The 54,961-nt window shown below is 62.3% G+C and carries 61 protein-coding genes and 3 pseudogenes (1 of these 64 cut by a window edge); 42 read left to right on the top strand and 22 right to left on the bottom strand.

All coding sequences use genetic code 11. The features are described 5' to 3' along the window. The 6 genes and pseudogenes from ASD52_RS12790 to rsmI form a co-directional block, all read right to left on the bottom strand. Positions 1–1,083 carry the 5' portion of a sn-glycerol-3-phosphate import ATP-binding protein UgpC gene (locus ASD52_RS12790; RefSeq protein WP_025425620.1) on the bottom strand. 33 nt of this gene lie to the left of the window's left edge, so the window shows 1,083 of its 1,116 coding nt (coding positions 1–1,083); its start codon is at positions 1,081–1,083; its stop codon lies off the left edge, out of view. 64 nt (positions 1,084–1,147) lie between these two features. Further along, positions 1,148–1,990, bottom strand: coding sequence for a sn-glycerol-3-phosphate ABC transporter permease UgpE (ugpE, locus tag ASD52_RS12785; RefSeq protein WP_025425619.1), 843 nt, complete (start codon positions 1,988–1,990; stop codon positions 1,148–1,150). A gap of 10 nt (positions 1,991–2,000) precedes the next feature. Beyond that, positions 2,001–2,996 (bottom strand): ABC transporter permease subunit, encoded by a 996-nt coding sequence (locus ASD52_RS12780; protein ID WP_025425618.1) that lies wholly within the window; start codon positions 2,994–2,996, stop codon positions 2,001–2,003. 5 nt (positions 2,997–3,001) lie between these two features. Further along, positions 3,002–4,300: an extracellular solute-binding protein gene (locus ASD52_RS12775; RefSeq protein ID WP_025425617.1), complete on the bottom strand. Its 1,299-nt coding sequence runs from the start codon at positions 4,298–4,300 to the stop codon at positions 3,002–3,004. 160 nt (positions 4,301–4,460) lie between these two features. Then, positions 4,461–4,805, bottom strand: a pseudogene (locus tag ASD52_RS12770) (YraN family protein); the annotation flags it as partial. A 12-nt stretch (positions 4,806–4,817) separates the two neighbouring features. After that, positions 4,818–5,747 (bottom strand): 16S rRNA (cytidine(1402)-2'-O)-methyltransferase, encoded by a 930-nt coding sequence (rsmI, locus tag ASD52_RS12765; RefSeq protein ID WP_025425615.1) that lies wholly within the window; start codon positions 5,745–5,747, stop codon positions 4,818–4,820. Between the two features lie 255 nt (positions 5,748–6,002). On the opposite strand from rsmI, the gene dnaN reads away from it, so the two are divergent. The 7 genes from dnaN (at position 6,003) to ASD52_RS39300 (ending at position 11,185) form a co-directional block, all read left to right on the top strand. After that, a complete protein-coding gene (dnaN, locus tag ASD52_RS12760; RefSeq protein WP_057204315.1) occupies positions 6,003–7,121 on the top strand; it encodes a DNA polymerase III subunit beta in 1,119 nt (372 codons plus the stop codon). Between the two features lie 222 nt (positions 7,122–7,343). Beyond that, the gene (gene pmtA, locus ASD52_RS12755) at positions 7,344–7,946 is read left to right on the top strand and encodes a phospholipid N-methyltransferase PmtA (RefSeq protein WP_025425613.1); all 603 of its coding nucleotides are present in this window, start codon (positions 7,344–7,346) and stop codon (positions 7,944–7,946) included. Positions 7,947–7,958: 12 nt separating this feature from the next. Then, complete coding sequence (locus ASD52_RS12750) at positions 7,959–8,555, top strand: histidine phosphatase family protein (protein ID WP_025425612.1); 597 nt, start codon at positions 7,959–7,961, stop codon at positions 8,553–8,555. Next, positions 8,552–9,256, top strand: coding sequence for an orotidine-5'-phosphate decarboxylase (gene pyrF, locus ASD52_RS12745; RefSeq protein ID WP_025425611.1), 705 nt, complete (start codon positions 8,552–8,554; stop codon positions 9,254–9,256). Before ASD52_RS12750 ends, pyrF begins: the two co-directional genes overlap by 4 nt. A 140-nt stretch (positions 9,257–9,396) precedes the next feature. Continuing rightward, positions 9,397–9,684: a DUF1330 domain-containing protein gene (locus ASD52_RS12740; RefSeq protein ID WP_025425610.1), complete on the top strand. Its 288-nt coding sequence runs from the start codon at positions 9,397–9,399 to the stop codon at positions 9,682–9,684. Between the two features lie 119 nt (positions 9,685–9,803). Further along, positions 9,804–10,784, top strand: coding sequence for a complex I NDUFA9 subunit family protein (locus ASD52_RS12735; protein WP_025425609.1), 981 nt, complete (start codon positions 9,804–9,806; stop codon positions 10,782–10,784). A 239-nt stretch (positions 10,785–11,023) separates the two neighbouring features. Then, on the top strand, positions 11,024–11,185 hold the full coding sequence (locus ASD52_RS39300; protein ID WP_025425608.1) for a hypothetical protein: 162 nt from the start codon (positions 11,024–11,026) through the stop codon (positions 11,183–11,185). A 202-nt stretch (positions 11,186–11,387) separates the two neighbouring features. On the opposite strand, the gene ASD52_RS12730 is transcribed toward ASD52_RS39300, so the two are convergent. Then, positions 11,388–12,194, bottom strand: a complete 807-nt coding sequence (locus tag ASD52_RS12730) for an undecaprenyl-diphosphate phosphatase (protein WP_025425607.1) — start codon at positions 12,192–12,194, stop codon at positions 11,388–11,390. A gap of 162 nt (positions 12,195–12,356) precedes the next feature. On the opposite strand from ASD52_RS12730, the gene ASD52_RS12725 reads away from it, so the two are divergent. From ASD52_RS12725 to ASD52_RS12680, 10 genes are all read left to right on the top strand, one after another. Continuing rightward, a complete protein-coding gene (locus ASD52_RS12725; protein ID WP_025425606.1) occupies positions 12,357–13,049 on the top strand; it encodes a glutathione S-transferase family protein in 693 nt (230 codons plus the stop codon). A 10-nt stretch (positions 13,050–13,059) separates the two neighbouring features. Then, positions 13,060–14,232, top strand: coding sequence for a tRNA epoxyqueuosine(34) reductase QueG (gene queG, locus ASD52_RS12720; protein WP_025425605.1), 1,173 nt, complete (start codon positions 13,060–13,062; stop codon positions 14,230–14,232). Beyond that, positions 14,220–15,095, top strand: coding sequence for an SDR family oxidoreductase (locus ASD52_RS12715; protein WP_025425604.1), 876 nt, complete (start codon positions 14,220–14,222; stop codon positions 15,093–15,095). Before queG ends, ASD52_RS12715 begins: the two co-directional genes overlap by 13 nt. 472 nt (positions 15,096–15,567) lie before the next feature. Continuing rightward, positions 15,568–15,942: a septal ring lytic transglycosylase RlpA family protein gene (locus ASD52_RS12710; protein ID WP_025425603.1), complete on the top strand. Its 375-nt coding sequence runs from the start codon at positions 15,568–15,570 to the stop codon at positions 15,940–15,942. A gap of 148 nt (positions 15,943–16,090) precedes the next feature. Continuing rightward, positions 16,091–17,380, top strand: coding sequence for an RsmB/NOP family class I SAM-dependent RNA methyltransferase (locus ASD52_RS12705; RefSeq protein ID WP_025425602.1), 1,290 nt, complete (start codon positions 16,091–16,093; stop codon positions 17,378–17,380). A 211-nt stretch (positions 17,381–17,591) separates the two neighbouring features. Next, complete coding sequence (locus tag ASD52_RS12700) at positions 17,592–18,872, top strand: imelysin family protein (RefSeq protein ID WP_057224620.1); 1,281 nt, start codon at positions 17,592–17,594, stop codon at positions 18,870–18,872. A gap of 49 nt (positions 18,873–18,921) precedes the next feature. Continuing rightward, complete coding sequence (locus tag ASD52_RS12695; RefSeq protein ID WP_057224618.1) at positions 18,922–20,460, top strand: di-heme oxidoredictase family protein; 1,539 nt, start codon at positions 18,922–18,924, stop codon at positions 20,458–20,460. Next, a complete protein-coding gene (locus ASD52_RS12690) occupies positions 20,460–21,584 on the top strand; it encodes an imelysin family protein (RefSeq protein WP_025425599.1) in 1,125 nt (374 codons plus the stop codon). Before ASD52_RS12695 ends, ASD52_RS12690 begins: the two co-directional genes overlap by 1 nt. A 207-nt stretch (positions 21,585–21,791) precedes the next feature. Further along, positions 21,792–22,781, top strand: a complete 990-nt coding sequence (locus tag ASD52_RS12685; protein WP_025425598.1) for a magnesium transporter CorA family protein — start codon at positions 21,792–21,794, stop codon at positions 22,779–22,781. Between the two features lie 85 nt (positions 22,782–22,866). Continuing rightward, positions 22,867–23,958 carry a DUF1513 domain-containing protein gene (locus ASD52_RS12680; RefSeq protein WP_025425597.1) on the top strand — a complete coding sequence of 364 codons (1,092 nt, stop codon included), beginning with the start codon at positions 22,867–22,869 and terminating at the stop codon, positions 23,956–23,958. Between the two features lie 9 nt (positions 23,959–23,967). On the opposite strand, the gene ASD52_RS12675 is transcribed toward ASD52_RS12680, so the two are convergent. Further along, positions 23,968–24,522 (bottom strand): GNAT family N-acetyltransferase, encoded by a 555-nt coding sequence (locus tag ASD52_RS12675; protein ID WP_025425596.1) that lies wholly within the window; start codon positions 24,520–24,522, stop codon positions 23,968–23,970. Between the two features lie 84 nt (positions 24,523–24,606). Here ASD52_RS12675 and ASD52_RS12670 point away from each other — a divergent pair, with 84 nt between their 5' ends. The 4 genes from ASD52_RS12670 to guaA all read left to right on the top strand — a co-directional run bounded on the left by ASD52_RS12670 (position 24,607) and on the right by guaA (position 27,894). After that, a complete protein-coding gene (locus ASD52_RS12670) occupies positions 24,607–25,059 on the top strand; it encodes a TspO/MBR family protein (protein ID WP_025425595.1) in 453 nt (150 codons plus the stop codon). 90 nt (positions 25,060–25,149) lie between these two features. Continuing rightward, a complete protein-coding gene (locus ASD52_RS12665) occupies positions 25,150–25,602 on the top strand; it encodes a PaaI family thioesterase (RefSeq protein ID WP_025425594.1) in 453 nt (150 codons plus the stop codon). Beyond that, positions 25,599–26,237, top strand: coding sequence for a 5'-methylthioadenosine/S-adenosylhomocysteine nucleosidase (locus tag ASD52_RS12660; RefSeq protein WP_025425593.1), 639 nt, complete (start codon positions 25,599–25,601; stop codon positions 26,235–26,237). The genes ASD52_RS12665 and ASD52_RS12660 overlap by 4 nt, the downstream gene beginning before the upstream one ends. 94 nt (positions 26,238–26,331) lie before the next feature. Continuing rightward, positions 26,332–27,894, top strand: coding sequence for a glutamine-hydrolyzing GMP synthase (guaA, locus tag ASD52_RS12655; protein WP_025425592.1), 1,563 nt, complete (start codon positions 26,332–26,334; stop codon positions 27,892–27,894). A gap of 112 nt (positions 27,895–28,006) precedes the next feature. On the opposite strand, the gene ASD52_RS12650 is transcribed toward guaA, so the two are convergent. From ASD52_RS12650 to ASD52_RS12635, 4 genes are all read right to left on the bottom strand, one after another. Beyond that, the gene (locus ASD52_RS12650) at positions 28,007–28,864 is read right to left on the bottom strand and encodes a sigma-70 family RNA polymerase sigma factor (RefSeq protein WP_025425591.1); all 858 of its coding nucleotides are present in this window, start codon (positions 28,862–28,864) and stop codon (positions 28,007–28,009) included. After that, positions 28,861–29,757, bottom strand: coding sequence for an alpha/beta fold hydrolase (locus ASD52_RS12645; protein ID WP_025425590.1), 897 nt, complete (start codon positions 29,755–29,757; stop codon positions 28,861–28,863). The genes ASD52_RS12650 and ASD52_RS12645 overlap by 4 nt, the downstream gene beginning before the upstream one ends. Positions 29,758–29,828: 71 nt before the next feature. Next, entirely contained in the window at positions 29,829–30,143 is a 315-nt protein-coding gene (locus ASD52_RS12640) for an EthD family reductase (protein WP_025425589.1), read from the bottom strand. A gap of 36 nt (positions 30,144–30,179) precedes the next feature. Next, on the bottom strand, positions 30,180–30,485 hold the full coding sequence (locus ASD52_RS12635) for an antibiotic biosynthesis monooxygenase family protein (RefSeq protein WP_025425588.1): 306 nt from the start codon (positions 30,483–30,485) through the stop codon (positions 30,180–30,182). 220 nt (positions 30,486–30,705) lie between these two features. Here ASD52_RS12635 and ASD52_RS12630 point away from each other — a divergent pair, with 220 nt between their 5' ends. The 4 genes and pseudogenes from ASD52_RS12630 to ASD52_RS12615 all read left to right on the top strand — a co-directional run bounded on the left by ASD52_RS12630 (position 30,706) and on the right by ASD52_RS12615 (position 33,211). Beyond that, entirely contained in the window at positions 30,706–31,035 is a 330-nt protein-coding gene (locus ASD52_RS12630; RefSeq protein WP_025425587.1) for a metalloregulator ArsR/SmtB family transcription factor, read from the top strand. Further along, a complete protein-coding gene (locus tag ASD52_RS12625; RefSeq protein ID WP_025425586.1) occupies positions 31,032–31,496 on the top strand; it encodes an SRPBCC domain-containing protein in 465 nt (154 codons plus the stop codon). Before ASD52_RS12630 ends, ASD52_RS12625 begins: the two co-directional genes overlap by 4 nt. 173 nt (positions 31,497–31,669) lie before the next feature. Next, a complete protein-coding gene (locus tag ASD52_RS12620) occupies positions 31,670–32,083 on the top strand; it encodes a GFA family protein (protein WP_025425585.1) in 414 nt (137 codons plus the stop codon). Between the two features lie 215 nt (positions 32,084–32,298). Further along, positions 32,299–33,211: pseudogene (locus tag ASD52_RS12615) on the top strand (alpha/beta hydrolase). A gap of 114 nt (positions 33,212–33,325) precedes the next feature. On the opposite strand, the pseudogene ASD52_RS12610 reads toward ASD52_RS12615, so the two are convergent. Next, positions 33,326–33,935: pseudogene (locus tag ASD52_RS12610) on the bottom strand (glutathione S-transferase N-terminal domain-containing protein). Between the two features lie 166 nt (positions 33,936–34,101). On the opposite strand from ASD52_RS12610, the gene ASD52_RS12605 reads away from it, so the two are divergent. Beyond that, a complete protein-coding gene (locus ASD52_RS12605; RefSeq protein ID WP_025425583.1) occupies positions 34,102–35,163 on the top strand; it encodes a succinylglutamate desuccinylase/aspartoacylase family protein in 1,062 nt (353 codons plus the stop codon). Positions 35,164–35,216: 53 nt separating this feature from the next. Here ASD52_RS12605 and ASD52_RS12600 read toward each other — a convergent pair whose 3' ends face one another. Further along, positions 35,217–35,690 (bottom strand): Lrp/AsnC family transcriptional regulator, encoded by a 474-nt coding sequence (locus ASD52_RS12600; RefSeq protein ID WP_025425582.1) that lies wholly within the window; start codon positions 35,688–35,690, stop codon positions 35,217–35,219. Between the two features lie 227 nt (positions 35,691–35,917). On the opposite strand from ASD52_RS12600, the gene tatA reads away from it, so the two are divergent. From tatA to ybaK, 4 genes are all read left to right on the top strand, one after another. Continuing rightward, positions 35,918–37,087, top strand: a complete 1,170-nt coding sequence (gene tatA, locus ASD52_RS12595) for a tyrosine aminotransferase (protein WP_057224616.1) — start codon at positions 35,918–35,920, stop codon at positions 37,085–37,087. A gap of 14 nt (positions 37,088–37,101) precedes the next feature. After that, on the top strand, positions 37,102–37,737 hold the full coding sequence (locus tag ASD52_RS12590; protein WP_025425580.1) for a YitT family protein: 636 nt from the start codon (positions 37,102–37,104) through the stop codon (positions 37,735–37,737). 84 nt (positions 37,738–37,821) lie between these two features. Next, on the top strand, positions 37,822–38,181 hold the full coding sequence (locus tag ASD52_RS12585) for an ArsC family reductase (RefSeq protein WP_057204320.1): 360 nt from the start codon (positions 37,822–37,824) through the stop codon (positions 38,179–38,181). Between the two features lie 16 nt (positions 38,182–38,197). Next, the gene (ybaK, locus tag ASD52_RS12580) at positions 38,198–38,671 is read left to right on the top strand and encodes a Cys-tRNA(Pro) deacylase (RefSeq protein ID WP_057224613.1); all 474 of its coding nucleotides are present in this window, start codon (positions 38,198–38,200) and stop codon (positions 38,669–38,671) included. 156 nt (positions 38,672–38,827) lie between these two features. Here the strand turns inward: ybaK and ASD52_RS12575 are convergent, their stop codons facing one another. Then, positions 38,828–39,283, bottom strand: a complete 456-nt coding sequence (locus ASD52_RS12575) for a MarR family winged helix-turn-helix transcriptional regulator (RefSeq protein ID WP_025425577.1) — start codon at positions 39,281–39,283, stop codon at positions 38,828–38,830. 85 nt (positions 39,284–39,368) lie between these two features. On the opposite strand from ASD52_RS12575, the gene ASD52_RS12570 reads away from it, so the two are divergent. The 6 genes from ASD52_RS12570 (at position 39,369) to ASD52_RS12550 (ending at position 43,140) form a co-directional block, all read left to right on the top strand. Beyond that, positions 39,369–40,043, top strand: a complete 675-nt coding sequence (locus ASD52_RS12570) for a glutathione S-transferase family protein (protein ID WP_057224610.1) — start codon at positions 39,369–39,371, stop codon at positions 40,041–40,043. A 76-nt stretch (positions 40,044–40,119) separates the two neighbouring features. Next, complete coding sequence (locus ASD52_RS40740) at positions 40,120–40,578, top strand: MBL fold metallo-hydrolase (RefSeq protein ID WP_347369223.1); 459 nt, start codon at positions 40,120–40,122, stop codon at positions 40,576–40,578. Positions 40,579–40,581: 3 nt separating this feature from the next. Further along, complete coding sequence (locus ASD52_RS40735; protein WP_347369222.1) at positions 40,582–41,007, top strand: hypothetical protein; 426 nt, start codon at positions 40,582–40,584, stop codon at positions 41,005–41,007. A gap of 80 nt (positions 41,008–41,087) precedes the next feature. Next, on the top strand, positions 41,088–42,341 hold the full coding sequence (locus ASD52_RS12560) for an aminopeptidase (RefSeq protein ID WP_057224607.1): 1,254 nt from the start codon (positions 41,088–41,090) through the stop codon (positions 42,339–42,341). Further along, positions 42,338–42,535, top strand: a complete 198-nt coding sequence (locus ASD52_RS37230; RefSeq protein ID WP_156612971.1) for a hypothetical protein — start codon at positions 42,338–42,340, stop codon at positions 42,533–42,535. Before ASD52_RS12560 ends, ASD52_RS37230 begins: the two co-directional genes overlap by 4 nt. Next, positions 42,535–43,140, top strand: coding sequence for a pyrroline-5-carboxylate reductase dimerization domain-containing protein (locus ASD52_RS12550; protein WP_057224605.1), 606 nt, complete (start codon positions 42,535–42,537; stop codon positions 43,138–43,140). Before ASD52_RS37230 ends, ASD52_RS12550 begins: the two co-directional genes overlap by 1 nt. A gap of 75 nt (positions 43,141–43,215) precedes the next feature. Here the strand turns inward: ASD52_RS12550 and ASD52_RS12545 are convergent, their stop codons facing one another. Beyond that, positions 43,216–44,091 carry an EamA family transporter gene (locus tag ASD52_RS12545; protein ID WP_025425573.1) on the bottom strand — a complete coding sequence of 292 codons (876 nt, stop codon included), beginning with the start codon at positions 44,089–44,091 and terminating at the stop codon, positions 43,216–43,218. A gap of 100 nt (positions 44,092–44,191) precedes the next feature. On the opposite strand from ASD52_RS12545, the gene ASD52_RS12540 reads away from it, so the two are divergent. Beyond that, positions 44,192–44,686, top strand: coding sequence for a MarR family transcriptional regulator (locus ASD52_RS12540; RefSeq protein ID WP_025425572.1), 495 nt, complete (start codon positions 44,192–44,194; stop codon positions 44,684–44,686). Positions 44,687–44,695: 9 nt separating this feature from the next. On the opposite strand, the gene ASD52_RS12535 is transcribed toward ASD52_RS12540, so the two are convergent. The 4 genes from ASD52_RS12535 to ASD52_RS12520 all read right to left on the bottom strand — a co-directional run bounded on the left by ASD52_RS12535 (position 44,696) and on the right by ASD52_RS12520 (position 49,694). Next, entirely contained in the window at positions 44,696–45,286 is a 591-nt protein-coding gene (locus tag ASD52_RS12535) for an NAD(P)H-dependent oxidoreductase (protein WP_025425571.1), read from the bottom strand. Positions 45,287–45,461: 175 nt separating this feature from the next. Beyond that, positions 45,462–46,049 (bottom strand): AAA family ATPase, encoded by a 588-nt coding sequence (locus ASD52_RS12530; RefSeq protein ID WP_057204329.1) that lies wholly within the window; start codon positions 46,047–46,049, stop codon positions 45,462–45,464. 148 nt (positions 46,050–46,197) lie between these two features. Continuing rightward, positions 46,198–47,796, bottom strand: coding sequence for an exodeoxyribonuclease VII large subunit (gene xseA / locus ASD52_RS12525; RefSeq protein WP_025425569.1), 1,599 nt, complete (start codon positions 47,794–47,796; stop codon positions 46,198–46,200). Between the two features lie 83 nt (positions 47,797–47,879). Next, positions 47,880–49,694: a hypothetical protein gene (locus ASD52_RS12520; protein ID WP_038575812.1), complete on the bottom strand. Its 1,815-nt coding sequence runs from the start codon at positions 49,692–49,694 to the stop codon at positions 47,880–47,882. A 166-nt stretch (positions 49,695–49,860) separates the two neighbouring features. Between ASD52_RS12520 and ASD52_RS12515 the strand changes: the two genes are divergently transcribed. The 4 genes from ASD52_RS12515 (at position 49,861) to ASD52_RS12500 (ending at position 52,301) form a co-directional block, all read left to right on the top strand. After that, positions 49,861–50,859: a glycosyltransferase gene (locus tag ASD52_RS12515; RefSeq protein ID WP_038576640.1), complete on the top strand. Its 999-nt coding sequence runs from the start codon at positions 49,861–49,863 to the stop codon at positions 50,857–50,859. Between the two features lie 28 nt (positions 50,860–50,887). Then, a complete protein-coding gene (locus tag ASD52_RS12510; protein ID WP_025425567.1) occupies positions 50,888–51,598 on the top strand; it encodes a class I SAM-dependent methyltransferase in 711 nt (236 codons plus the stop codon). Between the two features lie 108 nt (positions 51,599–51,706). Continuing rightward, positions 51,707–52,069, top strand: a complete 363-nt coding sequence (locus ASD52_RS12505) for a transporter (protein ID WP_025425566.1) — start codon at positions 51,707–51,709, stop codon at positions 52,067–52,069. Positions 52,070–52,094: 25 nt separating this feature from the next. Then, entirely contained in the window at positions 52,095–52,301 is a 207-nt protein-coding gene (locus ASD52_RS12500) for a hypothetical protein (protein WP_025425565.1), read from the top strand. A 4-nt stretch (positions 52,302–52,305) separates the two neighbouring features. Here the strand turns inward: ASD52_RS12500 and ASD52_RS12495 are convergent, their stop codons facing one another. Continuing rightward, positions 52,306–53,085, bottom strand: coding sequence for a helix-turn-helix transcriptional regulator (locus ASD52_RS12495; protein WP_025425564.1), 780 nt, complete (start codon positions 53,083–53,085; stop codon positions 52,306–52,308). Between the two features lie 128 nt (positions 53,086–53,213). Here ASD52_RS12495 and ASD52_RS12490 point away from each other — a divergent pair, with 128 nt between their 5' ends. Further along, positions 53,214–53,621, top strand: coding sequence for a hypothetical protein (locus ASD52_RS12490; RefSeq protein ID WP_025425563.1), 408 nt, complete (start codon positions 53,214–53,216; stop codon positions 53,619–53,621). A 63-nt stretch (positions 53,622–53,684) separates the two neighbouring features. On the opposite strand, the gene ASD52_RS12485 is transcribed toward ASD52_RS12490, so the two are convergent. After that, complete coding sequence (locus ASD52_RS12485; protein ID WP_025425562.1) at positions 53,685–54,671, bottom strand: Gfo/Idh/MocA family oxidoreductase; 987 nt, start codon at positions 54,669–54,671, stop codon at positions 53,685–53,687. Between the last annotated feature and the right edge of the window lie 290 nt (positions 54,672–54,961).

Below are 54,961 nucleotides of genomic sequence, written 5' to 3'. Positions count from 1 at the left end.
GCTTTCGGCAGTATTGGCGAAAGACGTTCCGCGCTCCAGTCGCTTGCCGTTCTCGGGCGAGAAGAAATGCAGGCGGCCCGTTGCAATCGTGACAGCAAGATCGCCGGACAAGGGAATTTCGGGAGAAAGCGCCACGGTCAGCGCCTGATCCTCGATGGTGCCGTGGACGAGGCGTTGCGCGCCGAGTTCCTCGACATAGTCGACCTGAAACAGCATCGCATCCTCGCCGACGGCGGCAAGCCGCAGGTCCTCGGCGCGCAGGCCGACGGTGACCGGCCCTTCGACCGGCGCACTGTCGCCAAGCTCGATCCTGTAGGTGCCGACAGAAAGGCGCGAGCCTTCGATGCGGCCCTTGATCAGGTTCATGGCGGGCGAGCCGATGAAGCTCGCGACGAAGGTCGAGGCCGGGCGATGGTAGACATCGAGCGGGCGGCCGATCTGCTCGATCCGGCCACCGTTGAACACCACAAGCCGATCGGCCAGCGTCATCGCCTCGAGCTGGTCGTGCGTGACATAAAGCGATGTGGTGCCGAGGCGCTTCTGCAGCCGCTTGATCTCGCCACGCATGGAAACGCGCAGCTTGGCGTCGAGGTTGGACAACGGCTCGTCGAAAAGGAAGGCTGCCGGCTTGCGCACGATGGCGCGGCCCATGGCCACACGCTGACGCTGGCCACCGGAAAGCGCACGCGGCTTGCGGTCGAGATAGGGCTCGATCTCCAGCATGCGCGCGGCTTCCGCTACACGGGCGTCGATCTCGGCTTTCGGCGTCTTGCGGTTCTTCAGACCGTAGGCGAGGTTCTGGTAGACCGTCATATGCGGATAGAGCGCATAGTTCTGGAAAACCATGGCGATGTCGCGCTCAGCCGGATCGACCTCGTTGATGACGCGTGGGCCAATCTTGACCGTGCCTTTCGAGATGCCTTCAAGGCCTGCGACCATGCGCAGAAGCGTGGACTTGCCGCAGCCGGACGGGCCGACAAGCACGATGAACTCGCCGTCCTCGATATCGATCGAGACGGACTTTACCGCCTCGACGTTGCCGGTATAGATCTTCGAGACCTCGGCGATGGTGATGGCCGCCATGGCTGCCTCCGTTGGTAAATTGCGGTTTGAGGAAGCGGCGAAGACGGCTTCGCCTCTCCTTTGTCTACTTGTCGCTTTCCGTCAGGCCCTTGATGAACCAGCGCTGGAAGATCACCACGATCAGGACCGGCGGCAGCATGGCAAGGATCGCCAGAGCAAAGGCCTCGTTGTAATCGGGGATGTTCGAGCCGACCCAGACGAGCAGGATCTGCTTGATGCCGCGCACCAGCGTGAAGAAACCTTCGTCCGTGGTCATCAATGTCGGCCAGAGATACTGGTTCCAACCATAGACGAACATGATGATGAAGATCGCCGCCATCATGGTGCGCGACAGCGGCACCAGCACGTCGATGAAGAACTTGAACGGGCCGGCGCCATCGATGCGCGCTGCCTCGAGCAATTCGTCCGGCACCGACTTGAAGAACTGACGGAAATAGAAGGTACCCGTCGCCGACGCGAGCAGCGGCACGATCAGGCCGGTATAGGTGTTGGTCAGCTTCAGCGTGTTCATCACCTCGTAGGAGGGAAGAATGCGCACTTCGAGCGGCAGGAGCAGCGTCGTGAAGATGATCCAGAAGAAGAAGGTCGCGAGCCGGAAGCGGAAATAGACGATCGCATAGGCGGCCAGCATCGACAAGACGATCTTGCCGAGCGCGAAGCCGAGGCCGAGGATCATCGAGTTCATCATCATGTTGAGGCCGGTGATCTTGCCGGTGAAGCCGCCCTTGCGGGTGAGCACCGTCTCGTAGGTCTCGACGAAATGGCCGCCCCAGCTGAGGCTGAGGCCGTTGCGGTGGATATCCGCCGCCTCGTGCGTCGACGTCATGAAGGCGACCACGACCGGTGCCACCATGATGAAGACGCCGGTGAGGAGGATGACGTGGTCGAAAAACTTGGTGCGATACATCGGCCCCGCCTCAATTGTAGTGCACGCGCCGCTCGATGAAGCGGAACTGGAAGATGGTGAGCACGAAGACGATGAGCATCAGGATGACCGACTGCGCCGAGGAGCCGCCAAGGTCGTTGCCGCGGAAACCGTCCATGTAGACCTTGTAGACAAGGGTGATCGGATTGTTCGCCGCCTTGTCTTTCACCATGACGTCGATGACGCCGAAGGTGTCGAACAGTGCGTAGGTGACATTGATGATCAGAAGGAAGAAGGCGGTCGGCGCGAGCAGCGGCAGGATCACGGTCCAGAAGCGGCGGAAGCCCGAGCGGCAATCCATGGCCGCCGCCTCGCGCACCGCGACCGGAATACCCTGCAGGCCGGAGAGGAAAAAGATGAAGTTGTAAGGGATCTGCTTCCAGACCGAGACGACGATCATCGAAAAAGCCGTATCGAAATAGTTGAGACCGACCTTGATATCCCAGCCGAACCAGCGGGCAAGCTCGACGATCGGGCCGATATGCTGGTCGAAGAACATCATGCCGATGAGGCCGGCAACCGGGGGCGCGATCGCATAGACCCAGATGAGCAGCGTCTTGTAGGTGGCGTTGCCGCGGATGACCCCATCCGCCTTGACGGCGAGCAACAGGCCGATCGACAGCGCGAAGAAGGTGACGAGCGTGGTGAAGATCGCCGTGAAGCGCGAGATGCCCAGATATTCGCCCGACTTCAGCACGTCGGTGTAGTTCGCCATGCCGACGAAGGTCGAGCCGAAGCCGAACGGGTCTTCCAGATAAAAGGACGACTGGATCGCCTGGATCGACGGCCAGTAGAAGAACACGAAGATGATCGCCAGCTGCGGCGCGAGAAAGAGGTAGGGCAGGTAAGGCGAGGAGAACTGCACGCGCTTGGCAGTCGCGTCGCCGTCCTTCGGTTTGCCGCCGAACAGCCGGAGGGCGCCGAAGCGACGCCCGTCCGTTCCCGTCCCTCCCCGCGGTGCGGGGAGGCTTTCCGTTCCAGAGGTCATCGAGATCAGCCAGCCGTCTTGGCGAAGCGGGCGAGCAGCTCGTTGCCGTCCTTCTCGATCGTGTCGAAGGCGTCCTTGACCGTGGTTTCACCGGAGAAGATGCGGCCGTATTCGCGTTCCATGATCTCGCGGATCTGCGGGTAGAAGCCGAGGCGGTAGCCCTTCGACCAGTCGCCGGCCGGCAGCATCAGCTGCTTGATGCCGACTTCCGCGACCGGCTTTTCCTTGTAGTAGCCGTCCTTCTGGGCAAGCTCGTAGGCTGCCTTGGTGATGGCCACGTAGCCGGTTGCCTTGTGGTAGAAGTATTGGATTTCAGGCGAGGTCAGGAACTGGAAGAAGTCGGCGACGCACTTATTTTCCTCGTCCGACTTGCCCGACATGGCAAACAGTGCCGCGCCGCCGATGAAGGAGTTAGTGCCGGCACCCTCGATTGCGTTCCAGTAGGGCAGGAACGTCGCCGAGAACGGCATCTGCGCCGTCTTCTGCAGGCCGCCGAACGAACCGGACGAACCGATCCAGAATGCAGCCTTGCCTTCTTCGAAGACCTTCTGGTTGTCGTTCCAGCCGGCGCCGTAAAAGGCGAAGTAACCTTCGTCCTTCCAGGCCTTGAGCTTGTCGAACATCATGACCAGGTTCGGATCGGTGACCTTGAGCTTGGTGTCGGCGACGCTGTCGTAGCCGTTGTTGTTGGTGGCGAACTGGATGTTGTTGCGCGAGAAGAAGTTCTCGGTGAACTGCCAGGTGAGCTGCGACTGGACGAGCGGGATGTAGCCGGCGGCTTTCAGCTTCGGTGCTGCAGCCTCGAACTCCTCCCAGGTCTTCGGTGCTTCGACGCCGGCCTTTTTCAGGGCTTCGTCGTTCACGTACATGATCGGGGCCGACGAGTTGAACGGCATGCCGACGAACTTGCCTTCGCTATCGGCGTAGAAGTAGCGCACGCCGTCGATGAAGGCATTGCGGTCGAAGTTGTGGCCGGCCTTGATGATCAGATCTTCGGCGGGAACGACGGCGCCCTTGGCGTTGATGATGGTCGCTGCACCGGCGTCGAAGACCTGCAGAATGTTCGGCTGTTCGCCAGAGCGGAATGCGGCGATGCCGGAAGCGAGCGCTTCCTCATAGGTGCCCTTCGAAACCGGGGTCAGCGCGCAGGCGCTCTGGGCTTCGTTGAACTTCTGCGAGATCTCGTTGATGACCTCGCCGTTGCGGCCGGCCATGCCGTGCCACCAGGTAATATTGGTTGCGGCTAGCGACGAGGTTGCCGAAAAAGCAAGGGTGAAAGCTGCGAGTGAAATTTTCTTGAACATGACTGGTCCTCTCCACCGAGTTGCGGATGGCAGTGGACTAGTGGCCTTCAATGACAGGCCGGTAACGCTTTTATGTCGGGACGATTACAAATTCGCGAATCTGTTCCAAGACGGGATGCGGGCGGAACACCGCAATCATTTTCCCTCATCCCGCGCCGGTTCAGAACGCATCGGGCAGGTGTCGCGGCCAGCGCCAGGGTGTCACCGTGATGATATCGTAACGGACGGAAAGCCTGGCGAAATCGGGTTGGCGTGCGAGCCAGAGATCGCTGGCCGCGCGAATGCGGTGCTGCGCCGTTCCGGTGACGGCGAAGACCCCGTCGTCGGCCGAGCGCCGGGCCTTGACCTCGACGCAGGCGATGAGATCACCCCGCCGCGCAATGATGTCGATTTCGCCCAGTTTGGTGCGATGACGCATGGCGACGATGCGGTACCCTTTGACGATCAGGCAGAGGGCCGCGCGATACTCGGCGAACCGACCGCGCCTCTGAGCCCCAAGCCTGCGTCGATCGGCCCTTCAGTCGCCATGGCGGCCCTTGAGTTCCAGCAGCCGGTCGTAAAGCTCCTTGCGCGGAAGGCCCGTCTGCTTTGCTGCCTCGGTCGCCGCCTTGCCGGTCGACATATCGGCGATGAGCCGCGTCAACAGCGCATCAACGTCGGCGGCCTCCGGTTCCGGCGGCGCGTCCGGCGGGCCGATCACGAACACGATCTCGCCCTTGACCGCGCCGGCATCGTCGTAAAACGCCTTGAGTTCGCCGAGCGTGCCACGGCGGAATTCCTCGAAGGTCTTGGTCAGTTCGCGGCACACGGCCGCCTTTCTGTTTTCGCCGAGCACGGCGGCGGCAGCCGCCACCGTGGCGGCAATCCGGTGCGGCGATTCGAAGAACATGAGCGTCGACGGCACCGTCGCCAACTCCTGCAGCCGATCGCGCTTGGCCTTGTCCTTGGTCGGCAGGAAACCGGCGAAGAGAAAGGCGTCGTTGGGCAGGCCCGAACCGACAAGGGCGGCAAGCGGGGCTGAGGCGCCTGGGATCGGCACGACGCGATAGCCTGCATCGATCGCCAGCTGCGCCAGGCGATAGCCGGGATCGGAGACAAGCGGCGTGCCGGCATCGGAGACTAGCGCCACCGATCTGCCCTCGCCAAGAGCCGCCAGCAGCCGCGGGCCGACCTCGTCGGCATTATGCTCGTGGTAGGCGTAGGGCCGGTTGACGATGCCGTAACGGTCGAGCAGCACGCGGGTGACGCGGGTGTCCTCGCAGGCGAGCACGTCGGCGCCGGCAAGCGTTTCAAGCGCCCGCAGGGTGATGTCGCCAAGATTGCCGATCGGCGTCGCCACCAGATAGAGCGCGACATCGAGCGGACGCGCGGGAATGCTGGCATTGTGCAGCCGATAGCTGCGCTGCTTCTGCCCATCCGAGGCGTCCGACGTCTTATGTTTTTCCAACTGCAGCTTCCTGATGGCGATGCCGGCTGACCGGTTTTAGTCTTTATGAGTGAGCCGACATGGCAGAGCAAGGGCGCCAAGCGGCCGGCTGGTGCGTCATCTGGGGACAGCGCCAGTCAAACCCCTTGCTTTTCAGGCGCTGTTTCTGCCATTTTGCCGGTCCACATCCTTCCGGTCGGTCGGCCGGGACACTCGCAGTTGACGCTGCGGCGGGAGCCTCGCCCGCCCAGCAACGGTTGAAAGCGGTAGCATCCCATGCGCATTACTCTCGAGCGGTCCAATCTCCTGAAGTCGCTGAACCACGTTCACCGCGTGGTCGAACGGCGAAACACGATCCCGATCCTCTCGAACGTTCTTTTGCGCTCCGACGGCGCGAGCCTCGAGATGAAGGCGACCGACCTCGATCTCGAGATCACCGAGGCGACGCCGGCGCAGGTGGAACAGGCCGGCGCCACCACGGTTCCGGCGCACCTGCTTTATGACATCGTGCGCAAGCTGCCCGATGGCTCGGAAGTGCTGCTGGCGACCAACGCCGAAGGCACAGCGATGACGGTCGCCTCCGGCCGCTCGAAATTCTCACTGCAGTGCCTGCCGCAATCCGATTTCCCCGACCTGACGGCCGGCAGCTTCTCCCACACCTTCCGCCTCAAGGCGACCGACCTGAAGATGCTGATCGACCGGACGCAGTTCGCGATCTCGACCGAGGAGACCCGCTACTATCTCAACGGCATCTTCGTGCACACGGTCGAGAGCAAGGGCGACCTGAAGCTGCGCGCCGTGGCAACCGACGGCCACCGCCTTGCGCGCGCCGACGTCGAAGCGCCGTCCGGCTCCGAGGGCATGCCGGGCATCATCATTCCGCGCAAGACCGTCAGCGAACTGCAGAAGCTACTCGACAACCCCGATATCATCGTGACGCTCGAAGTATCGGACGCCAAAATTCGCCTGACGATCGGCTCGATCGTGATGACCTCAAAGCTGATCGACGGCACCTTCCCGGATTACCAGCGCGTTATACCGGCCAACAACGACAAGGAACTGCGCGTCGATTGCCAGTCCTTCGCCCAGGCCGTCGACCGCGTTTCGACGATTTCCTCCGAACGCGGACGCGCCGTGAAGCTGGCGCTGGCCGACGGCCAGATGACGCTGACGGTCAACAACCCGGATTCGGGCAGCGCGACGGAAGAGCTGCCGGTCGGCTACGAGCACGACCCGCTCGAAATCGGTTTCAATGCAAAATACCTGCTCGACATCACCTCGCAGCTGACGGGAACCGACGCCATCTTCATGCTGGCCGACCCGGGCTCGCCGACGCTGGTGCGCGATCTGGCGGCCGAGGACGCGCTTTACGTGCTGATGCCGATGCGGGTTTAGCCGCCCGTGCCGCGGTGAAAAATTAAGACCCGTCACGCCGCGCGTGGCGGGTTTTTTGTTGGCGCTGATATTCGCGTGCTGTTGATAAGACGACGCTTTCAGGCGTAGACAGACTTGTTTTTGCCGCAGATGGGATCACATTATGTCTGCAATGTCCGTTCCCCGCTCGAATCAGCGGAACCGGACGATCCGTATGAGAGGACGACGGTTTTGAGGGGTTCAATGAATTTGCGCGTGAAGGTGAAGGAACGGCTTGGCCGGAAATTCGACGAGGAGATCCGTTTCTTCAAGGGGTGGATGAGCAATGCGAAGGCGGTCGGGGCAATCCTTCCGACGTCTTCCGTCACCGCCCGCCGCATGGCGAGCGTCATCAATCCCCATTCCGGATTGCCGGTTCTTGAACTCGGCCCCGGAACCGGCGTCATCACCAAGGCGATCCTGGAGCGCGGTCTAGCAGCGGAAGATCTGGTGTCCGTCGAGTACTCCACCGACTTCTACCAGCAGCTCAAGGCAAACTTTGCCGGCGTCAACTTCATCAACGGCGACGCGTTCGATCTCAAGCAGACGCTTGGCGCGATGACGGACCGGACCTTCGACAGCGTCGTGTCTGCCGTGCCGCTGCTCAATTTCCCGATGCATCGTCGCGTCGAGCTGATCGTGGATCTTTTGTCGCGCATCCCGGTCGGCCGTCCCGTCGTGCAGATCTCCTATGGTCCGCTGTCGCCTGTGGTTGCCATGCCCGACCGCTACAGCATCCAGCATCTCGATTTCGTCGTGCGCAACATTCCCCCGGCGCAGCTCTGGGTCTACCGCAAAGCGCACTGACAGGGCACACCATTGTTCGGTCTGTATATCACGCACCCGCAAGTGCAGATCGATCCGGCAGTTCCCGTGCCGAAATGGGGACTGTCGGAGATCGGATATGCGCGAGCGGAAGCGACGGCGCGGCAGCCGTGGGTTCGAACGCTCGGGCGGATCGTTTCGAGCGACGAGACCAAGGCGATCGAGACCGCGAACCTTCTGGCCGGAGCGGCCGGCGTCGCGATCGAGACCGACGACACGATGGGCGAGAACGACCGCTCGGCCACCGGCTTCCTGCCGCCCCCGGAATTCGAGAGGGCGGCGGACTGGTTCTTCGCCAATCCGAACGAAAGCTTCAACGGCTGGGAGCGCGCCGTCGACGCGCAGGCCCGCATCTCGGCTGCCGTCTTTCGTATCCTTGACGAACACGACGCCAAAATCCCGATCGCTTTCGTCGGCCATGGCGGCGTCGGTACCCTCTTGAAGTGCAAGCTGGGCGGCACCGCCATCAGCCGAAGCGCCGACCAGAAGGGCGGCGGCGGCGGCAATCTCTTCGCGTTCCGTCTTGCGGATCGCGCCCTCACATGCGACTGGACCCCGATGGAATTCTGGCAGGGGGTGACCGCGACATGACCGAGACCGCACGCGACCGACTGATCGTCGGCCTGGATCTTCCGACAATCGCAGAGGCTGAAAAGATCGTTACCACGCTTGGTGACGACGTGACCTTCTACAAGATCGGCTACCAACTGGTGTTTGCCGGAGGGCTCGAGTTCGCCCGCGATCTGGCCGCAAGCCGCAAGAAGGTCTTCCTCGACATGAAGCTGCTCGACATCGACAACACGGTGGCCAAGGGCGTCGAGAACATCGTCAAGATGGGCATGTCGATGCTGACGCTGCACGCCTACCCCAAGGCGATGAAGGCGGCGGTCGAGGCAGCCAGGGGATCGGATCTCTGCCTGCTCGGCGTTACCGTGCTCACCTCGATGGACGAGCAGGACGTGATCGATGCGGGCTACGAATACGACCCGCACACGCTGGTGCTGCGCCGGGCCGAACAGGCCCGTGCCGCCGGCATGGGCGGCATCGTCTGCTCGGCCGAGGAATCCTCCGCGGTGCGCAAGATCATCGGCCCCGACATGGCTCTGGTGACCCCAGGCATCCGCCCGGCCGGAGCCGAGAAGGGCGACCAGAAGCGCGTCATGACACCCGCCGACGCGCTGAAGGCCGGATCGAGCCACCTCGTCGTCGCGCGCCCAATCGTCGCAGCCGCAGATCCGCTTGTCGCCGCGCGCGGCATCCTCGACGAGATGAACGGCGCGCTTTCGCGCTGATCGTGACACCCGCGTGCAACAGGTCGGCGATCCCTCTCGTACATCGCCGCCCTCTGCAACCGTTCCGCTTGACCTTGCCCGGAATTTGCCGGAAGTAACACTCCCGTCTGCTTTCGATGCCTGAAGACGAGGAGTTCAGCATGGCAAAAGGATATTGGATCGCACGGGTCGATGTGCGAGACCCCGAACGCTACAAGGACTATGTGGCGGCCGCAAAGCCGGCCTTCGAGAAATACGGCGCCAATTTCCTGGCGCGCGGCGGTGAATTCGAGCGGCTGGAAGGTGGGGTTCGCGCCCGCAACGTCGTCATCGAATTTCCATCGCTTCAGGCCGCTGTCGACTGCTATAATTCCCCCGAGTACCAGATTGCCGCGGCGATCCGCCAACAGGTGGCAGACGCCGAGATGGTGGTCGTCGAGGGCATCTGACCGACGAGTGTTGCCAACCACGGCAACGCCGCCCGCCGCGAGGATTGGCCTTCACCTCTCGCGGCTGTTGGGCTATGTAGCAAACAATTCTTCCAAATGAGATCAGGAGTGCACTTCCCATGACCTTGTCCAACCTTCCGCCGCTGGTGACGATTTTCGGCGGATCCGGGTTCGTCGGCCGTCATGTCGTACGTGCACTCGCCAAGCGCGGCTACCGCATCCGCGTTGCCGTTCGCCGGCCGGATCTTGCAGGCCACCTGCAGCCGCTCGGCAATGTCGGCCAGATCTCGTTCGTCCAGGCCAACCTGCGCTATCGCAAGTCGGTCGACCGCGCCGTCGAAGGCTCCGACCATGTCATCAACTGCGTCGGCGTCCTGTTCGAGAGCGGCCGCAACACCTTCGACGCCGTGCAGGATTTCGGCGCCCGAGCGGTTGCGGAAGCCGCGCGCAATGTCGGCGCCAAGCTAACGCATATCTCGGCGATCGGCGCGGACGCCAAGTCGGAATCGAGCTACGCCCGCACCAAGGGGCGTGCCGAAGCCGCGATCCTGGAAACGCTGCCGGACGCGATCATCCTGCGCCCGTCGATCGTCTTCGGACCGGAGGACGGCTTCTTCAACAAGTTCGCCCAAATGGCCCGGTTCGCACCGGCGCTGCCACTGATCGGCGGCGGGAACACCAAGTTCCAGCCGGTCTATGTCACCGATGTCGCCGAGGTCGTTGCCCGCTCGGTCGACGGCAAGCTGTCGGCTGGCACGATTTACGAACTCGGCGGACCTGACGTCCTCACCTTCCGCGAATGTCTCGAGATCATGCTCCAGACCATCGATCGCAAGCGCTCGCTGGTATCGGTGCCCTTCGGCATCGCCTCGCTGATGGGCCGCGTCGCGTCGATGATCCCCTTCATCACGCCGCCGATAACGCCCGACCAGGTGGTGTTGCTGAAATCCGACAATATCGTCTCGGCCAAGGCCGAATCCGAAGGCCGGACGCTTGGCGGCATCGGCATCACGCCGACGATGCTGGAATCGATCCTGTCGACCTATCTCGTGCGCTATCGCCCGCAGGGCCAGTATACACGCAGCGGCCGCGCCGCCTGAGGCAGCAGCCCAGAAAGCCTCTTTCGATCGCCGCCGGCCCTGCCGGCGGCTTTTTTATTGTGTCATCAAGGCAACAGCGTTGCAGTTCTGCCGCAGTGACAAAAGCGAATGGCATTTACCGCAGATTCAACATGTCCTGATATTGATCAAGACATATCCAACGCATAAAAACCGCCCCGCGCCCCGATCACAGGTAAGTCTCGGCGGCGGCAGCATCACTCTCGAAAGGCATGGCGTCCATGGGCAAGTCGATCGCAATCTTTTTTGCGTCTGCGGCACTGATCATTCTGGCTGGCTCCTTCGTCGCGCCGAACACGGTCGCGAGCAGCCGCAAGGGCTGCACGCCGGCCTATGGCGTCGACCCGTGCACGACGGCGTCGATCGACCTTTCCGGCAAGTAAGCCGGCGCCCATCGGGCGATTAGCTACAAGTTTTTGGCGGGGGCCAGGGACCGCGTGCGTTTCATCTGAAACGCACGCGGTTTTATTTTTACAGCGCCGCGCGTCAAATATGACGCGCAAAGGACGCTGTATCTCTTTATATTTGCTGCATAATTTCGCCCTTAAATCGGATCCGATTTAGAGAATTATGCAGTAGCTGTTCTCAGCCGAGCATCCAGAGGCCGATAAGGCCGGCGGTGCCGACGACGATGCGCCAGATCGCAAATGGCGTGAAGCCGCGGCGCGAGACGAAGTCCAAGAGCGAGCGGACGACGAAGATGCCGGCGACGAACGCCGCGATGAAGCCGACGGCAATCAGTGTGAAATCGTCGAACGACAGCGCATCACGGTTCTTGTAGAGGTCGAGCGTGAAGGCGCCGAGCATCGTCGGCATGGCCAGGAAGAACGAGAACTCCGCCGCCGACCGCTTGTCCGTTCCCATCAGCAGAGCGCCGGCAATCGTCGCACCGGAGCGCGAGGTGCCGGGAATCATCGCCAGGCACTGGAACAGGCCGATCTTCAGCGCCAGCGACGGCGGATAGTCCATGACGTCGGTGTAGCGCGGCGTCAGCGGCATCCGATCGATCGCAAGCAGGATGAAGCCGCCAATGATCAGCACGACACAGATCAGGATCGGCGTTTCGAACAGCACGGTCTTGATGAAGTCATGGGCGATTGCGCCGATGATGGCGGCCGGCAGGAAGGCGAGCAGCACCGACACGACGAAGCGGCGGGCCTTGACGCTCGTCGGCAGCGCCAGTGCGATCGACAGAAGTCTTTGGAAATAGACGAGCAGGATCGCCAGGATGGCGCCGAGCTGTATCAGAACGGCAAAGGTGTTGCCCGGCGATCTGAAGCCGAGGAAGTGCCCGGCGAGGAGCACATGCGCCGTCGAAGACACGGGGATGAACTCCGTCAATCCCTCGATGAGACCGAGGACGAGCGCGCTGATGATCGATTGATCCGCCATATATAAGATTTTCCTGACAAGTTTTGGAGTGGGAGGAAAAGGCTGATTCGCTTGTGTTTGCCACCACAAGTTCCTATAGCTTTTTCTGATGAGCCGTGGCCAGACGCATGCGCCGCCACGCTGACGTTCCCTGAAAAAAGACCATAAGAAGCCAGATCATCGATGCCGACACTGTACCATCACCCCATGTCCTCCGCTTCGCGGTTCGTGCGCCTGATCCTTTCGGAATACGGCTACCAGACGGAATTGACCGAGGAACAGCCCTGGGAAAACCGGCGAGACTTTCTGACGCTGAATCCGGCGGGCACGTTACCGGTCTATGTTGACGACAGTATGAGGGCGCTTTGTGGCGCCACGATCATCTCGGAATATCTCGACGAGACGAACGGCATCATGAAGCGGGATCGGCGGCTTCTGGCGGAAGATCCGTTCCAGCGCGCCGAAATCCGCCGGCTGGCCGAATGGTTCCTTCACAAGATGGAAGCCGACGTGACGCGCCCCTTGGTGCGCGAGCGCATCTTCAAACTGCAGATGACGCCGGACCAGGGCGGCGGCGCACCTGACAGCAAGGTGCTGCGCACCTCGCGCGCCAATATCCGCCAGCACATGAAGTACCTGTCGTGGCTTGCCGGGTCGCGGCCCTGGCTTGCAGGCGACCGGATCTCCTATGCCGACCTTGCGGCGGCCGCGACGGTTTCGGTGCTCGACTATCTCGGCGAGATCGACTGGTCGGACGCGCCGACCGCCAAGGAATGGTATCAGCGGCTGAAGTCCCGCCCCTCCTTCCGCCCGCTGCTCTCCGAGCGCGTGCGCGGTATCACACCGGTTCCGCATTATGCGGATCTCGATTTCTGAGGATAGTGCCGTGCCCGGCAGTGCTGCCAAGGCTGAAAACCAGGAGCGACGGCGGCAGAAGCTGACGGAATTCCTGAAGGCCGAGGCGGCCGACAAGGGCTTCGACGTCTGTCGCATCACCCGGCCCGATGCCATACCGGAGGCGCCGGCGCGGCTCGTGGAATTCCTCGACGAGGGCTTCCACGGCACGATGGAATGGCTGGCCGAAACGGCGGAGCGCCGCTCCGATCCGCGAACCCTCTGGAGCAACGTGCGCTCGGTCGTCATGTTCGGAATGAACTACGGCCCGGAGGAAGACCCGCGCGGCATCCTCGACCAGCCGGATCGCGGTGCGATCTCCGTCTATGCCCAGAACCGCGACTATCACGATATCATCAAGGGCCGCCTGAAAGAGGTCGCGACCCGCTTTGCGGCACGTGCCGGCGAAGACGTGAAGGTGTTCGTCGACACGGCACCGGTGATGGAAAAGCCGCTCGCCGAAAAGGCAGGCATCGGCTGGCAAGGCAAACACACCAATCTCGTCAGCCGCGAGTTCGGCTCCTGGCTGTTTCTCGGCAGCCTGTTCACCACGGCGGAACTTGCCTTCGACGCCGCCGAGCGCGACCATTGCGGCTCCTGTCGTGCCTGTGTCAACGCCTGTCCCACCGCTGCCTTCCCCGCCCCCTACCGCATCGACGCGCGGCGCTGCATTTCCTACCTGACAATCGAGCACAAGGGGCCGATCGACCCGACGCTGCGTCCGCTGATCGGCAATCGCATCTATGGCTGCGACGACTGTCTTGCCGCCTGCCCCTGGAACAAGTTCGCGCAGCAGGCGTCGGAGATGAAACTGAAGGCGCGCGATGACCTGAAGGCGCCGTCGCTCGCCTTTCTCCTGACCCTCGACGACCCGACATTTAGGACCTTCTTCTCGGGCTCGCCGGTCAAACGCATCGGGCGTGACCGCTTCGTCAGAAATGTCTTGATCGCAGCGGGCAATTCCGGCGATGACAGCCTGGTCGCAGCCTGCAAGACGTTGACCAGCGATACCTCCCCGATGGTGAGGGCGATGGCGGTGTGGGCTTTGTCACTATTGATCTCGCCCGATGCGCTTGCGGCCCATGAGAGGCAATGCGGTGCGGAGAGCGACGAAGAAGTGTTGTCCGAATGGCAAATGGCGGGAGTAAGCCGATGCATGTCCTGATTCTTGGCGCCGGTTATTCCGGCATGGCGATCGCGCGCGCACTGGCCGACAAGGCCGATAGCGTCACTGGTACGACCCGCAGTGCGGAAAAGGCTGCCAAACTCGCAAAAGCGGGCATCCGCCCGATCGTCTTCGACGGCGATACGGTTTCCGACGAACTGGCAGACGCCTTGCGGCAGGCGACCCATCTGATCCAGTCGATCGCTCCCGGCCGCGACGGCGACCCGATGTTCCGCCCCGGCAGCACCGACCTCGCCACGCTTGCCCCTGCCCTTCGCTGGATCGGCTATCTCTCCACCGTCGGCGTCTATGGCGACCATGGCGGTCAGTGGGTGACGGAAGACATGTTGTCCAAACCGGTCTCGGCGCGCTCGGTGGAGCGAGTCGAGGCGGAAGACGCCTGGCTTGCCTTCGGCGCCAAACACGCTGTTCCCGTCGCTGTGCTACGGCTTTCCGGCATTTACGGCCCCGGACGCAACGCCTTCTGCAATCTCGCCAACGGCACGGCCCGCCGGCTGATCAAGCCCGGCCAGGTGTTCAATCGCATTCGTGTGGAAGATATCGGCGCTGCCACATCCTACCTCTCCGAAAGACTTCAGGGTGGGATCTTCAACATCACCGACAACGAGCCGGCACCACCGCAGGATATCGTTGCCGAGGCCGCGCGGCTGATGGGCGTCGAGCCGCCGCCCGAGATGCCGTTCGAAACCGCCGAGCTTTCGCCGATGGCCCGATCCTTCTATGGCGAAAACAAGCGCGTTTCGAATGCACGCCTGCGGGAAACCGGCTTCGAACTCGCCTATCCCGATTATCGCGTCTCGCTTGCGCAAATGTGGCAGACGGACAGCTGGCGCGGCCAATGAACAATTGCTGCGCGAACCAGTCAAAATATTCCGTTCGCAATGGAACATTGTCGATAGCATGATCGTTAGTAATGGTGATCTCACGGAGGCGCTTAATTGTGACCTTCGTGAGATATTCATTCTATACTCGGCGAATTGAATGCAACCACAGCGGTAGTGACGCATTTTTGACCATCCGGATTCCGGACGATTCGTTCAATTCGAAATTTTTAATGATTTTTTTCGTTAAGCCGATATCTCGGCTCGCGTGCGCGCCGCATTTAGCGTTCAACCGCTGATTCCAAAGAACTTCCGGGTTCTATTTAAACTATTTCAAACAATCTTCGTTTTTTAATTTTCGTCCTTTTTTAATAGATCCTAATAAAACGTAAATGGTTGAAGCACGTTTTCGCCATTTTTCGCCCCAATTAGCGATCTTCGACAGAATTAACCAAGAGCTCCAGCCCAAGAGCTCTAACCGAGGGTCGCCAGTTTGACGCCAGCGAAAATCAAGACTGTTGCTGCGGCAGCGCTGTTCACCGCCGGGATCGGCCTCGGTTCCGTTTCCGACAGCCAGGCAGCAGGCGCCGGCTGCGGCGGTGCTTCCTGGTATGCGCTGACCTCCAAGACGGCTTCCGGCGAACGTATGAACGCCGCCCGCCTCACCGCCGCCCATCGCAGTCTGAAATTCGGCACCAAGGTGCAGGTCACCAACAAGCGCAACGGCAAGAGTGTAATCGTTCGCATCAACGATCGTGGCCCGTTCATCCGTGGCCGTGTGATCGATCTTTCCAAAGCAGCCGCCTCGCAGATCGGCATGATCAGCTCCGGCCACGCCAGCATCTGTTATCGCGTCGTCAATTCCTGATCGTAAAATACTTCCGTCCGGCATCCGATCCGGGCGGTTCTGCTTTGAGAAGTACTGTTCCTCGCCACTTCCCCGCGTTTAATCCCGGCCAGCGTCTTGCTCTTCGATGCCATCGCCGCTACCACGGCGAAAAAGGAGTTGATCGAAGATGCGATTGGGCGGCAGGCTCGCTGGAGCCATTGAGGTTCTTGAGGACATCGAAAAGCGGAAGCGCCCGGTCGCCGACGCACTCAAGGACTGGGGCCTTTCCCATCGCTTCGCCGGCTCCGGCGATCGATCGGCGATCGGCAACATCGTCTATGACGCGCTTCGCATGAAGCTCTCCCACGCCTACCTGATGGACAGCGACAGCGCCGCCGCTCTCGGCCACGCCGTGATGTACCGCCAGTGGGGCTTTTCCCCCGAAGCGCTGGCGGCCGAACTCGATGGCGACAAATTCGCACCCGAGATGCCGTCCGCCGACATGGCGCAGGCCTTCGCGACGCGCCGCCTCGATGATGCCGCGCCCCACATCCAGGGCGACATTCCCGAATGGGTGCAGGCATCCTTCGAGGAAAACTTCTCCGAGGATTGGCTCGACGAAGCCAAGGCGCTCGCCGGGCGTCCGACGCTCGATCTGCGCGCCAACACGCTCAAGTCGACCCGGGACAAGGTGCTGAAGGCGCTGGAGCGCAGCGGCGCTGAAGCCGCAACGATCGCCCGCAACGGTATTCGTATTCCCGCCGGCGAAGGCGCCTCGCGCCTGCCGAACGTCACCGCCGAGCTTTCCTTCCAGAAAGGCTGGTTCGAAGTCCAGGACGAGGGATCGCAGATCGTCGCCGATCTCGCCTTCCCGCAGGAAGGCGAACAGGTGCTCGACTATTGCGCCGGCGGCGGCGGCAAGACGCTCGCCATGTCGGCTGCGATGAACAACAAGGGCCAGGTGCACGCCTACGACACCGACCGCAAGCGCCTGGCGCCGATCATCGAACGGCTGAAGCGCGCTGGAACGCGCAATGTCCAGGTACACGATTCCGCCGACAGCCTGGCGCCGCTTGCCGGCCGTTTCGATCGGGTTCTCGTCGATGCGCCTTGCACCGGCACCGGAACGTGGCGTCGCCGCCCCGACACCAAGTGGCGGCTCAACCAGAAGAACCTCGAAGAGCGGATCTCCCAGCAGGAAGAAGCGCTGGCAAGTGCTGCGCAGTTCGTGCGGCCGGGCGGACACCTGATCTACGTCACCTGCTCGGTGCTTCCCGAGGAGAACGAGGCGCAAGTCTACGGCTTCTGCGAAGACAATCCGGAATTCGAGATCCTGTCGGCCGCCGACATCTGGGCCGGGCTATTCGGTACCGACAAGCCGCAGCCATGGTCCGCCGACATGAAGACGGTGACGCTGACGCCGGCTTCCACCGGCACCGACGGCTTCTTCTTCTGCCTGATGCAGCGCAAGGCCTGAGCGCCTCGCCGGCGGCTTCGACACTGCGCCAAACCGCCGGCATCAGATTGAAAACGTTCTAAACTATACACTTTGACACCAGTTTACTTTTGGTTCATGACAATCAAGCTCCGGCGGGTCGGCGGGGGATTTTCCACGACCCATTGCCGAGCAATGACGCCGTCCCGCGGTGTCCGTTCCGGTCACGCCGGGAGAAGAACAGGAGAGGGTCATGACCAAGAATTTCATCCGCGCCGCGGCGCTGGCGCTCATGACGGCAACGTCGACGCTGGCCCTGCAGCCGGCGCAGGCCGCCACCGATGCGGCCGCCGTTGTAAAGCACTACACCGTCGTCGCGCACGCCAAGTTCGAAGATGCGCTGATCACCGCTGAGGCGCTCGACAAGGCAATCGACGCGCTGATCGCGACCCCCAGCGAAGCAACGCTGAAGGCGGCGCGCGAAGCCTGGCTCAAGGCCCGCCACCCCTACCAGGAAACGGAAGTCTACCGCTTCGGCAACGCCATCGTTGACGAGTGGGAAGGCAAGGTCAACGCCTGGCCGCTGGACGAAGGCCTGATCGACTATGTCGATCCGAGCTACGGCAGCGAGAGCGACGAGAACGGTCTCTTCACCGCCAACGTGATCGCCAACAAGACGATCAAGATCGACGGCAAGGATGTCGACGCCACCAACATCACGCCGGAACTGCTGGCGGGTACCCTACAGGAAGCAGGCGGCATCGAGGCGAACGTCGCCACGGGCTATCACGCCATCGAATTCCTGCTCTGGGGCCAGGACCTGAACGGCACCAAGGCTGGCGCCGGCAACCGCCCCTACACGGATTACGACACCAAGGCCTGCACCGGCGGCAATTGCGATCGGCGTGGCGCCTATTTGAAGGCTGCATCCGAACTGCTCGTTTCGGACCTGAAGGAAATGGTTGCCAACTGGACGCCGGATGGCGCGGCGACCAAGGCCGTCGAAGCCGATCCGAAGGCTGGCCTGACCGCCATCCTGACCGGCATGGGATCGCTCTCCTATGGCGAGCTTGCAGGCGAGCGCATGAAGCTCGGCATCCTGCTGCATGACCCGGAAGAAGAGCACGACTGCTTCTCCGACAACACCCACAACTCGCACCTGCACGACGCGATCGGCATCCAGTCGGCCTATACCGGCGAATATACCCGCGTCGACGGCACCAAGCTGACCGGCGCCTCGCTTTCCGAACTCATTGCCACCAAGGACGCGGCACTCGACAAGGAAATGACCAAGGATCTCGCCACCACGGTCGAGAAGATGCAGGCGATGGCCAAGCGCGCCGAAACCGTCGAGGCCTACGACCAGATGATCGGCGAAGGCAATGCCGAGGGCAACGCCACCGTCCAGGCCGCGATCGACGGCCTGATCGCCCAGGCCAAGACCGTGCAGCGCGTCATCGCGTCGCTCGACCTCGGCACGATTGAGCTTGAAGGTTCCGACAGCTTGGATAATCCTAACGCTGTTTTCCAATAAGCTGAAAAGGCGGGCCGCGCCGTTACGGACGCGGCCCGATCCTCAATCGATGAACGCATGCATTGCCCGCTCCCTTCTGCAGTCGCTCCTGGCGCTGTTTCTTGTTGCGGCGGCAGTTCAGGCGTCAGACGATACCTCCGCGCTCAAGCACAAGCGCGACGATCTCTCCGAGGCCGACCTTCGCCGCGTCGAGGCGATCACTGTGCCGGTCACGGATTTCTCCAAGGCAGAACGATACGAGGCGATGTCGGCGGGAGCCGGAACGTCGATCGCCCCGAACGATCAGGACAGCTTCACTCAGTTTTCCGCAAACTTGGCTTTCGAGGATGAAGAGGGATTCAAGCTGGGCGATGCGCTGTTCGAAAAGCTCTGGGTGTCCTCGCCCTCGTCAACCCAGGCGTCCGATGGCCTGGGGCCGCTCTACAATGCAAGGTCCTGCCTCAGCTGCCATCCGCGCGATGGGCGTGGCGGCCCGCCCGAAGGCGCCAGCGACGGCACCTCGATGCTCTACCGGCTCGCCCGGGCGCCGCGCAACGACGGCGAACGGCAGATGCTGGCGACCTACGACATGGCCAATTTCCCCGACCCGATCTACGGCGCGCAGTTGCAGGACAGGGCGGTGCCGGGGCTTGCCGCCGAAGGTCAGATGAAGATGACCTACTCCGAGCTGCCGGTCACGCTGGCGGACGGCGAACTGGTCTTCCTGCGCAAGCCGACCTATGCGGTGCGCGATCTCGCCTACGGCGCCCTTGATCCGACAACGACGCTTTCGCCGCGGGTGGCGCCGCAGATGATCGGATTGGGACTGATCGAGGCGATCCATGAGGCGGATATCCTTTCCCGTGCAGACCCTGATGACGCCGACGGCGACGGCATCAGCGGGCGCGCCTCGCTGGTTCGCGATCGCGCGACCGGAGAAATTGCGCTTGGTCGCTTTGGCTGGAAGGCACAGACCCCGACGGTGCGCCAGCAGACGGCGGATGCCTTCGCCGCCGATATCGGCCTTTCGACCCCGGATCTCGACCGCAGTTTTGGCGACTGCACCGAAGGGCAAACGGCCTGCCTCGGCCTGCCGACCGGCGTCCAGGCGCGTCTCGGCGCGGTCGAGGCTCCGGACCCGGTGCTGGGACTGGTCACCTTCTACTCGGCCAATCTGGCCGTTCCGGCGCGGCGCAAGGCGAGCTTTCCAAAAACCCTGCGCGGCAAGGAGATCTTCTACCAGAGCGGCTGCGCTTCCTGCCACACCCCGAAATACGTGACGCGTCGCGACGCTGCCCACAAGGCACAGGCGTTCCAGCTGATCTGGCCCTATTCCGACTTCCTGCTCCATGACATGGGAGACGGCCTTGCCGATGGCCAGACCGTAGGTATCGCCAATGGCCGCGAATGGCGCACGCCGCCGCTCTGGGGCATCGGACTGACGAAGGCGGTGAGCGGCCATACGTTCCTGCTGCACGACGGGCGGGCCCGCAATTTTACCGAAGCCATTCTGTGGCATGGTGGAGAGGGCAAAAAAGCGCGAGACGCCTTTGCCGCGCTTTCCACACGTGACCGCCGTGACCTCCTCGCATTCCTGGAGTCTCTTTGATGTCTCATATGCCTTCGCTTGCCCTCGGCCTTTGCCTGGCCGCTCTGTCCCTGCCGGCCATGGCGCAGGAGGGAAGCGCGCTGTCGCCCCGTGTCGTCAACGAGGCTGCCGTGCCAGCCGTGATGGCTAGGGCGGTCGACGATTTCATTATCCCCGGCTACCGCAACCTGTCGGACAAGACCGCGCTGCTGACGAAGGCGTCGGCCGCCCTTTGCGAGGTCCCGTCGGCGGCATCGCAGGAGAAAGCGCAAGAAGCATTTTCCGACCTGGTACAGGCCTGGTCGACGGTCGAAATCATCCGTTTGGGGCCGGCGCTCGAGCAGAACCGCTTCGAGCGCTTCCTGTTCTACCCCGACCGCAAGAGCACGGGCCTGAAACAGGTGCAGGCCATTCTTGCCAAGGGCGACGAGACGGCGACCGACGTCGCATCGCTCAAGGGCAAGAGCGTCGCGGCGCAAGGACTGGGCGCACTGGAATACGTGCTCTACGGCAATGGCTCCGATGTGCTGGCGAGCAAGGACGGCGATTTCCGTTGCCGCTACGGCGTGGCGATCTCGCAGAACCTCGACGCCATCGCCAACGAGTTCCTGGCGGAGTGGCAAAAGCCTGAGGGCATCCAGGCCGCCTGGAAAAAGCCGGGCCCTGGAAATCCTCAATTTCGCGACAGCAAGGAGGCGGCAACCGAGCTGCTCGGCATTTTCGTGCACGGCGTCGAGATGGTGAAGGACCAGCGGCTGAAGCCGTTCTATGCCGGAACCGTCGACGGCAAGCAGGACAAGGGACATCCGAAGTCGGCGATCTACTGGCGGTCGGAAAACACCATGCCCTCGATCGCCGCCAACTTCCGCGGCCTGCATACCCTGTTCAAGGTGGCCGACATGGAAAGCCTGCTTCCGAACGACAGCCGCTCGGTCGCCGGGTCGGCAGACTTCGTCTTCAAGTCGGTCATCGGCATCTCGCAGACCATCGACGGTCCGATCGGCGAGGCGATCGCCGATGACAAGAGCCGGGCCAAGCTCGATTTTCTCACGCTCAACACCGCCGATCTTCTCGACCGGCTGAACAAGGATTTCGGCGGTGCCATCGGCCTTGGCGCCGGCTTCTCCTTTGCCGACGGCGACTGAGCAGACAGCCCTTAGCCGAGGCTGTTGACAATCCCCCCGTTTGGGCGCAAAGCGCTCCCGTGTCCGCTCTCGCGGCCACGTTTCACCACAAGGATCAACTTGCAATGAACCCCGACAGTCGAAGTCGAGCCTTCATGCTCACGACCGCTCGGTCCTGATTGATCAGGGCTTCGTGGCGGTCGGATGACTCGCCCTATGGAGCCCAAAATGCTGCGCATCTACAAAAGCCAGAACAGCCATCTCGTGCTCGTCGACATGCTCGACGGCCTTGCCTCTCCGACGCCGGTCATCTGGTTCGACCTGCTCAATCCGTCCGTGGAGGAGACCCGGCTGGTCGAAGGCCAACTCGGCATCGAAATCCCGACCCGGGACGAGATGCAGGAAATCGAGCTGTCCGACCGGCTCTACCAGGAAGACGGCGCGCAGTTCATGACCATGACGGCCGTTGCCAAGCTCGACAGCGACTACCCGGTCAAGGTTCCCGTGACCTTCATCGTCAAGGGCGTGACGCTCGTGACCGTACGCCACGCCGACCCGAAGCCGTTCCAGACCTATGCCAACCGGCTGCAGAAGGCCAACGGCCAAGGCTGCGAAACTGGCGAACTGGCGATGCTGGGGCTTCTCGAAGCGATGATCGACCGCACCGCCGACGCACTCGAGCGGGCCGGCAGCGAGGTCGACGGTATTTCGCGTGAAGTGTTCCGCAAGACCAATGCCAGCGCCACCAAGAAGACACGCGACTTGCAGTCGCTGATCGAGCAGATCGGCCAGAAGGGTGACCTTCTGACGATCATTCGCGAAAGCCTGGTCAGCATCGGTCGGCTGGTCGCCTATCACGTGGCGCTCGAAGGCATCGGTCCGCGCAAGGCGGCCAAGGAAAGCCGGCAGCGGATCAAGTTGATCCAGCGCGATGCGACATCGCTCGGCGACCACGCGCTGTTCCTGTCGAACAAGATCAACTTCTTGCTCGACGCGACGCTCGGCCTGATCAATCTGGAGCAGAACCAGATCATCAAGATATTCTCGGTCGCTGCCGTCGTGTTCCTGCCGCCGACACTGGTCGCCTCGATCTACGGCATGAACTTCGAGGTCATGCCCGAGCTGCAGTGGCAGTTCGGATATCCCTATGCCCTGGCGCTGATGGTGCTTTCGGCGATCGTGCCGTTCCTCTACTTCAAGCGGCGGGGCTGGCTCTGACAGAGTCATCTGCTACATCGTAGCGACAAGGATCGGCGGCGGAATTCCGGTGCCGGTCCGATAAGATGGCAGGCGAGGAATGGCCATGCGCGCCACCACGGGTCTGATCGACCGTCGCAATTTCATCAAGATGGCCGGCGCCGCCTGGGTGGCGACGCTCGGCGCTCGCGGCGCCTTTGCGCTCGAGCGCGCCGACGCGGTCTTTGCCTCCGCTTTCATGGCGCCGGACGGAAGCTATGGCGTTGCCACACTGACCGAGGCCGGCGAGATCGTCGAGCGCACGGCGCTTCCGGCACGCGCCCACGGCATGGCCCATTCAGCCGCCAGCAAACGGACGGTGGCGTTTTCCCGCCGCCCCGGCACCTATGCGATGATCCTTGCGACCGACGGCAGCGCCGAGCCGGTGGTCATCGCGGCCGCCGAGGGCCGGCACTTCTATGGCCATGGCTGCTTTTCTGCCGATGGCCGCCTGCTCTACGCCACCGAAAACGACTTTGCCGCCAATCGCGGCATGATCGGCATCTACGACGGCAGCCGACATTTTGCCCGCATCGGCGAGTTCCCGACCTATGGCATCGGCCCGCATGACATGACGCTTTCCGCCGATGGACGGATGCTGGCCATCGCCAATGGCGGCATCGAGACTCATCCGGATTTCGGCCGCACCAAGCTCAATCTCGACCATATGGAACCGAGCCTGACACTGGTCGACACCGAGACCGGCGCGCTGATCCAAAAACACATACTGCCGGGCGAACTCAACCGTCTCTCCACCCGCCACGTCGATATCGGCCCGAAGGGCGAAATCTGGTTTGCCTGCCAATACGAAGGTGCGCGCGACGACCTGCCGCCGCTCGTCGGCCATTTTTCCCATGGCGAAGATCTCGCCTTCGTGTCGCTGCCCGAAAGCACGACCGAGGCCTTGGCCAATTATGTCGGCGCCATAGCCGTCAACCGCCAGGAGGGATTGATCGGCCTCACCTCGCCCAAGGGTGGCGTTGCCGTGACGCTCGATGCCCGCACGGGTGCGGTGTTGAGGCAAGAGCGCGTGACCGACGCCGCCGGTGTCGCGGCGGCCGAGCATGGTTTTGCCGTGTCGTCCTATGACGGCCGCTTCAAGGACCGTCAAAGCCGTGTCGCCTGGGACCAGCATATCGTCCGGCTCGGCCGGGACTGACGGCCCACGTCACGCGGAGAAGCGACCCTCGCCGGCCAGCTTTGCCAAATTGTCCCATCGATAGGCGGTCTGATCGTGGTTCTCACCGCCGAGGCTGACCTGGCCCTGGCCGACGGCGACCGCCCCCAGGCGTTCGTAAAACGCTCGGTTCGGATTGCTGGAAAGCACCCAGGCAAACAGCGACGCGCCGCCCAGCTCCCGGCAGTGGGCCGCGACGCTGCGCACGAGCGCCGAGCCGATGCCGGCCCCTTGAAACTCCTTGAGGATATAAAGCGCATAGAGTTCGCGGTCGAAGCGCGGCGGCATCGAGCGGGCCTTTCCATAATTGGCAAAGCCGATCACCCGGTTCGTGCTCATGTCGACCGCGACCAGGTGGAAAACGTCGACAACGCGCATGCGCCGGGCATGGCGCAACGCCTGTTCCTCGATGCTCATGGCATCGAGGAAGGCATCGGAAATCAGCCCGCGAAACGTCGATCGCCAGGTTTCGACGATGACGGAAGCGATCATCATGATGTCATCAGGACCGGCCGGCCGGATGTCGATGCGTCGGAAGCTTTTCATGGCAGAGATATAGGTGGCGCATGGTCGCTTCGAAACAGCAGCCCCCGCTGGAAAGCGCATCAGGGCACTCTATCTGTCGACGCCATGAACAGACCCCTCGTCTACACAGTCTTCATCGCTGCCGTTCTCGGTCTCGGGCTTCTCATCGGCTACAACAACATCCCCGGCGAATGGTACCAGTCACTGGCAAAGCCGGTCTTCAATCCACCCAACTGGATCTTCGCCCCGGTCTGGTCGGTGCTCTACGTGATGATCGGCATCGTCGGCGCCCGGCTGTTTCTTGACCATCGCCGTACCGCCGCGATGCGATTGTGGCTCGCGCAGATGATCTTCAACTTCCTGTGGTCGCCGCTGTTCTTCGGCCTGCAGGACATCGCGTCGGCACTGATTGTCATCATCGCGCTGCTGATCGCAGTCGCCGGTGTCATCGTCGCAAGCTGGCAAAGAGACCGCGCTTCGGCCTTGCTCTTCCTGCCCTATCTCGCCTGGGTGGCATTCGCGACCGTACTCAACGGCTCGATTTTCCTCATGAATTGAGCTTGTCGCACTGGTGCGGCCGTGCCACTGTCCGTCGATCGATATGGGAGGCAATCGGGCCTGCCGCGACAGCCAGGGCCGTACAGACTGATGGACGACAGCGATCCCCCAGATTTCCGCAGGCGCATAAGGGAAAGCTTCGCACGGCAGGCGGCCATGGAAACGATCGGCGCAGAACTGACGCTGGTCGAGCAGGGTACCGTCGAGATCGAGCTGCCCTTTGACGAAAAGCTGACGCAGCAGCACGGCTTCCTGCATGCGGGCGTGATCTCCGCCGCGCTCGATTCGGCCGGCACCTATGCCGCCTATTCCGTCATCGACCCCGACGCCTCTATCCTGACGATCGAATTCAAGGTCAACCTGCTGTCGCCGGGGCGCGGCGAGCGCTTCCTGTTTCGCGGCGAGGTCACCAAGCCCGGCACGACGATCATCGTCTCCGACGGGCGCGGCTACGCCATCCGCTCGGACGGGCCGGCCAAGCTGATCGCCTCGATGACCGGCACGATGATGGTCATCCGCGGACGCGAGGGTATCGAAGGATGAAGGTCGAAATGAAGGACGTCGCCGGCCGCAAGGTTCTCTATGTCATGGCTGTCGATGCCGAGTACGGTCCTCATCTCAAGGCACGGATCGCGCCGCTGATGACCGGCGTCGGACCGGTCGAGGCCGCAGTCACGCTGACGAAGACGCTGGCAGGCCTTGCCTCCAAAGACACTCTGCCTGATCTCGTCGTCTCGCTCGGTTCGGCGGGTGCGGCCAAGCTTGAACAGACCGAAGTCTATCAGGCGACATCGGTCGGCTACCGCGACATGGACGCCTCGGTGCTCGGTTTCGAGAAAGGCGCGACGCCGTTTCTCGACCTTCCCGCCGTCGTTTCGCTGCCGCTGCGCATTCCTGGGATCAAGGAGGCCCGGCTTTCGACCGGCGCCAACATCGTCTCCGGCACCGCCTATGACGGCATCGACGCCGACATGGTGGAAATGGAGACCTATGCGGTGCTACGCGCCTGCCAGTCTTTCGGCGTGCCGCTCATCGCGCTTCGCGGCATTTCCGACGGTAAGGCGGAACTCAAGCACGTCAACGACTGGACGGAATATCTAGATGTCATCGACGAGAAGCTCGCCGGCGTCATCGACAGGCTTGAGACAGCGATCGGCACGGGCGAAATCCGGCTCTGAAAGCCCGGAATTGTCGGGGTGCAATCTAATCGTTGCGCAGAGGACGGGCTTTGATTAAAGGCTCGCCATGATCAAGCTTGTTTGAAGGCCCGACATGACCCAGACAGCCCATCCCGACACCGTTCTCATCGTCGATTTCGGCAGCCAGGTGACGCAGCTCATCGCCCGGCGCGTGCGCGAATCCGGTGTTTATTGCGAAATCGTGCCGTTCCAGTCGGCGGACGAAGGTTTTCAGCGGCTAAAGCCGAAGGCCGTCATCCTCTCCGGCAGCCCGGCTTCCACCCTCGACATCGGCTCGCCGCGCGCGCCTTCGATGATCTTCGATTCCGGCCTGCCGGTCTTCGGCATCTGTTACGGCCAGCAAACCATGTGCGCCCAGCTGGGCGGCAAGGTCGAGAGCGGCCATCACCGCGAATTCGGCCGCGCCTTCCTCGAAGTCGAGAAGGACTGCGCGCTGTTCGACGGCGTCTGGTCGCTCGGCTCGCGCCACCAGGTCTGGATGTCGCATGGCGACCGCGTCACGGCGATCCCCGAAGGCTTCGAGGTCGTGGCGACATCCGCCAACGCCCCCTTTGCCTTCATTGCCGACGAGAAGCGCAAGTACTACGCCGTGCAGTTCCACCCGGAAGTGGTGCACACGCCCGACGGCGCCAAGCTGATCGCCAACTTCGTGCACAAGATCGCCGGCATCAAGGGCGACTGGTCGATGTCGGCCTACCGCGCCAAGGCCGTGGACGCGATCCGCAAACAGGTCGGCGACAAGAAGGTGATCTGCGCGCTTTCCGGCGGCGTCGACAGCTCGGTCGCAGCGCTCCTGATCCACGAGGCAGTCGGCGACCAGCTGACCTGCATCCTCGTCGACCATGGCCTGATGCGCAAGGACGAGGCGAAGAACGTCGTCGCCATGTTTGAAGAGCACTATAATCTGCACCTGCTGCACGTCGACGCTTCCGACCGCTTCATCGGCGAACTGGAAGGCCAAAGCGATCCGGAAACCAAGCGCAAGATCATCGGCCGCCTGTTCATCGAGGTGTTCGAGGAAGAGGCAAAGAAGCTCGGCGGCGCGGATTTCCTTGCCCAGGGCACGCTTTATCCCGACGTCATCGAAAGCGTTTCCTTCACCGGCGGCCCGTCGGTGACGATCAAGTCGCACCACAATGTCGGCGGCCTGCCGGAACGCATGAACATGCAGCTGGTCGAGCCGCTGCGCGAGCTGTTCAAGGACGAAGTCCGGGTGCTCGGCCGCGAACTCGGCCTGCCCGACAGCTTCATCGGCCGCCACCCGTTCCCCGGACCGGGCCTTGCCATCCGTTGCCCTGGTGGCATCAGCCGCGAGAAGCTCGAGATCCTGCGCGAAGCCGACGCGATCTATCTCGACGAAATCCGCAAGGCCGGCCTCTACGACGCCATCTGGCAGGCGTTTGCCGTGCTGCTGCCGGTCCAGACCGTCGGCGTCATGGGCGACGGCCGCACTTACGAGTTCGTCTGTGCGCTGCGGGCCGTCACCTCGGTCGACGGCATGACCGCCGACTTCTACCACTACGACATGGAATTCCTCGGCCGTGCGGCAACGCGCATCATCAACGAGGTCCGTGGCATCAACCGCGTGGTCTACGACGTCACGTCGAAGCCGCCCGGCACGATCGAGTGGGAATAACGGGCAATCGGCGGCAATAGCGTAGCTTTGGGCGGCGATTTTCTCGCCCGCGCTGCTGCCAGCCGTCTATTCCTCACGTGCGCCGAGCGCCATGATGGCGCTGTCCGGTCGATTAGTCCAACCGCACCCAATCGATGGCTTCGAGCACATACGGCGCGAACAGGAAGTCCCGGATCTGGATGATCCGGCTTTCCGACCAGCCGATCAGGACGAAATGTGCAGGCCGTTCCGTCGAGCCGGTGCTGTCGAACACCAGCATGGCCGGCTGTCCTTCAACCGCGCCGAAGGCGAACCGCCACTTCGTCACTTCGCCATAGCGGGTAAAATAGTGGCCGATCCTGTCGCGTCCTTCGAGTTGCAGCCGGTTTACCAGATCGAGCTTCACGTCATCGGCGAGCATGGCGCGAATTGCGTCGAAATCACCGCTCTGAAAGAGACGGACATAGGCGGTCATCTTCCGCCGGTCCGGCTCTGACATCAGCGGCAGCCTGATATCGTCGGGTGCCTGCGCAAGTTCCCGGAGTGCAACGCGCCCGCGCTGTAGCGCCGATTTGGCGGCGGCGGGCGAGCAGCCCGCGATCCCGGCGATCTCGTCGATCGAATGACCCAGGACATCCTTGAGGATCACCGCGCAGCGCTGAAGTTCAGGCAGCCGCAGAAACGTCTGGAAGCTGAACGCGACGATTTCCGCCTCAGGGATGGGCGCCGCCTCGACGTCTTCGGTGAGCGAGACGACCGTGTTGCGCGACCGCTCGCGCAGGAAATCGAGGCTCGTGTTGTGGGCGATGCGAAACAGCCAGCCCTCGAGACTATCGACCTCGACTCCTTGGGCTCGTGCGTTGAGCGCCTTGACGAGCGTATCCTGCAAGACATCCTCGCCATTGACCGCCGATCCCGTCATGCGCGCGCAGTAGCGATGAAGGCGTGGTCTGAGCGCATTCAGACGGTCCTCGAAATGGTCGGTATTCATGCACCAAGACCTCCGGCGCTTGCCCGCTCCGCCTGGGACTGGGCGCTGATTTCGATCAGTATCTTCGACAGCTTGGCCGGTTGTGACAGGAATGGCGAGTGGCTGGTCTCCAAAGTGTGGGTCGTCGTCTTGCCGCCGATGGCAACGTCTACGGTCGCAATCATGTGATCCTGACCGGCCAACGGAACCGCGCGGTCCTGTGTGGTGCGGATGTAGTGGCGCGGCACGGTGCCAAATCCTTCCGGCGTAATGGCCGATGGAGCCACGGCGCCGGCATTCGATTCGTCGTAGTGAAGATGCAGCGCCGCCTGCGCGAATTCCACCTCCGGCACGTCGCCATAAAACGAAGCCTTGAGAAGCGATCGATAGGCGACGTCTGTCGATCGCGGATTGATCCTTGTCGCACCGATGCCGACGGGGTCGCCCACGAACAACCCGGGCGACAGGGCCGAAGACATGGTTTCGTGTTGCAGCATCGCCAGCAACGGCATGCCGTTCGGCACCATGAACCCGGCGATATAAACGACTGCGAGAAGCTGGTCCGGAACCCTTTCGGCGACCGCCGAAATCGTCATCCCGCCGGCCGAGTGCCCGACCAGGATGACCTTGCCGCCGCCGAGGGCCGCGGCCTCTTTTACCAGCTCGACAACCGCTTCCGTCCGCTCCAGCTGCGTAATGCCGGCGCTGGGTGACGGCTCCGTGGCAAAAGCAATGGGGTCGAACGGACGAAGGCCGAGCGACGGTGGGGCTATGGCATTGACCCCCGCGCCGGGAAGGTCGAGCGTCAAGGCCGAAAAGCCATTGGCTTCAAGTATCGGCGTCACCTTGTCCCATGTCGAGCGGTCGTGCCAACCGCCATGGATCAGGACAAAAACTGCTTTGGTCACTGCCATTCCCTCAGTCCCCTTTACTCTGACCTTACGATATTTGCGGCCTGTGCAAGCGGCCAACTGCCAGCGTCGGTTCAAACTTCCCTGTCGTCGAAAAGGAACATTTCAACACCAGAGTCGTCAGGCGCAAAAAGTCGTCGATCCGCCGCAGCGGCCTGACCTTCCGGGCTTGCAAACGCCTTGTTGATCGCCGCAAGGTCGTCGAAATGCAGCGTTCCAATGCGATGAATTTTGGACGTTCCGACTGGCCTTGCGATCGGGCCGTCGCTGACCTCGTATTTCCTGAGCCCAGGGATCTTCTTGGCGAGAGGCACGTGGATCTCGAAATAATGCTGGTCGAACGCCTCGACATTATCAGGTGTTGGGTAAATCACGACCATGCGGGCCATTGCGATTCCTCCGTTGTTTCGGTGTGTGCCAAAGCCTCACCGGGTTTCGCCAAACACCGCCGAGCCGATGATCGAATCGAGGCTCGCCAGCTCAAGGATCTCAGGGAAGTAGGCTTTCATGCGCGGGTCGCTGCGCATCGCCTCGACCGCTGCAGGGGTCTCCCACTCGGAGTAGATGACGACGCCGGTGCCGTCATTTGCCGCGATCAACCGGGTCGTCTTCCAGCCTTCAAGCGTGCGGACAACCGTGTCGGTGTTCAGCTTCAGGAGCGCGATCAGCGCATCCTGCTTCCCGGGTTTGACCTTCAGCAGATTGATCAAAATGACTGACTCGTCGGACATGGCATGTCTCCTTTTTGTTTCGAACACATCAAGGACGACCGGAAGGGTGAAAACGGATCGCGACGTTTGAAAATTTTGGGAAATGGTTCTCTGCGGAGCGGGGCCTGCTGACTGAAATAAGCAGTCCAAGCCATCGCCACAACAACGGAAGAGCCGTAGCCTTACCTGACAAAAAACAATAGTGTTGACTAATTAATCAGTATGCACTAATTTTTTTGTCATGATTGAAACCGCACCCATCACCGCCGTCATGCGCGCCCTTGCCGATCCGACCCGGCGTGCCGTGTTCGAGCGCATCGCCAATGCCGACGAGATCACAGTGGTCGAACTGACGCGCGGCAGCGGCGTGACGCAGGGTGCCATTTCGCAGCATCTCAAGTCATTGAAGCAGGCGGGCCTCGTCAGCGAGCGTCCCGAAGGCCGCAACGTCTATTACCGCGCTGAGCCCGAAGGCCTCGAGCCGCTTGTCGACTGGATGAGCCATTACGGCGCCTTCTGGCGCGAACGGTTTGCAAACCTCCGCACTCTCTTGAAGGAGATCGATCCATGAATGAAGTAGTGTTGCAGCCCCACACGCAGGACATCGTGGTAGACGAGGTCTTCCCCCACGCCCCCGAGACGATCTGGAAAACCTTGACGAGCGGCGCCTTGATAAGCCGCTGGATGATGGTTGCGACAGGCTTCGAGCCGGTCGAAGGCAACCGCTTCACCTTCCAGACCACGCCGGCCGGCGAATGGGATGGCGTCATCCACTGCCGGGTGCTGGAGGTGAAACCGAACGAGCGGTTCGTCTACGCCTGGAAAGGCGGGCACGAGGCCAATGCCGGCTATGGCTCGCGTCTTGACACGGTCGTTACATGGACCCTGTCCAGGGTCCACAACGGCACGCGCCTTCGCCTCGTTCATTCCGGCTTCGTGACGCCGAGAAACGACACCGCCTTCAAGAACATGAGCGAAGGTTGGAAGAAGGTTCTGACGCGGATCGGCACCGTGACCGAAGGGCAGGACTGAGACGACACCCAAAGCCTGACGCGGGCGCCGTGCCCGCGTCCTTGACGCGCCCGGTTCGGCAAGCGCCGTAGCGCCATCACGAACACAAGCAAAACAACTGATTGCGATGCCCGACCATCGAGCACGCTCGATGACGTACGCGTTGCCGTCCCCAGAGCCCAAGGAGCAATGACATGAGCAAGCCCTATACCGGTGGATGCGCCTGCGGCGCGATCCGTTACGAGATCTCTGGAGAACCGGTTTTCTCAAACGATTGTCAGTGTCGCGACTGCCAGAGCGAGAGCGGCACCGGACACGGATCGCACCTGACCTTCAGGCGAGACGGCGTGAAGCTCGAAGGCAAGGCGACGCTGTGGGACATGGTCGCCGATAGCGGCAACGTGAAGACCCGGGCCTTTTGTCCCACCTGCGGTTCGCCCGTCTATATGACCTTTGCCGCAATGCCCGAATTCTTCACCGTGCGCGCGGCGAGCCTCGACGATCCGAGTCGCTACAAGCCCCAGGTCGTCACCTATGGATCACGCGGCTACGCTTGGGACCACCTCGACCCGACGCTGCCGAAGTTTGACAAGATGCCGCCGATGTAAAGACCAGGCGAACGGACATCGAAGTTTTCCAGGGCGCGCCGTCGCGCGCCCTACCCCATCCCCATCGCGTAGCAACCGAGCAAATGCGCCATGCCGCGTTCGGTATTGCCGAACAGTAGATCCGCCTTCTGGCGGCTAGTTCGAACAGATCACGCCTGTCATCTTCTCTCCATCGAAACGCCAATCGGCGCACACCGAAAAAACAGGAGAGACCAATGCTTCGTTCCCTCATCACCGGCGCAGCCATAGCCTTCGCCGTCCCGGCACTCGCCGACGTTCAGCCCTATCCGGCGACGTTTACAACGGAAACCATCGCCACCAACGGCACGACCCTGCATGTGCGCGTCGGCGGTTCGGGGGCCGACCGTCGTGCTGCTGCACGGCTACGGCGAGACCGGCGACATGTGGGCGCCGCTTGCTGCCGAGCTTGTCCGCGATCACCGCGTCATCGTGCCCGATCTCAGGGGCATGGGGCTCTCGGACAAGCCGGCGACCGGCTATGACAAGAAGACAGAAGCGCAGGATATCGCCGGCGTGCTCGACGCGTTGAAGGCCGACAAGGTCGACGTGGTGGCACACGATATCGGCAACATGGTCGGTTACGCCTTTGCCGCCCAGTATCCGACACGAACGACAAAGCTGGTGCTGATGGACGCGCCGCTTCCCGGCGTCGGCCCGTGGGAAGAGATCCTGAAGAACCCGCTGCTGTGGCACTTCCGTTTCGGCGGGCCTGACATGGAGCGCTTGGTGGCCGGCCGCGAGCGCATCTACCTCGACCGCTTCTGGAACGAATTCTCCGCCGATCCGAAGAAGTGGAACGAGGCCTCGCGCGAACACTACGCCAAGCTCTATGCCCAGCCGGGCGCGATGCGGGCGGGCTTCGCCCAGTTCGCCGCCTTCGATCAGGACGCGATCGACAACCTGGCCTTCCTGAAACAGGGCAAGCTCGGCATGCCTGTCCTGGCCGTCGGCGGCGAAAAATCCTTCGGCCCGACAATGGCCGTCGTAACCCGCTTTGCCGCCAACAATGTCACCGAGGTGGTCATTCCCGCTTCCGGCCATTGGTTGATGGAGGAACAGCCCGAAGCGACGGTGAAGGCGATCCGCAGCTTTCTCGACGCGGAATGATCGAGGGTGCCTACGAAGCGGCCATTGACCAGAGCCGGCGCAAGCACTTTGCGCCGGCTCTTTTCGCATCATGGCCAGCGCGCAGCGCGATAGCTCTCAAGCTCCGGCTGGGCGTCAGGTCGGCGGAATGAAAGGCTGGCTGATCGCCTGGAATACGGCCAACGCCTCCAGCATTTCCCCGTGTGCCCGTAGCGCCGGATAGTTGGAGATCGCGATCAGCTCGGGATGGACCTCGCACAGGAAACGCAGCACCACTGCCACGGCGATATCGGCATGGCCAATGCGCTCCCCGAACCAGAACTCCGAGGTACCCTCCGACCGGCCGGCCTCCAATACGCCGAGCGCCGCCTCCATCTGGTGACGGCAGCGATCGACCCAGAGGGCCGAGACTTCGCCGTGCAGACGCTTCTCGTAGAACAGGCTGACGGCCTTGTCGCCGAGCCCGGTTGCAAGCGCCGCAACCTTAAGCGCCCGATGTCGGGCGGGTTCGAACCTTGGAAACAACAAGGCCGTCGAGATAATCGAGAATGATGTGGCTATCGATCAACGCGGTACCGTCGTCCAGCACCAGGGTCGGGACGCGCGTCAGCGGATTGTAGGCACGAAGCCTGTCGGCATCGCCGAAGGAGGACCAGGGGCGGTGCTCGAATTCCATGCCGTATAGCGTGAGCGCGATGCCGACGCGGCGGACGAAGGGAGAATCATATTGGCCGATCAGGATCATCTGCAGGGTCCCGTCTGGTGAGAGCGCAGCCAGAAGACAACGGATGCGCGGCAAAAGCAAAGCCTTGCTCCGCCCCCATCAACGCCCGCGCTCCCCGTTTCTAGCCACTTGCAGAGCCTATCGGGAATGCCGATAAGCCTTCGACACGAGACAAAAGGGGGAGACCATGGACATCTCGGAAATCATCATCGCCGGCGACACCGCAGGCATCGAATGGCGCCTTCCGGTCTTCCGCTTCAAGGGCAGGAGCCCCGACGCACCGAAGACCTATATTCAAGCGGCACTGCACGCCAACGAACTGCCCGGCACCGCGCTGGCGCATTTCCTCCTGCAGAAGCTCGCTGACGCGGAGAAGAACGCCGCCATTCTCGGCGACATCACCGTCGTGCCGCAGGCAAACCCCATCGGCACCGCGCAATCGCATTTCGGCGAACTGCAGGGCCGGTTCGATCTCGGCTCGCGCACCAATTTCAACCGCGATTTTCCGCTGATCGCACTCGGCGAGCGCGACAGCCTTCTCGAGGATCTTGATCGTTACTCGGCCACGGATCGGCTGAAGCGGCAATTGCTGCATATGGCGCTCGGCGCCGACTTGATGCTCGACCTGCATTGCGACGACGAAGCGCTGCAATATGCCTATATCGACGACGCCTTCTGGCCGGAGGCGGCCGACCTTGCCGCAGCTCTCGACATGGAGGCGGTGCTTCTTTCGGATGGCGAAAGCTCCGCCTTCGAAGAGGCCGTCGCCTACGCCTGGAAGTATGAGGCAGCCGGTCAGATGAAGACGAGCCTTCCGGGGCGGCTCTCCGTCACGGTCGAGCTTCGCGGCACACGCGACGTCTATCCTGACATGGCACGCAAGGATGCCGAAGGCGTGCTGCGCTTCCTCGCCCAGCGCGGCGTGGTCGCCGGCGACAGGGCAGCACTTCCAGCATTCGGCGGCATCGTCGCGCCGCTCGACAACATCGAGCTGATCCGCGCTCCGGAATCCGGCGCCATCCTCTTCCACCGCGATATCGGCGAGAGGGTGAAGGCCGCCGATCTGCTCGTGACGATCCTTAGCCGTCCCGGCCGGCCAGACGGCGCCATCGAAGTCCGCGCACCGCAGGACGGGCTGATTGTTACCCGGGTATCGACAAGGCTTGCCCGTCGCCGCGCGGACCTGATGAAAATCGCCTGCGCAACCGCGTCAAGCGCCGCACGCAAGCCCGGCCCGCTGGAAGCCTGAAGCCAAGCCAAAGCTGTGGCTTTGTCCGGAACGTCCTGAGAACGTTCCGGACATCACCGCGACATCGTCGCGGTCATCTTCGGACTGTCGAGAAGGATGGTCGAGCGCAGAGTCTTGATCTCGCCGATCTGCTCGAACTCGGTCCACAATAGCCGTTTGTAGTCGGCGACATCACGTACGGCGATCTTCAGCAGAAAGTCGAAATCACCGGCAACCGTATGGCACTCCACCACCTCGGGCATGCGCGACACCAGTTCGATGAAACGCTGCCCGACCTTGCTTGCGGTCCGCTCCAGCGTCACTTCGAGAAAGGCCTGGAAGCCGACCCCCGCCGCCTTCGGATCGACCACGACCGTTTGCCGGATAACACCTTCCGAGTAGAGCCGCGCCAACCGGCGCGACAGCGGTGCCGGCGAAAGCCCGACCCGCGCCGCAAGCTCGTTGTTGCTGCGCAACGCGTCCTCGACAAGCAATCGGATAATCCGCCGGTCGATCGCATCGAGTTTGGACGCTCCGCGCTCCGTCATAGCCAGCCCTTCCCGCTCTCTTCAGCGTTTGCGCAAATCAGCAAAAGAAATGCATCGATTTACGCAATTCGATCTATGCGAATATTGTCTCCGTGGCAAATCCGGCATCGATTTTGCGCTGTCTCTGATTTAAAGAAGAAGCCTGTCGAGAGCCGGAGGACGGTTCTCGGCGCGACCTTTCTCGATCGCCCATCGCTACTCTGTCACTGCCAAGGGGGAATTCCGGCATGTTCGACGCTCTGACCCGCCAACCCGACGATCCGTTGCTGGCCCTGATCGGGCTCTATCGCAAGGACGAGCGCCCTGGAAAGGTCGATCTCGGCGTCGGAGTCTACCGCGACGAAACCGGCCACACGCCGATCTTCCGCGCGGTCAAGGAAGCGGAAAAGCGGCTGCTCGCAACGCAGGACAGCAAGGCCTATGTCGGCCCCGAGGGCGACCTCATTTTCGTCGATCACCTCTGGACGCTGGTCGGTGGCGACACGATCAACCGAAGCCATTTGGCCGGCGTGCAGACGCCGGGCGGCTCCGGCGCGCTAAGGCTTGCGGCCGACCTCATCCGCCAGATGGGCGGCAAGCGCATCTGGATCGGCCTGCCGAGCTGGCCGAACCATGCCAGCATCTTCAAGGCCGCGGGCCTTGAGACGGCCGGCTATCCATTCTTCGACGTCCCGTCCCAGACCGTGCTCTTCGACACCATGATGAGCGCGCTCCAAGGTGCTTCGGCCGGCGACGCCGTGCTGCTGCATGCCGGCTGCCACAACCCGACGGGCGGCGTGATCACCGATACGCAATGGCTGGAGATCGCGGCCGTCGTCGCCGAGCGCGGCCTGCTGCCGTTGATCGACCTTGCCTATCAGGGCTTCGGCCGCGGATTGGACGAGGACGTAACGGGCCTTCGCCATCTCATCGGCATCGTCCCGGAAACCCTGATCGCCGTCTCCTGCTCGAAATCGTTCGGGCTCTACCGCGAGCGCACCGGCGCCATCTTTGCCGTGACCGCCTCGTCCTCGTCGGCCGACACGGTCCGCTCCAACCTCGCCGGCCTGGCGCGCACCAGCTACTCGATGCCGCCGGATCACGGCGCCGCCATCGTGCGCACCATCCTGTGCGATGCCGACCTGGCGCGCGACTGGAGAGAAGAACTTGAAACCATGCGCCAGCGTATATCAGGCATTCGCCGATCGCTTGCCGAAGGCCTGCGCGGCCGCTGGCAGGCGCTTGGCGCCGTCGCCGACCAGGAAGGCATGTTCTCGCTGCTGCCGCTTTCGGAAGCGGATGTGATGCGGCTCAGGAACGAACACGGCATCTACATGCCGGGTTCCGGCCGCATCAACATTGCCGGACTGAAGACGGCCGAAGTCGATGACGTCATCGGCAAGTTCAAGAACCTCTAAGGACTGAAAAGACGATGAACGCCGAGCCAATGATCAATACCCAGGACGTGCCCGCCGAGCGCCACCACCTCTTTGAGGATGCGTTGGCGATCCTGACGGGCACGCTGATCATGTCGCTCGGCGTCATCATCTACAGCAAGGCGATGCTGCTGACGGGCAGCACCTCCGGTCTGGCCCTTCTTTTGCAATACGCGACCGGCGCGCAATTCTGGCTGGTGTTCTCGCTCATCAATCTGCCGTTCTATGTCCTGGCGATCAAACGGCTCGGCTGGATGTTTGCGCTGCGCACCTTTCTTGCGGTCACGTTGGTGGCGCTGTTTTCGAAGTTGACGGCAGGATGGGTGGAATTCGCCAAGCTCGACCCGATCTACGCGACCATTGTCGGCGGCGGATTGATGGGCACCGGCCTGCTGATCCTCTTTCGCCACCGCACCGGGCTCGGCGGCATCAACATTCTGGCGATCTATCTGCAGGAGAAGTACGGCATCCGCGCCGGCTATTTCCAGCTTGCCGTCGATCTTACGATCCTTGCCGCCGCCTTCTTCGTGCTGCCGCCGGCCAACCTGGTTCTGTCCGTAGTTGGCGCCGCCGTCGTCAACATGACGCTTGCCATCAACCACAAGCCGGGCCGCTACGTCGGCGTAACCTGAGACACCGGCAAGGTCTTCCCTCTCCCTGAGAGGGAGGCTATCACTCCCAGCACGAATTTGCCGCAAGGCAGGAAAGGCATGGGAATGACGGTCACGATCTACGGCATCAAGAATTGCGACACGATGAAAAAGGCGCGCACCTGGCTCGACGGCCAGGGCATCGCCTATCGCTTCCACGACTACAAGGTCGAGGGCATCGACCGAGCCCATCTCGATCGCTGGTGCAAGGAGGCAGGCTGGGAAATCGTGCTCAACCGCGCCGGCACCACCTTCCGCAACCTGCCCGATGCCGAAAAGCAGAACCTCGATACCGACAAGGCAATCGCGCTGATGCTGGCACAGCCCTCGATGATCAAGCGTCCGGTGATCGAGGCCAACGGCAACCTGTTGATCGGCTTCAAGCCGGACCTCTACGAGGCCCTGTTTCACAAGACCAACGCCTGACGCCGGGAGAGGCACGATGTCCAAGACCACCCGCGCAACTCAGGCGCTTGCCAAGGCCGGCGTTGTCTTCACCGTCCACACCTACGACTACGACCCGAACGCCGAGCGCGTCGGGCTGCAGGCGGCAGAAGCACTCGGCGAGGATCCGAGCCGGGTGCTGAAGACGCTGATGGCCGAGGTCGACGGCAAGCCAGTCTGCTGCGTGGTGCCATCCGATCGCGAAGTCAGGATGAAGAAACTGGCCGCGGCCTTCGGCGGCAAGTCGGCAGCGATGATGAAGCCTGCTGATGCCGAGCGCCTGACCGGATATCATGTCGGCGGCATCAGCCCGTTCGGGCAGAAGAAGCTGGTGCCGACCGCGATCGAAGAAGCGGCGCTTTCCGAAGCACAGGTCTACATCAATGGCGGCCAGCGCGGGCTTCAGGTGCGGCTGGCACCTGGCGACGCACGAACGGCACTCAAGGCCGTGGCGGCACCGCTGATCGCCTGACGCCGACATGAACACTCCAGGATGTCCTTGGGCATTCCAGGCGTGTTCTGAGATCGAGAGCGCTTCCGGTTTAGACAGAGCCGCAGAAACGCTCTATCTCCCTGTTTTGACACATTTCCTGACGGAAAACCGCTTCGCACTTTTCCTGGAAATGCTCTAGCGAAGCCTTGCGAGTAGACTAGCCAGTTGCTGCGCTTCGTCCGTACCCAGTTTTGTGCCGACATGGGCCTCGATCGAACCGGAATAGACCTCCCACATGCGCTCGCGTGTCGCACGCCCTTTGTCAGTCACGACCACCCAGCGCCCGCGCCCGTCGGCGTCGAAAGCCTCGCGCCGAACCAGCCCTTCCCGTTCAAGCCGGTCGATCAAACGCGAGAGATTGTATTGGGCAAGCAAGGTGCGGGACTCGATCTCGAAGGGACGCAGCTTGCCGTCCTCCGCCTGCACCAGTTCCCAGAGCACATCATACCAGCCGAGCGGCGGCAGACCGGCCCTCTTGAAATCCGCCTCGATCGCCGAAAGCACGCGCCGTTGCGCGCGCATGAGGCCGATCCAGGCCTGTGTGGCAGCCGGCGTCGGCCGCAGTTCTCCATTCTTCGAAATATCGCTCATAGATGCAATTACATTGATCTTGAAAGTGTTGGCAAGCACACATACATGCAGATGCATCTACATTGATCAACCCAGGAGACCACCCATGAGCAGTGCCCTTACCCTGATCAGCCATCATCTCTGCCCCTATGTGCAGCGCGCTGCGATCGCGCTTGCCGAAAAGGGTGTCGCCTTCGATCGCGCGAGCATCGATCTGGCCGCCAAGCCAGACTGGTTCCTGAAAATCTCGCCGCTCGGCAAGGTGCCGTTGCTGCAGATCCCGCAGACGACCGGCGAGGCCGTCCTGTTCGAAAGTTCGGTGATCTGCGAATACCTCGAGGAGACACAGGCTGGCGTCCGGCTTCACCCGACGGACCCTCTGGAACGGGCACGCCACCGCGGCTGGATGGAATACGGCTCGTCGATCCTCTCGGACCTCTGGGGCTTCGAGACCACCGGGGCTGCCGACGCTTTCGAACAGAAGCGCCAGGTGATCGCCGCGAAGTTTGCGACGATCGAAACCGTTCTGGGCGACGGGCCCTATTTCGCCGGAACGGATTTCTCCCTGGTGGATGCAGTCTTTGCGCCGATCTTCCGCTATTTCGACCTGTTCGACACGTTGGTCGACCACAAGATCTTCAGCGGCCTTGCCCGTGTTTCCGCCTGGCGGCAGGCCCTGGCGGAACGCCCGAGCGTCAAGGCTGCCGTGGCATCGGACTATGGCGAGCGTCTGATGATCTTCTTGAAGCAGCACGACGCCTATCTGCTGCGTGCGCAATAGAGCGGCCCCACGGCCCTTCTTTTTCGGCGCGCGCCATCCTATGACAGATGCGAACAACGGGAGGAGCAAGCGCGCCATGCCTGATATGACGTCGACCCTGACGATATTGCAGCCCTATCCCGGCATCTTCGCCTATTACGACGGGCGGATTGCCGGGACCCGGCTCCATTCCGAGGGACCAAACTGGCTGGACGATGGCGCCTATGCGTTGGGCGTCGCGTCCTACGCAATCGTCGATGGCGGTGAGGCGCTCGTCTACGACACCCACATCTCCATCCCCCACGCCGAAGCCATTCGCGTCCATCTCGAAGGCCTTGGCGTCACCTCGATCCGGGTCGTGCTCAGCCACTGGCACAAGGACCACGTAGCCGGAAACGCCGCCTTTGCCGATTGCGAGATCATCGCTTTGTCGCTGACGGCGGAACGGCTTGCCGAAAACCGCGAGAAGATCGAAATCGCAACGCCGCCGATCCATCCCCTCGTCATGCCCAACCGCCTGTTTGAGCACGGGCTTGATCTCAAGGTGGGGCAATGAAAGGTGGAACTGCATCATTTCGCCATTCACAGCGCCGACGGCAATGTCCTCTGGCTGCCCGAGGAAAAGCTGCTGCTGGCCGGCGACACGGTCGAAGACTGCGCCACCTTTATCGCCGAAGCCGAGCAGGTCGCAACGCATATCGCCGAATTGAAGCGCCTGCGGGAATGGCCGATCGCCCGCATCCTGCCAAGCCACGGCGATCGCGATCGTATTGCTGCGGGCGGCTATGACGCGGCGCTGATCGATGCGAACCGAAGCTATCTCGAACGTTTGGTGCGCGCGGCCGCGGACGGAACTCCCATCGGGCCTCTCAAGGATTTTGCTGCCGATGAGATCGCCGCCGGTTCGATCCTCTACTTCGCGCCCTATGAAGAGGTGCACGACAGCAATGTCGCCAGAATGCGCGCTGCAGCCAAGAGCATCTGACGTTTGCAACCGCCAGCCTTCATTTTCGCCGCAAAGCGCACTAAGTCTTGTTCGTCCGATTTCATAATGACAGGCAAATCATGACCTATCCCGCCAACACCCCCACCCCGATCGACCCGGTAAAACTCGACAAGCTCGCGGAAGTCGCCATCAAGGTCGGCCTGCAGCTGCAAAAGGGCCAGGACCTGGTAATGACGGCGCCGATCGCCGCCATGCCGCTTGTGCGCGATATCGCCAAGCACGCCTACAAGGCCGGCGCCGGTCTGGTGACGACGTTCTATTCCGACGAGGAAACGACACTTGCGCGCTACGCCTACGCGCCTGACGAAAGCTTCGACCGGGCAAGCGACTGGCTTTACGAAGGCATGGCCAAGGCATTCGGCGGCGGCGCTGCCCGCCTAGCCATCTCCGGCGACAACCCGATGATGCTGTCGGCCCAGGACCCGAGCAAAGTGGCGCGCGCCAACAAGGCCAATTCCATCGCCTACAAGCCGGCGCTCGAAAAAATCACGAATTTCGACATCAACTGGAACATCGTCTCCTATCCGAACCCTGCCTGGGCGCAGCTGGTGTTCCCGAACGATCCCGAGCCGATCGCGGTGGAAAAGCTGGCCAACGCCATTTTCGCCGCGTCGCGCGTCGATCTCGACGATCCGGTTGCGGCCTGGAAGGCGCACAATGCCAACCTGGCGCGACGCTCCGCCTGGCTGAACGGCGAACGCTTCGCCTCGCTGCATTTCACCGGCCCCGGCACCGATCTCGTCGTCGGGCTGGCCGATGGCCATCTGTGGTGTGGCGGCGCGTCGGAAGCGAAAAACGGCATCATCTGCAATCCCAATATCCCGACCGAAGAGGTCTTCACGACACCGCACGCGCTGCGCGTCGAGGGATACGTCTCCAGCACCAAGCCGCTGTCGCATCAGGGTACGCTGATCGACAACATTCAGGTCCGGTTCGAAGGCGGACGCATCGTCGAGGCGAAGGCTTCGCGCGGCGAGGAGGTGCTGAACAAGGTGCTCGACACCGACGAGGGCGCGCGCAGGCTCGGTGAAGTGGCCCTCGTGCCGCATTCCTCGCCGATTTCGGCAAGCGGCATCCTGTTCTACAACACCCTGTTCGACGAAAATGCCTCGTGCCACAACGCGCTTGGCCAGTGCTACTCGGGCTGCTTCGTCGACGACACCAGCCTGACGCCGGAACAGATCCGCGCCCAGGGCGGCAATTCGAGCCTGATCCACATCGACTGGATGATCGGCTCCGGCCAGGTGGATATCGACGGCGTGCGCGCCGACGGCAGTCGCGTGCCGGTCATGCGGCAGGGCGAGTGGGCTTGACGCAGTTCGGTGTCATCGGCGGCGGCGGCTGGCTGGGCAAGGCCCTGTTGCTGCCCGCCCTTGCCGATGGCGTCATCGCCGGGGAGGCGTTGACCGTCTCCTCGCGCAGCGGCACCGTCCCGGGCTTCGAGCCCTGGCCGGCTGTCCGCCAGACGAAAGATACGCCGCGCTCGCCGCTGACGCGGATGTGGTGATGCTGTCCGTACGCCCACAGGATCTCGACGCCATCGCGCTCGATCTCTCGGGCAAGCTCGTCATTTCGGTGATGGCGATGGTTTCGCTTGCCGACCTTGCCGCCCGCTTCGAGGCTCGTCGCATCATCAGGGCGATGCCGAATACTGCCGCCGAAAAGCGGCTCTCCTTCACACCGTGGCTTGCAAGCCCTGACACCACCGAGGCGGATTGCGCCTTCGCCGAGCGGCTCTTTGAAGCATCCGGCAAGGTGCAAAGGATCGCGACGGAAACCGAGCTCGACTACTTCACCGCCTTGACCGGCTCCGGCCCTGCCTTTCTTGCCGTCTTTGCCGATGCGATGATTTCCGATGCCGTGACGAAAGGCATCGAGAGAGGCATCGCCGAGCGCGCCGTGCGCCAGCTTTTCCTCGGCGGCAGCACCTTGCTGGCAGGCAGCAAGCAGACGCCTGACGAAATCGTGCAAACCTTCCTCGATTACGCTGGCACGACCGCGGCCGGGCTCGAGGCCATGGCTGCCGCCGATATCCACACGCCGATCGCTCGGGGGTTAACGGCCGCCGCTGCGAAAGCGGCGGCCGGCACCCGCGACTGCGACCTCGGGTAGGTTTTTGCCGGGGCGCCTGCCTTGTCCAACCTCAGCGCTTGCCTGGATTGGTGAGCGAAGGGGGCACCTTGTTCTTCACGCACGGGCCGGGCGAACGCGAGGCGCCAGTTGCGCCCGCTGGCTCAGCCAGACGCTGATTAGCACGACGAGAATGCCCAGCGCCTGGACCGGTGTCAGACGTTCATCAAGCACACCCCAGCCGAGCAGGATCGCGACGACAGGACTTAGGAAGCCGAGCGGCGCTACGGCCGAGGGCTCGAGGCGCGACAGCCCCCGGAACCAGAGCAGATAGGTGAAGGCGGCGCCGATCAGGCCGAGATAGGCGAGGCCCGCGTAGTTCGCCATCGTCAGGGTCGGCAGGGCCGGCTCAAAGAAGAGAGCGACCGGCACCAGCAGCACTCCGCCGGCGGCAAGCTGCCAGGCGGTGAAGGTCAAGGGCGGCACGGGCGGCGCCCAGTGGCGGCTCAGAACCGTGCCGAAGGCCATCGACACGGCACCGGCAAGACCGGCAACGACGCCGAGTGGATCGAGCGTTGCGCCCGGTGTCAGCACAAGCAGGCCGACGCCGACGATGCCAGCAAGGCCGGCGATGATGCTCAGCGCGCGGATCGGCGAGCCGAGAAAGACGCGCGACAACAGGATGACGATCAGCGGCTGGATCGCGCCGACCGTGGCGGCGACGCCGCCGGGCAACCGGTAGGCAGACACGAACAGCATCGCCCAGAAGAACGAGAAATTGAGGGCGCCGAGCAGGAACGTGCGCGGCCACCAGATGCCTGAAGGCAGCTGGCGGACGATCAGCAGGAGCAAGAGCCCCGCCGGCAAGGCGCGCAACATGGCGACCGTCAAGGGATAGCCCGGCGGCAGCAGTTCGGTCGTGACCAGATAGGTGCTGCCCCAGATGGCAGGCGCCAGGGCGGTCAGGGCGAGGTCGGCGTTGCGGCTGGCGATCATGTCTCTACCTCAAGTATCTCTAGATCAAGATATCTCCGTTATAACCGATATTATCTTGACGTCAAGATATCTTCGCCTTAGGCATTTCGGAAGAACGGTGGAGGCTCAGATGGATCACGTCGATAGAATTCTGGCGCAGTGGCAACGCGAACGACCAGACCTGGACGTTTCGGCCATGGGCCTTCTCGGCCGCTTCACGCGGCTGCGTAACCATATCGGACGCGAGATCGAAAAGACCTTCGCCGAGCGCGGATTGACGTCGGCGAGCTTCGACGTGCTTGCGGCGCTCAGGCGCTCCGGATCACCCTTTCAGCTCTCACCCGGCGAACTGCTGGCGACCACCATGGTCAGTTCCGGCACGATGACCAACCGCATCGACCAGCTGGAAAAGCAGGGTCTCGTCCAGCGCCTCGACAATCCGGACGACCGCCGCGGCGTGATCATAGCGCTGACGGCGGAAGGCTTGGAACGCGTCGACGAGGCTGCGACGGCCCATGTCGCCAACCAGCACCGGGTCGTTGCAAGCCTTGCACCGGACGAGCGCGAAGCGCTGGATGCGGTGCTGCGGAAACTGCTTGCAACCTATGAATAGGGCTGACGATCAGATGCGTCCGGCGAGCTGCCGCACGCGGGCAAGGTGACGCTTACGTTTCTCATCCGTGGCCCGATCCATGTCGTGCAGGCTGACCATGCGGAAATCGAGGCCCTTGGCGCAGAAGGCGGCAATACCGCGCTTCAGCAGCCGCCGCACGGGGTTGCCCATATAAAGATGCACCACCCACCAGGGCGATCCCGTCGTCGTCAGCGCCCAGAAGAGCTTGATGTTCTTCAGCCGCGGGATGATGCGGCCGCCGGCCGGATCGTTGTCGAAGGCAACGCCCGGCACGAAGACCCGATCGAAGAAGCCCTTGAGGATCGCCGGAAAATTGAACCACCATTGCGGAAAAACCAGGACGATCCCGTCCGCTGCCTGCAGCCGCGCGATCAACCCGGCCGTTAAGCTGGCATCGTAGTTGTCGGTGAAATAGCTGCCGCGCTCTACCTTGCTCAACCTCGGATCGAAATCCTCGCGATAGAGATCGAGCAGATCGACGGTATGGCCACCGGCAACAAGCGCCCGTTGCGCTTCGCGGGCGACGCTGGCGGCAAAGCTGTCTTCCAGCGGATGGGCGAGCACGAGCAGAATATGCATCCATTGTTCCTACTGCATAAGACCTGGGATCGAGATCGATCGACGGAGAAAATGATCCAAAGAATCAATCTATTGCAATGACGATCTTTTGAGCCGTAGCGCGACCCGCCCGCGACGAACGCATGTCACCGGAAAATCGGCCGATTCCAAATGCGTTTGCCAAACTCGCCCTTGCTCAGAGACCGGAGGAGTAGGCGGGCCGGGCGCGCGCTTCCAAGGCCAGTTCCTCGAACACGGATGGCGACCGGCGCGACGCCCAGGCGGAAATCAGTTGCGCAGCGTTATCTTCAACGGCTTGCCCTGAATGAAGCTGAAGATCGTAGCGCTGCCCCTCGTGAATGCGATGGAAATCGTCTTTAGCGCTGCCGATCGGCCGGTCCGCGCGCAGCGTTTCCCGTCGGACAAGTTCCTGAAGCTCACAGTGGAGCGCGACGAAGAAGACATCGAAGGACTGCAGCATCATCGCCAGCTCAGACGCCCAACCGGGCTCCTCGAGAATGTGTTCCAGCAGGAGATTGTTGCCGGCCGAGGCATAGGCGACCAGGGAGCGGTGGAACCCTTCGAAGAAACGGGCACGGTATTCCTGCCACCTGAAGTCGCCGCGCCGGAATCTTTCCGTCGGCAACGTTCCCGAATCACGAATATGGTCAATCGAGACGTGCCAGAATGGCTCGCCGATTTGTGCCTGGACCGCGCGCGCCAGAGTGGATTTTCCACTGCTGGAAGCGCCGTGAATGAAGATAATCTTGGCTCGTTCGACCATATCTGACTTCCATTCCGCAGAGTGCTGTGAGCGCGGCGTTATGCTGCCTCCGTGACAGGGAAATGAAAAGCAGGCGTCATTGATGCAGGCCGCACAGTCAACCCGTCCTCGTTGGAAAGATGAGGGCTCCCGTGATCGCAAACCTTGCCTAGAACAGGCTGCCTTGCTTCGACGGGTCGCCACCGGAACCACCGGTTTTCGGCTGCTTCTTCCTGGCGGCCGCCTGGGCTGTCGGCTCCCCACCCTCACCCGCAATCGCCGAAACGCTGCCGTCGGCAAATTCCAGCGACAGCGCCATGCCGGGCGCAACGGCCGCGGCCTGGCGAACCGGGCCGCCCTCGCCGTCGCGCACCAGCGCAAAACCGCGCTGCAGGACATTGCGATAGGACAGCGATTGCAGGATGCGGTCCTGTGCGGCGATGACACCCGTCAACCGGCGAATGTCCGTGCGGATTGCCGCGTCGGACCGCGCAACCAGCCCAGCCACGCGATCCGTCGAGCGGTGGATCTGGGCCAGCAGGCGCGACGGCAGCGCGCGCAGCGACGCATCCGCCGCCGAGACACGCGACTGTCCGCGATGGACCTGACGCTCGACGACGCGCTCGGCGCGGTTCATCGCATCGTTTAGCCGTTGCCGACGATCGCCGAGCCGCGCCTTGACCAGATCCGGCCGCAGCTCCGCCGAAGCGCGCTCGAACATCCGGCGCTTGTTCGTTGTGTTCATCATCAGACCACGCCCGAGGCCGAGGGCAGCCTCGTCGAAGCGTCGACGCGGCAGCGCCAACAACTGATCGAGCGACGGCAGCGCCCGGGCAAGCGACCGCACCACTTGGCGACGGTTTTCCATCTGCCTGACCATGCCGGCCTTCAGCCGCGCCGAAAGGCCGGATACTTCCGCTTCCAGATCGGCCTTGACCGGCACGGCCATTTCCGCCGCCCCGGTCGGGGTCGGTGCGCGTTGGTCGGCAGCATAGTCGATCAACGTCCAGTCGGTCTCGTGACCGACGGCCGAGATCAGCGGGATGACGGACGCTGCCGCCGCGCGCACGACCGCCTCGTCGTTGAAACCCCAGAGATCTTCCAGGCTGCCGCCACCGCGCGCGACGATCAGGACGTCGGGGCGGGTGATCGGCCCGCCGGCTTCGCATTCGTTGAAGCCACGGATGGCCGCCGCCACCTCGTCTCCCGAGCCTTCGCCCTGGACCCTAACCGGCCAGACGACGACATGGACGGGGAACCGGTCGGCGATGCGGTGGAGGATATCGCGAATGACGGCCCCGGTCGGCGAAGTGACCACGCCGATCACCTTTGGCATAAAAGGCAGCGGCCGCTTGCGCGTCGCGTCGAACAGGCCTTCGGCGCCAAGCTTGCGCTTGCGCTCTTCCAAAAGCGCCATCAACGCGCCGGCACCGGCCGGCTCCAGCGTCTCGATGACGATCTGGTATTTCGACGAACCGGGGAAGGTCGTGACCTTGCCGGTGGCGATCACTTCCATGCCCTCTTCCGGGCGGAAGCGCAGCCGCGAGAAGGTGCCCTTCCAGATCACCGCATCGATGCGCGCCCGATCGTCCTTGAGCGCGAAATAGGCGTGCCCCGAAGAATGCGGCCCACGATAGCCCGAGATCTCGCCACGCACACGAACCTGATCGAAGGCCTGCTCGACCGTACGCTTGATCGAGCCGGAAAGCTCGGAGACCGAATATTCGGTGAGGTTGCTCGGAGAATCGTTGTCGAAAATGGAGCTCATGCCCATTTGTAGCCGACGAGAGGCCCAAGGTCAGCAGAACCGTGCGCCTTTCTACCGGTTTCTTCCTCCGCCGTCTCCGCTCGCTATGGCTTCAGCGCGTAGAGCAAAATGCTGGATTTCTCGGAAACAGGCAGCGGCGTCAGAAACTCCGGAACCCGACCGGCGGCGAGCTGCCCGTAGAGCCCCCGAGGTTCCCGCTTGATGATCATGTCTGCCTGAACATCGTTGGCGCAAAATGCCAGGATCGGTTCGTGCAACTTGCTCAGCATCGCCTTGGCATCAGATGGCGACGCCAGCCCGATCTTCAGCTCCATAAGCATGCCATCGGCATTGCGATGATAGGGCGCCGTCAAGACACGGTGGCTCGTGTATCTAAGGATCGAGGCGCCGATATCCGAAGGACCAACGATCATCGATGGCGGAAGACCTTCAAGATCTGAAAGAGCTGCCGGCGTCAGGCAGTTTTCGGTATTGGACGCCTGCGGCGCCTCCAGAGCGGCAAGGCCGTTGCGTGCCAAGGCGCCGCCGATTGCCCAGACTGCGGGCACCGAAAAAATCAGAACAAGGACATAGGCGAGCGATGCGCTCACGCCCCTGGTTCCCCCCTGCGACCAGGCTCGCATATCCACGAGCAGCAGCGAGAGCGGCAGGATTGCCAGAAGGTTGGAAAACGCCATCGCTCGCACCTGGACCATCGCGATGGCAAGATTGGCAGCAACAAGGGCGACGAGGATGAGATGCAGTCTGACCCGATCGCCCTGCCAAATGCGCCAGACACAGACGAGCGATGCAAAGACCCCACAGAAATAGTAGGCGCCGACGCTTGCCGGCTGGCGCGCCAGCACGGTCGCGAAGGATTGCGCCTCGGTCACACGGTCGAGCCAAAGTTCGATCAACAGCGGGTCAAGATCGGCAAGCGGGTTGCCAAGGCATTGGGGCGCAATAACGAGTGCGACAGCCAGGACGGAACAGGCACTGACGGCCAGCGCGACAAACCGAGCCGATATTCCGCGATCGCTAACAAATGCCGCAGACGCAGCCAGCACACAACCGCCGACAAGTGCCAGGGAGTAGAAGGCGATCGACAGGTTGTCACAGGTTGCCACGCGATAGAGGTGAGGCGGCACCGTGAGGAAGAACACAGTGCTCAAGGTAACTGCCAGTGAGATGCCGAAAGCGATGGTCGCACCAGCAACGTCCCGCCCGAGGAGCGCCCATTGCAACGCGACAATGGCACAAACGACCGCCACAAGCGGCGTCGTCTCGGCGCCGATGGCAATCGCCAGCGCCGCCGCCGCGCCGGCAATCACGTAGTTGCGCGCACGATGGCGCATGTCGACCAGCATCGCGGCCATCACTGCAGCCAGGACCAGCTGGACGTTGTGGTGATCGATGGCGCCACCCATAAACCGATTGCTGGTCACCACAAAGATCGCCGTCAGACCGAGGCAGAAATGCATGCATTGCGTTCCGCCAATACGACGGCCGGCGAGCCCCATGAACACCAGCAATGGAATGGCGAGGAAGATCGGCCAGATCGCAAGCGCCAGCACTTCGGCTCTGTCGGCACCGAAGAGCGGACTGAGCAAGGAAATGAGCCCGGCTATCGGCAGGTCGATCAGCCGCGACCAATGCATCTGCGTGCCGCCATCCAGACCGAGACGAAGCTGGACCAGGTCGAACCAGCCTTGACCGTTGAGCAGGTCTCGAACCTGAACCAGCCGCATGGCGTCATCATTGTCGCGGCCCACATAATCCGATGCGCGGAGGAAACGGACGGCCAAAAACAAGACGACGGGCGCGCCATAGAACAGGACCATCCAAGGCAAGCTCGACCAGAAGCGCATTTTTGCGGTCACTGCCGCCGGGTCCTGACGTCTCGCAATTCTGTCCAGCATCTTCTTACGCCCCTATCCTCCCAGGACCCTAATCGGGCGGGATCAAAAAACCGTAAAGTTGTACCGGGCTCCCGAAGACAAAGGCGCTGACGCGCATGTGCACTTTGGCGTGTTGTTAACCGGCGACACCTATCATGCGCTGACACTTTCAAATCGAGCTGCGCCGATGTTTGAACCCTTAAGCATTGCTGTCCTTCTGCCCTGCTACAACGAAGCTTCGACCATCGGCGGCGTCGTGCGCGACTTCAGAGCCGCATTGCCGACGGCCAGCATTCACGTCTTCGACAACAACTCGACGGACGGAACCGCCTTGCAGGCAATGCTCGCCGGCGCCACCGTCGTTCGCGAAAGACGGCAAGGCAAAGGACACGTGGTCCGGCGGATGTTCGCCGACATCGACGCGGATATCTACGTGATGGCAGATGGCGACGGCACCTACTCACCGGCTGACGCCGAGGACCTGATCCGCACGCTGATTACCGAACAGTCGGACATGGTCGTGGGGACGCGGCGCAATATTCGCGAAGATGCAGGCAGGCAGGGTCACGCGCTCGGCAACAAGCTCTTCAACTACCTCTACCGGTCGATCTTCGGTACGGATTTCAGTGACATCTTTTCCGGCTATCGCGTCTTCTCGCGACGGTTCGTGAAGAGTTTTCCGGCGATATCCGCCGGCTTCGAGATCGAGACCGAGATGTCGGTGCATGCCTCGCGGTTGAAGCTGCCGGTCAGCGAACTGGAGCTGGATTATGGCAGACGCCCCGAAGGCTCGCATTCCAAGCTCTCAACTTACCGCGACGGCGCCAAGATCCTCTGGATGTTCGCAATGCTGATGAAGGAAACGCGACCCTTCGCCTTCTTTGGTCTGATCAGCCTCGCTTTCATGACAACGAGCCTGATTTTCATGACGCCGGTGCTGATCGAATATTTCGGCACGGGGCTGGTTCCCCGCATGCCGACCTGGGTGCTTTCGATGGTGCTGCTGCTGATATCGATCACGATGTTCACCGCCGGCCTGATCCTGGACTCCGTATCGCGGGCCCGCACCGAGCAGTTGCGGCTGCATTACATGGCGACCGGCCGGCGCGCAGCGCGAGAGGCTGTCGTCGAAAAGCCGGCGGTCCCGCAGCTCCGTGCCCACCGGCGCGGACCGGACGCGGCCTAAGCTCACGAGATATATGGAACCCCTGTCGATGAACCGCGAAACCACCAACCGCATACGCTTTGTCATCGAAGACATATTGCCGCCGTTCGTCAGGGACTCACGCCTGTTCAAGGGCATGGCGAGCCTCGCCTGGGGCGAGCATATCGGCCACCTCGCCCGTTTTCGCGAACGTGCCCCCTTCCTGACGGCCTTAGAATACGAGCAGCTCTACAAGCAGCATCCACGCGTTCACGAAGGAACCGACAATTCCGAAGCCTGTGTTCGCAAGATTGCGGCCGAAGTACGCGGCAAATCCGTCTGCGATGTCGGTTGCGGCACCGGCGTGCTGCTGAAGCACATCCGAGGCGCGAACCCCGATCTGCGGCGCTTGACCGGCGTCGACTTCGCCATCGATGACGCGGCCACAATCGAGGGCGTGGAATACTTCGCGGCGATGATCGAAGAGCTTCCCTTCGCGGATGGCGAATTCGATACCGTCGTCTGCACCCACGTCATCGAGCATATCCTCGACTATCGCAAGGCGATTGCCGAACTGCGCCGTATCACCCGGCAGCGGCTGATCATCGTCGTTCCGCGCGAACGCGAATATCGCTACACCTTCAATCCGCATTTCAATTTCTTCCCCTATACGCACTCCTTCCTGCGGGCGATGCATCCTGTCCCAGCGCAACACGCGTGCATCGATATCGGTCGCGATATTTTCTATTGCGAAGACAAGGCCTACTGCATGTTTCCTTAAATCCTATTCGATTTAAGGATAAAAACATGCAGCAATTCAAAGTGCTACAGCGACCTTTGCGCGTCTAATGAGACGCGCGGCGCTGTAGCCGATGCGAGGTGCCCTGCGATGAATCTCAATCTCGCCCCGGCCGTTTGGTTTGGACTGTTCTTCACGCCGGTTTTGATCTCGGCCGGCCAGATCCTTTTCAAGCTGACGAGCGCCAAGACGGGAAGCCCTGACGCACAGGGCCTGCTGGCGCTCATCTTCAGTCCGACGCTGCTGACGGCCCTGATCGTCTACGGCTTCGGCACGATCATCTGGATCTTCACCATCAGGTCGGTACCGCTGACCATCGCCTACTCGTTCATGGCCCTGACCTTTTGCATCGTGCCGCTGCTTGCCGCCGTCTTCCTCGGCGAAGCCTTGACGCTGCGCTATGTCGGTGGCGCGGTGCTGATCATCGGCGGCATGATCATCATCAACTCCTGACGGCGATGCCAGCAATGTGTGTTTCATGATCATTATCGCCACCGTCATGCTCGGCATGCTTGTCGCAGGCCTCCGTTCGCCTCGGACATGCCTGTTCGTTGCCGGCGTGCTTTCCATCCTGGCGGGTGCAGGTGGTGACTGGGTGCAGGTTGCAGCAGCGATCGGCGGCTACAACATGGGCATTGCACTGACGCTGTGCGGCGCCATCGTCGCTGGCGTGCATAACGGCTGACACGTCATCCCTTGCGTTCGAAGAAGGTTCTGGTTTCCTCGTTGGCCGGGAAGAAGGATTCGATCAGCACACCTTCCACTAGGGCGTCCTGGGTCGAGCCGAAGGTCTGCAGCGTGGTGATGAAGCTCAACGTAACCGGCCCGACGCGCAACTCGACAGGCAGAACCGGTAGCCGGTCGGTATCCGGATAGTTTTCGACCGCGCGCTTGACGGCGGGATCGGCCGCCAGTTTCTCCAGCCTCTTGCCAAGGCGACTCCTCGGCCCCTGCAGCCAGGCTTCGGTGCGAACGCGCTGGACCAGATCGGCGGCCGCAGCCTCCCAATTGACGACGAGGGCGCGGACATTTTCCGACGAGAGAAAAGCATCGAGAAAGTTCTGGCCGGGATTGAAAGGCACGTCGGCCGAAACGGCGAGCGCCGCCAGCGCCGGATTGACGATCAGGAGCGTGTATTCATGATCGAGCACCAGGCCCGGATAGGGATCGTGGCGAGCAAGGATGAGCCGGATGGCATTGGCCACGGCGGCGGGCATGGCATCGAGCCCCGACGCAGGGCGCGTCGTCATGCGCGGACGATATCCGGCGGCTGAAAACAGCGTGCCCTGGTCGCGCGCAGGAATGTCGAGCACCGAGGCCAGACGCAGGATCATGCCTTCCGATGGCTTCGATCGGCCGGTTTCGAGGAAGGAAAGGTGCCGCGTCGAGATGCCGGCAGCCACCGCCAGGTCAAGCTGGCTCATGCGGCGGTGCCCACGCCATTCCTTCAGGTGATTGCCGAATTCCATCGATGCCGATCTCCGTTGTGCCGGCAGATTGGCGCAGGCGCTGCGCAAAATCCACTACCTGCGAGGTAATTGGTTTCATGACCGGGAGGCGGCAACATCCGGATATCGACAAACGAATGGAGCCGAAAATGTTGAACCTTTCCAACCGCAGCCTGCTCAACAAGACCTTCCTCGCCGATGGCGCATTTTCGCTCCTCACCGGCGCGGTCCTCATCCTCGGTGCGGCCCCGCTCGCCGCTCTCATCAGCCCTGTCGCCACCCCGCTGATGATAAAGCTGCTTGGCGTCGGGCTTCTGGCCTGGGGGATTTTCCATCTCTCGGCCGCCCGCAACGGTGGGCCGGTTTCGGCTGCCGCCCGCGTCAGTATCGGCGGCGACGTCCTGTGGCAGATCGCAAGCCTTGCACTGCTTGCAACCGCCTATAACTCGCTGACGCCCATCGGCGTCGGGTTCTTGATCGTCGGCCTGATCGGCGTCGGCGACTTCCTGTTCTTCAAGGTGAAGGGCTTCGCCAGGGAGCGCGCGGCGCTGGCCTGATCCGACAACAACGAGAAATGCCCGCCGGCTCGCGCCGGCGGGCTTTTTCTTTCATTAGCCGGCTCAGATCTTTTCCCAGCCGTCCTTGTCGCTGGCGCGGTAGATCGCATCGATGAGCTTCTGGTTGAGCCGCGAGTTTTCGAGCGTGACCACTTCCTCGGCTTCGCCCTTTGCAGCGCGCGCAAACGCTTCCGCCTGCAGCTTGTACTGGCGTGCATCCTGGAAGCGGAAGAGCTGCGACTGGGCGTGGTTCTGGTTGGTGAGCTCCACTTCCTCGCGCCCGTAGCGGTCGGCATTGAACGGCGATTTCACCTCGATGAAACCCTTGTCGCCGTGGAAGACCATGACCTGGCGGGCGGCAAGCTGCGTGGAGATATAGAAGCTCAGTTCGAAATCACCGAAGTCGGCGCGCACGCTCGAATAGATGTCGGTGCCGAATTCCGGGTCGCGATCAGTGCTTGCCTGCACGCGCACCGGCTCCTTGGCCGTCACGAAGCGCGTGGTGATCGTCGGGTAGACGCCGATATCCGGCAGGCCGCCGCCACCGAGTGCCGGAATGTTGCGCATGTTGCCGGGGTCGCGGTTGAAATAGGTGAAGGCACCCTGCACGTGTCGAAGTCGGCCGATAGCCCCTTCGGCAAGCAGCGAGCGGGCCTTGCGCCAGACGGGGCTGTAGGTGACCATGAAGGCTTCGGCGATCAGCACCTTGTTGCGATCGCGCGCCGCGATCAATGCATCGATCTCGGATGCCCGCAGCGCAATCGGCTTTTCGCAGAGCACATGTTTGCCGGCATTGGCAGCCTTGATCGTCCACTCCACGTGCTGCGAGGTCGGCAGCGGGATATAGACCGCATCGATCGTGTCGGAGGCGAGCATCTCCTCATAGGATCCGAAGGCGTGCGGCGCGGAAAAGCGGTCGGCCATGGCGCGCGCCTTTGCGAGGTCGCGGCTGGCGACTGCCGAAACGACGCAGTTCTCGGCGTCCTGAATGGCGGGCACGACGAGATCGCGGCCGATCTTGGCCGTGGACAGAATTCCGAAACGAAACATAGCGGGGCTCCCTGATTTGGCGGCTGAGACTACTGCATGATTCCTTAAACCGGAATCGATTTAAGGAGGTGGCATGAAAGAGGCCGCCCCCGCTGAGAGAACGGATCAGTGAGATGCCAATGATGATCGAGGGACAGTCACGCTTCCGGCCTTTCGGCTTACCTTATTGGGGTTTCGAAGATCTCAACAAGGGAGTTGGAAGCATGACTGCCTCTTATGATTACCATATCGGCGTCGACTACCACAAATCCTATAGTCATCTGGTGGGACCGGCGAGGCTGAGAGAACCG

The organism is Ensifer sp. Root142, assembly GCF_001426785.1.
Classification (GTDB): Bacteria; Pseudomonadota; Alphaproteobacteria; order Rhizobiales; family Rhizobiaceae; genus Ensifer; species Ensifer canadensis.
The sequence above is the reverse complement of the archived record's forward strand: the minus strand, read 5'-3'. Positions and strand labels throughout refer to the sequence as shown.

Excerpts from the sequence above, each read along its gene's own strand:
- ASD52_RS12490 (WP_025425563.1), top strand. The coding sequence starts at position 53,214 with ATGTTGAACCTTTCCAACCGCAGCCTGCTCAACAAGACCTTCCTCGCC.
- ASD52_RS12705 (WP_025425602.1), top strand. The coding sequence starts at position 16,091 with ATGCGATTGGGCGGCAGGCTCGCTGGAGCCATTGAGGTTCTTGAGGAC.
- pmtA (WP_025425613.1), top strand. The coding sequence starts at position 7,344 with ATGAATTTGCGCGTGAAGGTGAAGGAACGGCTTGGCCGGAAATTCGAC.
- ASD52_RS12530 (WP_057204329.1), bottom strand. The coding sequence starts at position 46,049 with ATGGTCGAACGAGCCAAGATTATCTTCATTCACGGCGCTTCCAGCAGT.
- ASD52_RS12780 (WP_025425618.1), bottom strand. The coding sequence starts at position 2,996 with ATGACCTCTGGAACGGAAAGCCTCCCCGCACCGCGGGGAGGGACGGGA.
- ASD52_RS40740 (WP_347369223.1), top strand. The coding sequence starts at position 40,120 with ATGCCTGATATGACGTCGACCCTGACGATATTGCAGCCCTATCCCGGC.
- ASD52_RS12500 (WP_025425565.1), top strand. The coding sequence starts at position 52,095 with ATGATCATTATCGCCACCGTCATGCTCGGCATGCTTGTCGCAGGCCTC.
- ASD52_RS12645 (WP_025425590.1), bottom strand. The coding sequence starts at position 29,757 with ATGGCAGTGACCAAAGCAGTTTTTGTCCTGATCCATGGCGGTTGGCAC.
- ASD52_RS12560 (WP_057224607.1), top strand. The coding sequence starts at position 41,088 with ATGACCTATCCCGCCAACACCCCCACCCCGATCGACCCGGTAAAACTC.
- ugpE (WP_025425619.1), bottom strand. The coding sequence starts at position 1,990 with ATGTATCGCACCAAGTTTTTCGACCACGTCATCCTCCTCACCGGCGTC.
- ybaK (WP_057224613.1), top strand. The coding sequence starts at position 38,198 with ATGTCCAAGACCACCCGCGCAACTCAGGCGCTTGCCAAGGCCGGCGTT.
- ASD52_RS12640 (WP_025425589.1), bottom strand. The coding sequence starts at position 30,143 with ATGGCCCGCATGGTCGTGATTTACCCAACACCTGATAATGTCGAGGCG.
- ASD52_RS12665 (WP_025425594.1), top strand. The coding sequence starts at position 25,150 with ATGGACGACAGCGATCCCCCAGATTTCCGCAGGCGCATAAGGGAAAGC.
- ASD52_RS12515 (WP_038576640.1), top strand. The coding sequence starts at position 49,861 with ATGTTTGAACCCTTAAGCATTGCTGTCCTTCTGCCCTGCTACAACGAA.
- ASD52_RS39300 (WP_025425608.1), top strand. The coding sequence starts at position 11,024 with ATGGGCAAGTCGATCGCAATCTTTTTTGCGTCTGCGGCACTGATCATT.
- ASD52_RS12570 (WP_057224610.1), top strand. The coding sequence starts at position 39,369 with ATGAGCAGTGCCCTTACCCTGATCAGCCATCATCTCTGCCCCTATGTG.
- ASD52_RS12660 (WP_025425593.1), top strand. The coding sequence starts at position 25,599 with ATGAAGGTCGAAATGAAGGACGTCGCCGGCCGCAAGGTTCTCTATGTC.
- ASD52_RS12495 (WP_025425564.1), bottom strand. The coding sequence starts at position 53,085 with ATGGAATTCGGCAATCACCTGAAGGAATGGCGTGGGCACCGCCGCATG.
- ASD52_RS12635 (WP_025425588.1), bottom strand. The coding sequence starts at position 30,485 with ATGTCCGACGAGTCAGTCATTTTGATCAATCTGCTGAAGGTCAAACCC.
- ASD52_RS12600 (WP_025425582.1), bottom strand. The coding sequence starts at position 35,690 with ATGACGGAGCGCGGAGCGTCCAAACTCGATGCGATCGACCGGCGGATT.
- ASD52_RS12690 (WP_025425599.1), top strand. The coding sequence starts at position 20,460 with ATGTCTCATATGCCTTCGCTTGCCCTCGGCCTTTGCCTGGCCGCTCTG.
- ASD52_RS12535 (WP_025425571.1), bottom strand. The coding sequence starts at position 45,286 with ATGCATATTCTGCTCGTGCTCGCCCATCCGCTGGAAGACAGCTTTGCC.
- ASD52_RS12725 (WP_025425606.1), top strand. The coding sequence starts at position 12,357 with ATGCCGACACTGTACCATCACCCCATGTCCTCCGCTTCGCGGTTCGTG.
- ASD52_RS12670 (WP_025425595.1), top strand. The coding sequence starts at position 24,607 with ATGAACAGACCCCTCGTCTACACAGTCTTCATCGCTGCCGTTCTCGGT.
- ASD52_RS12585 (WP_057204320.1), top strand. The coding sequence starts at position 37,822 with ATGACGGTCACGATCTACGGCATCAAGAATTGCGACACGATGAAAAAG.
- ASD52_RS12680 (WP_025425597.1), top strand. The coding sequence starts at position 22,867 with ATGCGCGCCACCACGGGTCTGATCGACCGTCGCAATTTCATCAAGATG.
- ASD52_RS12520 (WP_038575812.1), bottom strand. The coding sequence starts at position 49,694 with ATGCTGGACAGAATTGCGAGACGTCAGGACCCGGCGGCAGTGACCGCA.
- ASD52_RS12700 (WP_057224620.1), top strand. The coding sequence starts at position 17,592 with ATGACCAAGAATTTCATCCGCGCCGCGGCGCTGGCGCTCATGACGGCA.
- ASD52_RS12715 (WP_025425604.1), top strand. The coding sequence starts at position 14,220 with ATGCATGTCCTGATTCTTGGCGCCGGTTATTCCGGCATGGCGATCGCG.
- tatA (WP_057224616.1), top strand. The coding sequence starts at position 35,918 with ATGTTCGACGCTCTGACCCGCCAACCCGACGATCCGTTGCTGGCCCTG.
- ASD52_RS12590 (WP_025425580.1), top strand. The coding sequence starts at position 37,102 with ATGAACGCCGAGCCAATGATCAATACCCAGGACGTGCCCGCCGAGCGC.
- pyrF (WP_025425611.1), top strand. The coding sequence starts at position 8,552 with ATGACCGAGACCGCACGCGACCGACTGATCGTCGGCCTGGATCTTCCG.
- ASD52_RS12620 (WP_025425585.1), top strand. The coding sequence starts at position 31,670 with ATGAGCAAGCCCTATACCGGTGGATGCGCCTGCGGCGCGATCCGTTAC.
- ASD52_RS12505 (WP_025425566.1), top strand. The coding sequence starts at position 51,707 with ATGAATCTCAATCTCGCCCCGGCCGTTTGGTTTGGACTGTTCTTCACG.
- ASD52_RS12625 (WP_025425586.1), top strand. The coding sequence starts at position 31,032 with ATGAATGAAGTAGTGTTGCAGCCCCACACGCAGGACATCGTGGTAGAC.
- ASD52_RS12775 (WP_025425617.1), bottom strand. The coding sequence starts at position 4,300 with ATGTTCAAGAAAATTTCACTCGCAGCTTTCACCCTTGCTTTTTCGGCA.
- ASD52_RS12675 (WP_025425596.1), bottom strand. The coding sequence starts at position 24,522 with ATGAAAAGCTTCCGACGCATCGACATCCGGCCGGCCGGTCCTGATGAC.
- ASD52_RS12605 (WP_025425583.1), top strand. The coding sequence starts at position 34,102 with ATGGACATCTCGGAAATCATCATCGCCGGCGACACCGCAGGCATCGAA.
- ASD52_RS12735 (WP_025425609.1), top strand. The coding sequence starts at position 9,804 with ATGACCTTGTCCAACCTTCCGCCGCTGGTGACGATTTTCGGCGGATCC.
- ASD52_RS12485 (WP_025425562.1), bottom strand. The coding sequence starts at position 54,671 with ATGTTTCGTTTCGGAATTCTGTCCACGGCCAAGATCGGCCGCGATCTC.
- ASD52_RS12650 (WP_025425591.1), bottom strand. The coding sequence starts at position 28,864 with ATGAATACCGACCATTTCGAGGACCGTCTGAATGCGCTCAGACCACGC.
- dnaN (WP_057204315.1), top strand. The coding sequence starts at position 6,003 with ATGCGCATTACTCTCGAGCGGTCCAATCTCCTGAAGTCGCTGAACCAC.
- ASD52_RS12685 (WP_025425598.1), top strand. The coding sequence starts at position 21,792 with ATGCTGCGCATCTACAAAAGCCAGAACAGCCATCTCGTGCTCGTCGAC.
- ASD52_RS12575 (WP_025425577.1), bottom strand. The coding sequence starts at position 39,283 with ATGAGCGATATTTCGAAGAATGGAGAACTGCGGCCGACGCCGGCTGCC.
- ASD52_RS12630 (WP_025425587.1), top strand. The coding sequence starts at position 30,706 with ATGATTGAAACCGCACCCATCACCGCCGTCATGCGCGCCCTTGCCGAT.
- xseA (WP_025425569.1), bottom strand. The coding sequence starts at position 47,796 with ATGAGCTCCATTTTCGACAACGATTCTCCGAGCAACCTCACCGAATAT.
- ASD52_RS12510 (WP_025425567.1), top strand. The coding sequence starts at position 50,888 with ATGAACCGCGAAACCACCAACCGCATACGCTTTGTCATCGAAGACATA.
- ASD52_RS12730 (WP_025425607.1), bottom strand. The coding sequence starts at position 12,194 with ATGGCGGATCAATCGATCATCAGCGCGCTCGTCCTCGGTCTCATCGAG.
- ASD52_RS12695 (WP_057224618.1), top strand. The coding sequence starts at position 18,922 with ATGAACGCATGCATTGCCCGCTCCCTTCTGCAGTCGCTCCTGGCGCTG.
- guaA (WP_025425592.1), top strand. The coding sequence starts at position 26,332 with ATGACCCAGACAGCCCATCCCGACACCGTTCTCATCGTCGATTTCGGC.
- ASD52_RS12550 (WP_057224605.1), top strand. The coding sequence starts at position 42,535 with ATGCTGTCCGTACGCCCACAGGATCTCGACGCCATCGCGCTCGATCTC.
- ASD52_RS12740 (WP_025425610.1), top strand. The coding sequence starts at position 9,397 with ATGGCAAAAGGATATTGGATCGCACGGGTCGATGTGCGAGACCCCGAA.